Source organism: Hanstruepera sp. CR43, assembly GCF_055227665.1.
Window position 1 is genome coordinate 2,076,173 of record NZ_CP200078.1, and the last position, 57,671, is coordinate 2,133,843.

A 57,671-nucleotide genomic window follows, 5' to 3' on the forward strand; every position below is an offset into this window, starting at 1 on the left:
GTAAGGACTATAAATCAGTATACTAATGAAGAATGTTGTGTGATTTTGGCAAAAAGCAGATTTAATGCTTATTTTTTAAATCCTTCTGTTCCAGCTGAAGTGCATATCGGAAATAAAATAGAAGCTGTTAAAGGTAAAATAGTAGCATCTGGTAAGATTGCGCATTATGAAATATTAAAAGAATTTAAAGGAGCCGATTTAGTTGGTATTACCTATGAGCAGTTATTGCCTTATACCTTACCAAACGACAATCCTGAAAATGCCTTTAGAGTTATTGCTGGAGATTTCGTGACTACCGAAGACGGAACAGGAATCGTTCACACAGCGCCAACTTTTGGTGCAGATGATGCTTTGGTAGCTAAACAAGCCACTCCAGAAGTACCACCAATGTTGGTAAAAGATGAAAATGGAAACTTGGTGCCTTTAGTGGATTTACAAGGTAAATTCCGCCCAGAAATGGGTGAGTTTGCAGGTAAATATGTAAAAAACGAATATTACAATGATGGCGAAGCACCTGAAAAATCGGTTGATGTAGAACTAGCTATCAAGTTAAAGGAAGAGAACAAAGCCTTTAAGGTTGAAAAATATAAACACAGCTACCCGAATTGTTGGAGAACTGATAAACCCATTCTTTACTATCCATTAGATTCTTGGTTTATTAAAGTAACCGATGTTAAGGATCGTATGTTTGAATTGAATGAGACCATAAACTGGAAACCAAAAGCAACAGGAACGGGTCGTTTTGGAAACTGGCTTGCCAATGCCAACGACTGGAACTTATCACGTTCGCGTTATTGGGGAATTCCGTTACCAATTTGGAGAACCGAAGATGGTAAAGAAGAAATCTGTATTGGTTCGGTTGAAGAATTAAAAGCCGAAATGGCAAAAGCGGTTTCAGCAGGTGTTCTTGCAAAAGATATTTTTGCTGATTTTGAAGTAGGCAATAATTCCGAAGAAAACTATGCTAAAATAGATTTACATAAAAACATTGTAGATGAGATTGTGCTTGTGTCACCATCAGGACAACCCATGAAGCGTGAAGCCGACTTGATTGATGTCTGGTTTGATTCAGGTTCTATGCCCTACGCACAATGGCATTATCCCTTTGAAAATAAAGAAAAGATAGATAAGCACAAATCATTTCCAGCAGATTTTATTGCCGAAGGTGTTGATCAAACGCGTGGTTGGTTCTATACGCTCCATGCTATTGGAACGATGGTGTTTGATTCGGTTGCATACAAAAATGTGGTTTCAAACGGTCTTGTTTTGGATAAAAACGGACAAAAAATGTCTAAACGTTTAGGTAATGCTACAGACCCTTTTGAAACTTTATCAACTTATGGTGCTGATGCTACACGTTGGTACATGATTTCAAATGCAAACCCTTGGGATAACCTAAAATTTGATGTAGATGGTATTGAGGAAGTAAAACGTAAATTCTTCGGAACACTTTATAATACCTATTCGTTTTTTAGCTTATATACCAATTTAGATAATTTCAATTATAACGAAGCAGATATTCCGTTAGAAGAACGTCCAGAGTTAGATCGTTGGATTTTATCTGAATTACATACGCTTATCAAGAAGGTAGACGAGTTCTATTCAGAATACGAACCTACTAAAGCAGCAAGGGCTATTTCTGATTTTACACAAGAGTATTTAAGTAACTGGTATGTGCGATTAAGTAGAAGACGTTTCTGGAAAGGCGATTACCAAACCGATAAAATTTCGGCTTATCAAACACTTTATACCTGTATGGTAACCATAGCAAAATTAGGTGCACCTATTGCACCATTTTACATGGATAAGCTTTACCAAGACTTAACACAAGTAACACAAAAAGAAAACTTTGAAAGTGTACATTTGGCAGAGTTTCCAAACTATGACGAAAGCTTTATAGACAAGAGTTTGGAGCGTAAAATGGAGAATGCCCAAACAATATCATCGTTGGTATTGTCGTTAAGAGCAAAGGAGAAGATTAAAGTGCGACAACCACTTCAAAAAATCATGATTCCAATTGATAGTAAACAACAAAAGGAAGAAATTCTTGCAGTTGCTAATTTGATTAAGCATGAGGTCAACGTCAAGGAAATTGAACTTTTAGAAGATGCGTCAGATATTTTAGTCAAACAAATTAAGCCTAACTTTAAAACTTTAGGACCACGATTTGGTAAGGATATGAAGCTGATAGCTGCTCAAGTCAATAGCTTTACAGCTGATGACATTAAAAAAATTGAGCAAAAAGGAGTTTTAGACGTTGAAATTAATGGAAAAAGTATTACTTTAGAACTTGAAGATGTAGAGATTTCATCTCAAGATATTGAGGGTTGGTTGGTTGCCAACGAAGGTGCAATAACCGTCGCTCTCGATGTTACTATCTCCGATGATTTACGAAAGGAAGGGATTGCACGTGAGCTCGTAAACCGTATTCAAAATTTACGTAAAGATTCAGGATTTGAAGTCACAGATAGAATTGATGTTCAACTTCAAAAGGAAGATAGTATTGTTAAAGCTGTAAACTCTAATATGGATTATATTAAAGCGGAAACTTTAACAGAAGAACTTGAAATTATGGACCAAATAAATAACGGTATAGAAATTGCTTTTGACGATATAAATACCAAGTTATTTATTCAAAAACATTAAGATTATGGCAGTAGATGCAAACGTAAGGTATTCAGATAAGGATTTAGCTGAATTCAAAGCCTTAATTCAAGAGAAAATTGAAAAGGCAAAACATGATTTAGAGCTTATAAAAAGTGCTTATATGAATGACCTGAATAATGGAACTGATGATACATCACCAACGTTCAAGGCTTTTGAAGAAGGTAGTGAAACCATGAGCAAGGAAGCAAATTCACAGTTAGCTATTAGACAAGAAAAGTTTATTCGCGATTTGAAAAACGCTTTAATACGTATTGAAAATAAAACCTATGGAATTTGCCGAGTCACAGGAAAGCTTATAAACAAAGAGCGATTAAAACTGGTGCCTCATGCTACTTTGAGCATCGAAGCTAAAAATATGCAATAATCTGTGATCATAAACAAAGAATAAACAAACGCTTCAATATATTATTGAAGCGTTTTTAATTTATGAAATCCACAATTCTCATAGGGTTTTTTTTGTTATGTTGCTGTCAATTGTTAGCGCAAAAAACTATTGAACGGCAATTTCAAGCACATAACATTGAAGCAATTAATTTAGACGGTACAGGCAGTTTTAAGATTTATGTTGAATCTGTTGAAGGAGATGCTATTTCCGTAACCGTTGAGGTAGAAGGCGAGTACAGTGAACAAGTGATATTACTAACCGAAATCAAAAATAATGAATTGGAAATAGCAACAGAATATCAGCCATTATTTACAGTTCCGGATGATAAATTAAGTGCTCATAAAGTGATGTCCATAGTTTTTCATTTAAAGTTACCACAAGGCTTGAATGTTGTTGTTTCCAGTGATATTGGTACGGTGTTTGTTAATGGGCATTTTGGCCAACTCACTACGGAATTGAATCGAGGTCATTTTGTGGCTGAAAATTTTTCAGGTTCGGCTCTAATTAATACTATTGATGGGAATATCACAATGGAATCAAATTATGCGAAAGTAAATTTGGATACCAAAAACGGTCAAGTTTCTCAAGAAGAACTCGTGTTGGGAACTAATAATTTATCACTTCACTCCATTAACGGAAACATTAGCGTAACTAAAACAAAATAATAGTCCTATTTTTGCCCGAAATAAATTGGAGCATGTCCCTAAAGAAATCCATACTTTTTATATTCGTTGTTTTATTAATAGATCAATTGAGTAAAATTTTCATCAAGACACACTTTGTTCTTAATGAAGATTTTGAAGTGTTCTCGTGGTTTAAAATTTATTTTATTGAGAATGATGGTATGGCATGGGGTACAAAAATCAGTGATTTCGCCTCATTTATAAGCGACAGAACAGCCAAAGTCTGTTTAACTATTTTTAGAATTGTTGCCATTTGTGGTATTGGTTATTGGTTGTATGATGCTACAAAAAAACAAAGCTCTCGCATACTTATTTTTGCAGTGGCATTGATCTTTGCTGGGGCACTTGGTAATATTATCGATTCTGTTTTTTATGGTGTCTTGTTCGAAGACAGTTATGGTCAAGTAGCAACCTTCTTGCCAGAAAGTGGAGGATACGATGGCTTTCTACATGGTAAGGTAGTTGACATGCTATATTTTCCACTTTGGAAAGGTTATTTACCTCAATGGGTTCCATTTTATGGCGGACAGTATTTTACGTTTTTTGACCCCGTTTTTAATATTGCTGATGTTGCTATAAGTACGGGTTTTGGATTGCTTATTGTTTTTAATAAAAGGGCTTTTAAAAAGTAATTTAGAAAGAATAAATTTTTTCTGGCGTCACACAGAAATCCAAAGCCATATCATTTTCAAAAATATCATCAATTTGTTCTTCGGCATCAAAAAATGAAAGCCCGATTTTAATGATTTCTGGGTTGCATTCTGACAGAAATTTATCATAAAATCCTTTCCCATAACCAACTCTATGACCTTTTTTATCAAAAGCTAAAAGCGGTACAAAAACAACGTCTATTTGGTTATTTGTGATTTGAATACCGTCAACGGGTTCTGGAATGTTCAGAGTACTTTTTTTAATTACGGTAGCATCGGTCAGTAAAAAATGGATCATGTTTCTCGATTCGAAATCACTTTTAGAAACAATGATATTTTTATCCTTACCAGAAAGTATATTTAAGATAAAATCAGTATTCACTTCTTGTTGTTCTTCAATGGTCAGAAAAATGTGGTAGAATGATTTATCCCAAATGTCCAATTCCAAAAGTTTATTAGCTATTTGTAGGCTTAAATTGTCAATAGTTTCTGAACTTAAAGCCTGTCGCTTTGATTTGTAGATTTTTCGAAGTTCAGATTTGGTCATTTTAATTTGGTAGTAATGTGGAATAAGGCATCTCCCTGATAAACAATGGGCGATTCGTTAACATTGATGATATAACCTGAATTAGTAGCCTTAACAAAATGATTGAACTTGCCATAAGGATCTGTAATATTTCCAATGACATCCCCTTTGGTTACTTTGGAATTTATGGTGATGGAAGCTTTAAACATACCAGAAAAATTAGCACGTTGCCAGCGGCTATCTAAAATATAAACCGGTGGTTTTTTGGGTTTTGAAGCCTTGAATTTTGATGAAAGCATGCCCAAATGATTCAATACACGTTTGGCACCGTTAACTCCAGTATTGGTAACTTTTTCATCAATATGAAATGATTTGCCTCCTTCAAATAATAAAATGGGTTTCCCCAATTTATAACACGTATTTCTGAATGACTTTTTGATGTTTTTCGAATACAAAACAAATGGTGCGCCAAATGTTTCTGCAATGGCATCAAGTGTTAAACTATTTTTGACGATTCTTATTTGAGGGGCATTGAAACGACCAGAGCCTCCTGTATGGAAATCCATAATAAAATCGACATCTGGAATGACTTCATTAACTAGTTTATATGCAACCCGACTTGCCAAAGAACCTCTTTTAATACCTGGGAATACGCGATTTAAATCGCGGCCATCAGGAAACTCTCGATTTAAATTAATAAATCCAAATACGTTAATGATTGGAATACAGATTATGGTCCCTGTTTTGGGTTTGTTGATACCTTTGGCAATAATTTGCCTTACAATTTCAACACCGTTTACTTCATCTCCATGAATTCCGGCAGTAAACAACACAACAGGGCCTGGTTTTTTCGACCGTTCAATAATAACGGGTACATCCACACTGGAAGAGGTGTGTAAATTGGCAACTCCAAAAGTTAATTCCCGGCTTTCACCAGCTTTAATTTCCTTGCCAAGAATCGTTATTATTTTTTTGTGTTTAAAAGTCATTATTTATTTCGTTCAATAAACGTAATTATGGCTTTAGCAATATTTTTACCGGTGGCACCTTCTATACCTTCCAAACCAGGTGTCGAGTTCACTTCTAGAAGCAATGGACCTCTTGCGGACTGTAACATATCAACACCACACACAGGTAATTTAAGAGCTCTCGAAGCTTTCATAGCTAGTTTTAATTCGGCATCGTTTAATTTTATAATTTCTGCTTTACCTCCACGATGCAAATTAGATCTAAATTCACCTTCTTTTCCTTGTCGTTTCATGGCGCCAACCACATGACCGTCTACCACCAAAGCCCGGATATCAGCACCTTTGGCTTCTTTAATAAACTCTTGAACAATGACTCGAGCCTGAAGCCCGTTAAATGCTTCGAGTACGGATTCAGCGGCATTTTTTGTCTCAGCTAAAACGACTCCTAACCCTTGCGTACCTTCAAGTAATTTAATAATTACTGGCGTGCCACCAACATGTTCGATAACTTCTTCAACATCACGCGAATAATTCGTAAAAACCGTTTTGGGCATACCAATACCAGCTTTACTCAATCGCTGTAAACTTCGCAGTTTGTCACGAGAACGCTGAATGGCATCTGATGTGACGATAGTGAATACATTCATCATTTCAAACTGTCTAACAACAGCACAACCATAGAAGGTTACAGATGCACCTATGCGCGGGATAATAGCATCAACATAGTCCAAAATAACGGTCTTTATAGTAAATGGTTGGTTTTTCTTTTTCAATGATAATATCACACTTCAAAGGATCAATGACTTCAACTTTATGGCCTCTGTTTACACCTTCCTCAATAAGTCGTTGAGTGGAATATAAATGGGAGTTTCTAGAAAGAATAACTATGTTCATGCTTGATTGAGTTAAATGATACATCGTGCTTATCGACATCAACTATAAACTTTTTACTTAAAAATTGTCTGCCAATAAGAACAGGAAACTTCATATCATCTCTAGTGCTTAAAGTTAAGTTAATCTTGTACGTTTTACCAAAAAATACGACTTCAGATTTTATTTTAAATCTATTTTCTTTATAACCATTACTACTTTTCACATCTGTTTTTGAATAGGTGTCAAAAATAATTTCAATACTATTAAAGTTTGAGTGGCCTTCACTGTGAAAGGTACAAAACAACATATTGTCTTTCTCCACAATATGGGAACAGTGGATTGCTGACGTGTAAGCACCAGTGTCAATCTTGACATCTATACCAAATAAATCCAATTTTGGGAAGTCTACTTTATCAGTTCTTCCAAGGGTTTGTTTTTGCATTTTATGTTTTAAAAAAAGTGGCGCAAGGTAGTGAAATAGTCGTTTCAAAATTTACTTTTTATGATAATTTTTGGACTTAATTAGTCAGCTTATTTTGAGCCACGAACATTAAAAATAATTACCTTTGAGGGAATGAGCCACACAGCTTTAGAAATCCAACTAAAAACCTTGCCTAATCTTCCAGGGGTATACCAATATTTTGATGTTAACGGGAAGATTCTTTATGTTGGAAAGGCCAAGAATTTAAAAAAACGGGTCACTTCATATTTCACAAAAAATCACGATTACGGAAAAACCAAAGTTCTTGTCAAAAAAATAGCTGATATTAAACATATTGTTGTTGAAACTGAAACGGACGCCCTTTTGCTTGAAAATAACTTAATTAAAAAGCATCAACCACGGTATAATGTCATGCTTAAGGATGACAAGTCCTACCCTTGGATCTGTATAAAAAAGGAGCGATTCCCTCGAGTATTTTCAACAAGAAGAGTTATAAAGGATGGTTCGGAATATTTTGGGCCTTACACGAGCATGAAAACAGTATCAACGCTACTCGATTTGATTAGAGGTCTGTTTATGCTTCGAACCTGTAATTACGATTTGTCTCAAGATAAAATTGAAGCAGGAAAATATAAGGTGTGCTTGGAATATCATTTAGGGAACTGTAAAGGACCCTGCGAAGGCTATGAAACGGAAGAAAGTTATCATGGTAACATTGAATCTATTAGAGAGATATTAAAAGGAAATTTCAAATCATCGCTTTCGCATTTTAAAACCCAAATGAAGACACTCGCCGATGACATGCAATTTGAGGAAGCACAAAAAATAAAAGAAAAAATAGATGTTCTGGAAAATTATCAGGCCAAGTCGACTGTAGTTAACCCTAAAATAAGCAATGTTGATGTTTTTACCATTGTAAGCGATGAAAGTTATGGGTATGTAAATTTTTTACAGTTATCATACGGTTCAATTATTCGATCACATACTCTAGAGATTAAGAAAAAACTCCAGGAATCTGATAGAGAGTTGTTGGAATTGGCCATTACAGAAATAAGACAACGATTTCATTCTAAATCCAAAGAGATTTATGTACCATTTAAAGTAGAACTGGGTGATGATATCAAAGTTACTATTCCAAAGCTAGGTGATAAAAAACATATTCTGGACTTGTCTTTACGTAATGCCAAATACTTTAGGCTGGAACAATTGAAACAAGTTAAAATTGTTGATCCAGACCGTCATACAAATAGAATAATGGCTCAAATGAAAGCCGACTTACGATTAACTGACGAGCCACGTCACATTGAATGTTTTGATAATTCCAATATTCAAGGGACCAATCCTGTTGCGGCGTGTGTTGTTTTTAAAAACGGGAAACCGAGTAAAAAGGATTATAGGCATTTTAATATAAAAACTGTTCAAGGTCCGGATGATTTTGCATCAATGGAAGAAGTTGTTTTTAGGCGTTACAAACGTATGTTGGATGAAAAACAATCTTTGCCGCAACTAATTATTATTGATGGAGGTAAAGGCCAATTGTCTTCAGCTTTAAAAAGTTTGGAGGCATTGGATTTGAGAGGAAAAATTGCCATCATCGGAATTGCCAAGCGTTTGGAAGAATTATTTTATCCAGATGACTCAATTCCCTTATATTTAGATAAGAAAAGCGAAACCCTTAAAATTATTCAGCAATTACGGAATGAAGCCCATCGTTTTGGAATCGAGCATCACCGAAACAGACGAAGCAAAAGTGCTTTAAACACAGAATTGGAAACAATTCCAGGAATTGGTGAGAAAACGATTGTTGAATTATTGAAGGTTTTCAAATCTGCCAAACGCATTGCCAACGTAAAACTAGATGAACTAGAAGATGTTGTAGGAAAGTCAAGAGCAGAGAAAATTTACAAGTACTATCATAACTAATGAAATATTTTTTAATAACCATATTGTTATTATTACCCTGGAACGTTAACTCACAGGACACCATCCAATCAAACAGCCAAAAGGATTTGAAAATTGGTTTGGTTTTAAGTGGTGGAGGCGCTAAAGGGCTGGCTCATATTGGTGTTTTAAAGGTAATTGATAGCCTGGGAATCCAAATAGACTATATTGCAGGAACCAGTATGGGAGCTATAATCGGGTCGCTTTATGCATCAGGATATTCAGGAAAAGACATAGACTCTATTTTTGAAGGAGTCGATTTTGATAAAATTATAAATGATGACCTTCCAAGAGAAGCTAAAACTTTCTATGAGCGGGATAATTCAGAAAGATATGCCGTAACGCTGCCTTTTGACAAGTTTAAGTTAAAACTGCCTTCTGCTTTGTCAAGAGGACAAAACACCTTGAGTTTATTGTCTAAATTAACACTTCATGTTTGTGATGTAGATGATTTTAGCAAATTACCCATTCCATTTTTTTGTATCGCAACTAATGTGGAAACAGGCAAAGCAGTAATCTTGGATAAAGGGAGTCTGTCACAGTCAATCACAGCTAGTGGTGCCTTTCCTTCGTTATTCCAACCCGTAATTATTGATGATCAAATTTTGATAGATGGTGGCGTTGTAAACAATTATCCAATAGACGAATTAAGAGCTAAAGGCATGGATATTATTATAGGTGTTGATGTACAGGACGACTTGGCCACTAGAGAAGAATTGAAATCAGCTCCTAATATCTTACTGCAAATCAATAATTATAGAACCATAAACGATATGAAGGAAAAGTCTAAAAAGACAGATGTTTATATCAAACCCGATATAACGGATTATACGGTCATTTCCTTTAGCGATGGAGAGAAAATAATTGAAAACGGCACTTTAGCGGCCATCAAGAAAAGAGATGCGTTAGAGAAAATAGCATCTATGCAAACGCAGAAGAAGAAAACATTTGATCCTATTAAACCAATAGACAGTGTTAAAATCAATGCAATATTAATTAATGGAAATGAAAAGTATACTCGGGCTTATGTAGTTGGTAAGTTAAAATTTAAGCAAGGTGAAAAAATACAGTACTCCAGACTCGTTGAAGGCGTTAACAATTTAGCCGCAACCAATAATTTTGAAAGTGTTGTACATCAATTAAGATCTTCTCCAGATAAAAATGGATATGATTTATATTTTGAATTGAAGGAAAACCCTAAACGAACATTTTTAAAGTTTGGAGTTCACTATGATGATTTGTATAAAAGTGCCGCACTAATTAATCTAACAAGAAAACGGTTGTTATTCAATAATGATGTGGCCTCACTGGATTTTGTTCTAGGGGACAACATTCGTTATGATTTTGAATATTACATTGATAAAGGGTTTTATTGGAGTATTGGATTAGTATCAAGATTTAACCAGTTTCAAAAAAACATTCCAGCTTCAGCATTATTGACAGAAGAGGATTTAGCTAATTTGAACGTTAATAAATTGGATGTCGAGCTCAATGATTTTACAAATCAATTTTATCTTCAGACTTTATTCAGAAAAGATTTTGCACTTACCCTTGGGGCAGAACATAAACGCCTTAAAATTCTATCGGAAACCATTATAACCCAAAACGACAACAATGAAGAAACCATTTTTGAGAATAGTGATTATTTGAGTTTGTTTGGACAATTAAAATTCGATACTTACGATAATAAATATTTCCCCAATGAAGGAATATTTTTTGACGGGGATTTTCATCTATATCTGTATTCTTCAGATTTTAACAACAACTTTACGGAATATTCTATTGCCAAGGCAACAATTGGTTATACAAAAAGTTTCGGGAATTTTTCTGCAAACTTAACCACGCAAGGAGGCTTTACTATTGGAGAGGATACATCACCATATTTAAATTTTGTTTTAGGAGGTTATGGACAGAACTTAATAAATAATTTCACTTCATTTTACGGGTATGATTATTTGTCCATTCCAGGAGATAGTTTTGTGAAAGGGGTTATTACTTTGGATTATGAATTGTTCAAAAAGCATCACATTAACTTTGCTGCTAATTATGCGAATGTTGCAGATAACATTTTTGATACAGGCGAGTGGATAACCACTCCAGATTTTTCTGGGTATGCATTGGGATATTCCTTTGAAACATTTTTAGGCCCAATAGAAGCAAAATATACCTGGTCCCCTGAAGTGAAAACTGGGATATGGTTTTTTAATTTAGGGTTTTGGTTTTAAATATTTTCGGCAATTTTTACGATATTTGTTAACCATGAAACATTTTTGGATAGGCTTACTAGAATATCTTCATTTTCTCATCAAGAGAAACCCGGAATAATTGGGATGATTGTCGTTTCTGCTGAAGCAGAAATCCTATTAATTTCGTATCTTTAAGACTTTAATAGTTAAGTTTTTATAAAAAGATAATTTCCATCATTTATTTAAATTTTAAACAATGCCTTTTTATCATAAATTGGGTAAAATCCCAAACAAAAGACACACACAGTTCAAAAAGCCTGATGGCACCTTGTACTATGAGCAATTATTTGGCACTATTGGTTTTGATGGTATGTCGACCAATATGTATCATGAACACAGACCTACGCAGGTTAAAGAAATAAGAAAACAATATCATGTTGCGCCTAAAATAGCTAAAGCAAACCACATACAATCCTATAGATTTCACGGGTTTAAAGTTCCCCAAACAGACGATTATTCTGGAAAGTAGAAAAACAGTATTGACCAATAGCGATTGTAGCATTATCTTAGCTGCACCCAAACAATCGACTAAAGATTATTTTTACAAAAACACAGATGCCGATGAACTTATTTTTGTACATCGTGGTAACGGAAAGCTTCGCACGCATTTAGGAAATCTCGATTTCAAGTATGGCGATTATTTATTAATTCCTCGAGGCATCATTTATAAAATAGATTTTGATACTGAAGATAATCGTTTGTTTATTGTGGAGTCAAGAAGACCAATTTACACACCCAAACGCTATAGAAATTGGTTTGGACAGTTGCTGGAGCATTCACCTTTCTGTGAACGCGATTTGAGGCAGCCACAGGAATTGGAAACTCACAATGAAAAAGGAGATTTCTTGATGAAAGTTAAAAAGCAAGATGATATTTTTGAAATGGTTTATGCCACGCATCCATTTGATGTAGTTGGTTATGATGGGTATAACTATCCTTATGCCTTTTCAATCCATGATTTTGAACCCATAACGGGTCGTGTACATCAACCACCTCCAGTTCATCAAACTTTTGAGACTGATGCCTTTGTGGTGTGTAGTTTTGTGCCCAGACTATATGACTATCATCCAGAAGCTATTCCTGCACCTTACAATCATAGCAACATTGATAGTGATGAGGTTTTATATTATGTAGATGGGGATTTTATGAGCCGCAATGATATTGATGCAGGTCATATTTCCTTGCATCCAGCAGGAATCCCACATGGCCCTCACCCAGGAGCGACTGAAAGGAGCATTGGAAAAGTAAAGACTGATGAATTGGCTGTTATGGTTGATACATTTAAACCGTTACAAATTACCGAAGACGCATTAAAAATAGCTGACGAAGATTATTTTAAATCTTGGTTGGAATAACAAAAAACATTAAAAAAATGGGAAAAAATATAGAATCAGTAAACTACGGATTAGAGAAAATATTTGAAGGCGCAGAAGATTTCTTACCATTATTGGGAACTGACTACGTCGAATTTTATGTAGGAAACGCTAAACAAGCAGCACATTTTTACAAAACGGCTTTTGGCTTTCAGTCCTATGCTTATAAAGGTTTGGAGACAGGAAGTCGAGAAACGGTGTCTTATGTGTTAAAGCAAGACAAGATACGCTTGGTATTGACCACGCCACTAAACTCAAAACACCCGATCAATGAGCATATTGTAAAACATGGAGATGGCGTTAAAGTTGTCGCCCTTTGGGTAGAAGACGCCAGAAACGCTTGGGAGGAAACGACTTCCCGTGGGGCAAAATCATTTATGGAACCAACGGTTGAAAAAGACGAGTATGGTGAAGTAGTCCGAGCTGGAATTTACACCTATGGTGAAACCGTTCACATGTTTGTCGAGCGTAAAAACTATAATGGGCAGTTTATGCCAGGATTCGTAAAATGGGAATCAGATTATAATCCAACACCAGTTGGTTTAAAATATATAGATCACATGGTTGGTAATGTTGGTTGGGGTGAAATGAATACTTGGGTTAAATGGTATGAAGATGTTATGGGCTTTGTAAATTTCTTGTCTTTTGATGATAAGCAAATCCATACCGAATATTCAGCGTTAATGAGTAAAGTTATGAGTAATGGGAATGGCAGAATTAAATTTCCAATTAATGAACCAGCTGAAGGAAAGAAAAAATCACAAATTGAAGAATATTTGGATTTCTATGAAGGTTCAGGTGTGCAGCACATTGCTGTTGCAACCGACGATATTATTTCTACAGTATCCGATTTACGTTCACGTGGTGTTGAGTTTCTATCGACGCCACCAGAAGAATATTACAGGGCCGTACCAGGTAGGTTAGAAGAGTTTAGCCATGAACTTCGTGAAGATATTGAAACTTTAAAAGGGTTGGGAATCATGATTGATGCGGACGAAGAAGGCTATTTATTGCAAATTTTCACAAAACCAGTAGAAGACAGGCCTACATTGTTCTTTGAAATTATTCAACGAATGGGAGCCAGAGGATTTGGCGCAGGAAACTTTAAAGCCCTGTTTGAATCCATTGAGAGAGAACAGGAAAAACGTGGGACGCTATAACAAAAGTTTAACGAAATTATTATCAAAAACTCTATCAATCATGTTGGTAGAGTTTTTTTGTTTTATACTTTTGGAATAGTAATTGTAATATTTAAAAAGTTACAATTACTAATATAAAAGCAAATGAATAAGAAAAGTCTACTGTTTATTACTGCATTTTTCAGCTTGAGCTTCATGATAGCCCAAGTTGAAGGTTCTTATGGTGTTGGTGAATGGTTTCGATTTGAGATGAGTTACAGCGGTTGGATGAAAGCTGGCGAAGCAACGCTAACCGTCAATGAAGGGTATTATAAATCCAAACCAGTTTATCATATTGTAGGTAAAGGCTGGACTACCGGTGCTGTTAGTTGGTTTTTCAAAGTTGAAGACCGTTATGAAAGTTTTATTGACAAACATAATAATAAACCCTACCGATTTATAAGGGATATTGACGAGGGCGGACACACTAAAAACATAGAAATCGAGTTTGACCAGGACAGAAGTAAGGCTTATGTTCATAATATAAAGCACAATAAAAAGTCGGTTTATGATACCAAGCCCAATATTCAGGATATGGTATCGACTTTTTACTATTTGCGAAATAATTTAGATGTAGATAACCTTAAAGTGAATGATGAAGTTTTTGTCAATATGTTTTTTGATGAGGAAAACTATGGATTCAAACTAAAATATCTTGGTGAAGAAATTATTAAAACAGAATTCGGAAAAATTAATTCCCTTAAATTCAGACCCTATGTAATGGCTGGTCGTGTATTCAAGGAAGAAGAAAGTTTGACACTTTGGGTATCAAATGACAAAAATAAAATACCTTTACGCGTAAAGGCCGATTTAGCTGTTGGGTCCCTCAGGGCCGATTTGGATGCTTTTAAAGGACTTAAACATCCTTTCAAAATAGTTGTAGATAATTAGTAAAATAATGGCAAACCATTTAACCGACCAATTAAAAGAAAAATTTGATAAAATAGGGCAAGATTTAGATACCCACCTAGAAGGGTTGCTTTACAGTAAACCCATTAATTACTGGGATTATATTCAAACAGATGCCCTTCTGGATCTTCAAACACAACGTTCTACGCTTCCAGATGAAATGGTATTTATCATGTATCATCAAATCAATGAATTGTTGTTTAAAATGATTCTTTGGGAAATAGAGCAGGTTGCCAAAAACAAACAGCTAACTGCAGATTTCTTCTCTTCAAAATTGATGCGTATTAGTCGCTATTTTGATATGTTGACTTCCTCCTTTAACATTATGAGGGAAGGTATGGAAGTGGAACAATACAATAAGTTTAGAAATACCCTCACACCCGCAAGTGGTTTTCAAAGTGCTCAATACCGTAAAATTGAATTCTCCTCAACAGAACTCATTAATTTAATCGATAACCGTTTTCGGGAAACAATTGATAGAAATACATCTTTTGATCACGCCTTCGAACATTTATATTGGCAGGCAGCCGGTAAAGATTATAAAACAGGAAAGAAAAGTTATTTATTAACAGTTTTCGAAGAGCGATACAAAGATGAATTTATTAGATTTGCGAAATTCTATAACACAAATAATCTTTGGACAAAGTTTAAACAACTTCCAGAGGATGTTAAAGAAGATAAGATGTTGATTGATGCCATGAGACATTATGACCACACGGTTAATATTAAATGGGTAATGGCACACTACAATACAGCAAATCATTATTTAAACATTGGTGGTAAAACAGCCGAAGCAACAGGAGGAAGTGAATGGGTAAAATACATGCATCCAAAATATCAAAGACGAATATTTTTTCCAGATTTATGGACCAAACAAGAATTAGCAGATTGGGGAAAGAATGTATAATACTTTTTGTTATTGCCTTATCGCTGTTTAACTGTAAAAGTGACAAAGTAAAACAAGAAAAGGTAGAAGAGGTAGCTGTTATTGAGCCTCAAGAAATTTATGAATTTGGGTTCAATTTAAACGACTACATTGTTAAAAGGGATACCATTAGAAAAGGGGATAGTTTTGGTATCATTATGGAACGCAACAAAATAGGTTATCCTAAAATTTTTCAAATTGCAGAAAGAGCCAAAGATAGTTTTGATATAAGAAGACTACAAATAGGAAAACCATACACCTTACTTTGTTCAAAAGACACACTTCAAGAACCTAAATGTTTTATATATCAACCCAACAGGGAAGAATATGTTGTCATCAATTTTCACGACTCTATTCATGCTTACACCAGTAGGAAACCTATCAAGTATGTAGAAAAGGAAATTTCAGGAACGATATACAGTAACATTTCTGAAACATTGGATGAGAAAGGGATTAGCTTCATTTTAGCCTACAAAATGTCCGATATTTACGCCTGGACTATTGATTTTACCAGACTTCAAAAAGGGGATAACTTTAAGGTTATCTATACAGATAAGTATATAGATGATAGTATTTATGCTGGAATAGATAATATTAAGGCGGCTTATTTTGAACACAAAGGTGAACCTTTCTATGCCTTTGAATTTGAAACGGATAGTATTAAAGGCTTAAAAGATTATTTTAATGAGGAAGCCAAAAACTTAAGACGCGCGTTTCTTAAAGCGCCAGTTGAGTATAAGCGTATTTCTTCAAGATATAATTTAAGACGACGAATCGCTTTATATGGAAATAAAATCCGACCGCATAAAGGCACCGATTTTTCGGCCAATGTTGGAACACCCATTCGAGCAACAGCCAATGGCACTGTTACCAAATCTGCCTATACTCGAGGCAATGGTAATTATGTAAAAATACGTCACAATAACACCTATGAAACCCAATATTTACATATGAAAAAGCAGAATGTAAAAGTTGGACAGTATGTAAAACAAGGCGATGTTATAGGTTGGGTTGGTATGACTGGGAATACATCTGGTCCTCATGTTTGCTATCGTTTTTGGAAAAACGGAAAACAGGTAGACCCTTTCAGGGAAAAACTACCTGAAGCCGAACCTATTTCTGATAGTTTAAAAACACGTTATTTAGATTTTATAAAACCATTAAAGCTTCAACTAGACGCCATTGAGTTTGATGATAATTTAGAAATAGACCTGCCTTCAAGTACTGAAATTACCGATTTACAATAGTTTATGGCTTTACCCAAAATAAACCCGACCACAACAAAAGCTTGGAAAAAACTTCAAGAACATTTTCATAAAATTGAAGATGTCCACATGAAAGAGTTATTTGCTTCCGATAGTAAACGCGCAGATAATTTATCAATCAGCTGGCAAGACTTTTATATTGATTATTCCAAGAACCGAATTACCAATGAGACCAAGGAATTACTTTTGGAACTAGCTTCTGAAGTTCATTTGGAAGAGGCGATTAAAAGTTGTTTTTCAGGAGAGGTTATCAATGAAACAGAACAACGAGCTGTTTTGCATTCTGCTTTAAGAGCTTCAATAAGTGATAAGATTTATGTTGAAGGGGACAATGTGGTCCCCGAAGTTTTTAGGGTAAAGCAACAAATTAAAGTTTTTACGAATGAGGTGGTTAGTGGTCGATTAAAGGGTCATTCGGGAAAAACATTTACTGATATTGTCAATATAGGTATAGGGGGTTCAGATTTAGGTCCTGCGATGGTTGTTGATTCCCTTCAGTTTTATAAGAATCATTTAAACACCCATTTTGTAAGTAATGTGGATGGCGATCATGTGAATGAGGTAATAAAAAAACTGAATCCTGAAACAACACTTTTTGTAATCGTTTCTAAAACATTTACAACCCAAGAAACACTATCCAATGCCACTACCATTAGAAAATGGTTTTTAGACAGCTTACCTGATGATGCTATCGCAAAACATTTTGTGGCAGTTTCAACTAATATTGATAAAGTAAAAGAATTTGGGATAGATGAGAATAATATTTTTCCTATGTGGGACTGGGTTGGCGGAAGGTTCTCCCTTTGGTCTGCTGTTGGTCTGACTATAAGCTTGTCATTAGGCTTTGATAATTATGAACAATTATTGCTTGGCGCCCACAAAATGGATGAGCATTTCAAAGAAGAATCTTTTGAAAATAACATTCCAGTTCAGCTAGCATTGTTGAGTGTGTGGTATAACAATTTTTTCAAAGCCGAAAGCGAAGCCATTATTCCCTATTCACAATACCTAAACCAATTTGCTACCTACTTGCAGCAGGGAATTATGGAAAGCAATGGCAAGAGTGTTGACAGAAATGGAGATAAAATCACCTATCAAACGGGAACCATTATTTGGGGAGAGCCAGGCACCAATTCACAGCATGCCTTTTTTCAATTAATCCATCAAGGAACCAAATTGATTCCAGCAGATTTTATTGGATTTGCAAAATCACTACACGGTAATCAAGACCATCAAGATAAGCTGATATCTAATTTTATTGCCCAGACAGAAGCCCTTATGAACGGTAAAACCTATGATGAGGTTTTAAAAGAACTTACTGATAGTGGTCTTTCTCAAGAAGAGATTTCTAAAATAGCTTCTTTTAAGGTTTTTGATGGTAATAAACCAACCAATACTATTTTTATAGAAAAACTGACTCCTGAAAGCCTTGGTAAGTTAATAGCGATGTATGAACATAAGATATTTGTTCAAGGAATTATTTGGAATATTTTCAGTTTTGATCAATTTGGTGTTGAATTAGGGAAACAACTGGCCAAAAGTATCCTTCACGATATAAAAAATAACACAATTGTCAATCACGATGCTTCTACTGCCAATCTTTTGAATTTTTACAAAAATAAGGCCTGATTTTTTGTTGAAAAACTTGTTGACAGCTTTATTTGTTAACAAATTATCAAATCAATTTTTTGAATATCTTCAGTAAAATCAAAAAATACTAACTATATCGTAATATTTGAATGGTTTATTAGATTAATTTTGCCGAAAATTTAAAACAAATCTTATTAATACAATGAAAAAAATTACAAGATTATTATTTTCAGTAGCAATTTTGTTTACTGGTTTTACAATGGCACAGAGTACTGTGACAGGTACCGTTATGGACGGTGAAATGAACGCACCGCTACCAGCGGCTAACATTATTGAAAAGGGAACTTCCAATGGTGTCTCTTCTGATTTTGATGGTAATTTTTCAATTACTACAGAAGCAACTTCTGGAGAGTTAGTCATTTCTTATGTAGGATATGGTAAAGTAACATTAACTTTTGATGGGAATACTAATTTAGGAGCGATTACTTTAACTAGCGACAACACACTGGACGAAGTGGTTATCATTGGATCTGGAGTTATTGATTTAGCTGAAGACAGAAAAACACCAATCGCAGTATCAACAATTAAAGCCAATGAAATTAGAGAAAAAGCTGGAAACTGGGATTTACCTGAAATATTAAAATCAACGCCTTCTGTTCAAAATATTAAGGCTGGTGGTTTTGGCGATGGTCAAATGTTTTTGAGAGGTTTTGATCAAACTAACACGGCTTTTTTATTGAATGGTCAACCAATCAATGGTATGGAAGACGGTAAGATGTACTGGTCTAACTGGTCTGGCGTGTTGGATGTAGCCAATGCAGTTCAAGTTCAGAGAGGTTTAGGTGCTTCTAAATTGGCGATTTCTTCTGTTGGTGGTACAGTAAACATTGTAACAAAAACCATTGATAACAAACCTGGTGGTTTTGTGCAACAAATGGTAGGTAATGATAACTATATCAAATCTACAGTTTACTTTTCTACAGGTGTAGGAGAAAAAGGATGGTCTTTTTCAGGATTATTAGGACACTGGCAAGGTGATGGTTACGTAGATTACACACAAGGACAAGGACAAACGTATTTCTTTTCTGTGGGTTACCAACCTAATGAAAACCATGCTATAAACTTCTTATTAACAGGCGCGCCACAATGGCATGCTGTTGCTGGAGGAAATTCAATTGGTGATTATTTAGATCCAGAAGAAAACGATGGTAGAGGAAGAAGATATAATGGTTGGAGCTTTGAAGGCATAAATAGCCCAAATACTTTGAATGGTGGTAAAGGTGTTTATCCTGGTGGTAGAAATATTTACCATAAGCCAGTGGCTAACTTAAACTGGGATTGGACTATAAATGATAAATCATCTTTATCTACTGTTTTATACGGTTCTATGGGTCGTGGTAGCTTTGCGCAGTCTATTGGTTCAGTAGATTATGCTAGAGGGTCTAACAATAACCACAACTGGTATGGATTGGTTACAAACTATAACAATCAACTTACAGAAACTTTAAACTTTAACATTGGTGCAGACATTCGTTTTTATAACGGTATTCATTTTAGAGATATCAGAGAATTTATAACAATTGACTCTGCGTCAAATAGTTCGGGTTATAGTGGTGGTGAAACGTATTATTTAACTGAAGCAGGAGGTATCAATCCTTGGGAAGTGTTCTTTAATCCAAATACAGACCATTTACAGCGTTTCGGTTATGACTACGAAGAGCAAATTAACTATCAAGGTGTATTTGGTCAGTTAGAATATGCTAAAGACAATTTCTCTGCATTTTTCCAAGGAGCTCTTTCTAACCAATCTCACGTAAGAACGGAGTTTTTAAATACGTCTACTCCTGGTCAAGGAGAAGATGGTGGTAAAGTAAACAACATTGGGTATAACCTTAAAGCTGGTGCAGCTTATACAATTAACGACATGCATAAGGTTTTTGCAAATGCAGGTTACTACTCACGCCAACCGTTTCATGATAACTTATATGTGAATGATAGAGCCAGCAATGAATTATATAACCCTGAAATTGAAAACCAAGAAATTACTGGATTTGAAGTTGGTTATCAATTTAATGGTGGTAGAGCTATCTCGGCAAACTTAAACCTATACCATACAACTTGGGCCAATAGAACTTTAGTAGGTAATAACGGATTGCAAGATGATGAGTTTAGATCAAATCAAACTTTTGGATTAAAGCAAGTACATTACGGTGTAGAACTGGAAGTTATGACCCGTCCTTTAGATAACTTAAGATTGAATGGATTCTTATCAATGGGTGAATGGCAATATAAGGATAATGCTACTTTAAGAGTTTTTGATCAAGATGGAAACCAGGTAGAGGCAGATGAAGAGATTGTTGTAGATGGCTTTAGTGTTGGAGGCGCTGCTCAAGTAACAGCTGGTATTAATGGTAGTTTTGAATTTTGTAGAAACACCAGTATCGATGCTGGATGGAACTGGTACAACGATATGTTCTCAACAGGAGCATTAAGTAGTGCACCATTATCAATGCCTTCTTATGATACGGTTGATGCAGGATTCTCTTATAAAATGCCAGTTGGTGAAGGGAACAATTCAATACAATTCCGTGTAAACGTAAACAACGTTTTTGATGAAGTGTATTTAGAGTCTGTAAACGGAAATACACCTGCTTCGCTTAATCCAGAAGAAAACTATAAAGGAATTAACAAAGACAACACAGGTCGTTTTGGTTACGGTAGAACTTGGAACACAAGTATCCGTTTCAATTTCTAACATAAGTTTTTAACAATATTTAAAAACCTCTTCAATCCGAAGAGGTTTTTTTATAGGTATTAATCACTACATTTGTTAAACACAATAAAACGAATACTATGTATAGAACCGTTCAAATATTACATTCTTATTGGGCCTATTTAGTGCTCTTAATTTTAGTCCTAGCAACCTTAAATGCTTTGATAAAGACCTTTGGAGATAAAGAGTATGAAGCAAAGGATTTTCGCATATCGCTTTTTACGTTAATAGTATCCCATATTCAGCTGCTTTTGGGTATTGTGTTGTTCTTTGCAGCCGATTATCTTTCCTTAATAAAGGATATGGGAATGGGAGAGATAATGAAAAACAGTATGTTACGTTCAAACATAGTAGAACATCCCATTACTATGATTTTAGCTATTGTTTTGATTACAATGGGTTATTCAAAGCACAAGAAGAAATTAACATCAAAAGCTAAATTAAAAACAATTGCCATTTTTTATACACTTGCACTGATTTTAGTTTTGGCTAAAATTCCGTGGAACACTTGGTTTAACTAAAGTTAATTTACTTATATATCTAAAATAAAAAAGACCAATTTTAATTGGTCTTTTTTATTAAGCTTGTGTTAGAGCTCTATTCGGTCACCTCTTTTATAATATAAACATATACTGGGAAGTGGTCACTAAAACCATTGGTAAAACCGCCATCGGCAAAACTTCTCAATGGATAACCTTTGTATCGGCCTTCTTTGTTTACAAGGTAATTCTTGTTATAGATACCTGCCTGATAAAACCGCCAAGACGTATAATCTTTATCAAGAAAAGGTTTTGTAAACATAATTTGATCAAAGAGACTCCAGGCATCTCTATAAGCAGTTGTTCCCAGTCCATTTTTCTTAAACATAGTAATATATGGGTTATAAATGCCTTTAAACCTAACGTTCTCTTTGTCTTTTTCAGCTTTTAAAACATCTTTGACACTGGCATTTGTTGGATCATCATTTAAATCGCCCATGGTAAAAATTTTAGCATAAGGATCTATCGATTGTAATGAATCTATAATACGTTTGTTTAAATGAGCAGCAGCTACCCGATTAGGTCTGCTTTTAGCCTCACCGCCACGACGAGATGGCCAGTGGTTTACTATTATGTGAACCATTTCACCTTCCAACTTACCACTTACCAAAAGTTGGTCACGAGTATAAATGCGTTCTCTGGAAGTGTCGTCATAAATTTTTAATTCATGTGAACTGGTGTGTAGTGGCGTAAAAAATTGTTTTTGGTACAATAGGGCAACATCAATACCGCGAACATCTGGAGAATCGTAATGAATAATACCATAATCTTTATCCAGTAGCAAGGGATCATTAACGACATCTTCAAGGACCTCTCGATTCTCGATTTCTGAAACACCCAATAAAACAGGCGAATTATGTGCGGTCTCTTGTCCTACATCGGCAATTACACGAGCCATATTGTGAACCTTTCTTTTGTAAATATCACCTGTTTCTATTTTCATTTCCATAATAGGGCTAGCCTCATCTAACTTGTTGGGGTCATTTATGGTATCAAATAGGTTTTCAAGATTATAAAATGCGACAGTATGTATTTTATATTTTTTTTTCTCTTGAGCATAAGTATTGACTAATACTACTAGCAAAAAAGTGGTCGCCAAAAATTTTATTTTTTTCATTGAGTTAAGAATGTTATGTTTTTGTTATGATGTTACAAATCTCACGCCAAAAGTAGATATTTATTATAAATAATGTAAATTTGCAGGCTTTAATTAATCATTATTTAACGCAGAATCAATTTATTAATCATAAGTTTAAGCATGAAAAAACACTTATTTATTTTTTTATTCGGAATTTTTTCAGCATTTACTATGCACGCACAGCAAGCCATAGTAAAGGGGAGTGTCACAGAGGCAGTTTCCTATGAACCAATTCCCGAAGTAACAGTTGCAGTAGAAGGTACTGAATTACAAGTTCTGACTAATGAGGTTGGTGAGTTTCAATTTTTGGAAACAGTTCCTCTTGGCGAACAAATATTGGTGGTGTCAAAATCGGGTTATATATCCAAAAGATATCCCATAGTAGTTAATCAAGGGCAAACAGTTGACATTACTGATATGACCTTGGAAAAAGTAGTGGACACTGCCGATTTATTTACTATCACATTATCTGATGATGAATTAAACGATGATGGTACCGGACTGGATAATATTTCAGGACTATTACAATCATCTCAAGATGTCTTTCAACGTACTGCAGCATTTGAATTCAGTTCGTCGTTTTTTAGAGTAAGAGGTCTGGATTCAGAAAACGGTTCAGTTTTAATCAATGGTATTGAAATGAACAAAACCTATGATGGCAGACCACAATGGAGTGATTGGGGCGGATTAAATGATGTACTTCGTAATCAAGAGCTGACAACTGGTCTTCAGCCTTCCAATTACAATTTTGGTGGTGTTTTGGGGACAACCAATATGATCGTCAGAGCTTCCAAATATAGAGAAGGAGGGCGTATAACCTATTCTTCTTCTAACAGAAGCTATACGAATCGTGTTATGGCTAGTTATGCATCTGGATTGTTGGATGGTGGCTGGTCTTACGCAATTATGGCAGGAAGACGTTGGGGTAAAGAAGGCTACCAAGAAGCTACCTTGTATGATTCAAATTCTTTCTTTGCATCTGTTGAGAAACAATTTGGAGAGAAGCATAGTTTAAACTTTACATCAATATACACACCTAACCGTAGAGGTAAATCATCACCAAACACCCAAGAGGTATATGATCTTAAAGGTATTAAGTACAACGAATATTGGGGTTGGTACGATGGTGATAAGCGTAACTCAAGAATCAAAGAGATTGAAGAGCCTATTTTAATGTTAAACCATTACTGGGATATTAGTAGTAAGACCAAATTAAACACCAATGTAGCATATCAGTTTGGTAAGATTGGGAATAGCCGTTTAGACTGGAATGGAACGGATTTAGTTGATGGTTTCCCTGAAGGTGGCGGGTCAAACCCAAGTCCAACTTACTACCAAAAGTTACCAAGTTACTTTGTGAGAAACAATCCAGAGGATTTGGGATTTGCTTATGGGGCTCAACAAGAATTTTTAAACAATGGGCAAATTAATTGGAATGACCTTTATTTTGCTAATATCAGTAATGCTTCAACAGGAGGAAATGCTATTTATGCCTTGTATGAGGACCGCAATGATGATTCTCAATTAACTGTAAATACTATTTTGAGTTCTGAAATTAATGAAAACATTCTATTGAATGCTTCTATTAATTATAAGAATCTTAAATCAGAAAATTTTGCCGAAATCATCGATTTATTTGGAGCAAGTTCTTATTTAGATGTCGATGCGTTTGCAACGGATATAGAAAGTGCTCAAAATGATATGTTAAACCCTAACAGATTGGCTGGTGAAGGTGATAAATTTAAATATAACTATAACTTTTATGCCAATATCTTGTCTGGATATGCACAAGCACAATTCAAGTACAATAAAGTAGATTTTTACTTGGCGGGTAGCTACACCAATACAACTTACCAAAGAGAAGGATTGTATCAAAATGGTGCCTTCCCAGAAAACTCTTTAGGTAAGGGTAGAGAAGTTAAGTTTACAGGTCTTGGAGCAAAAGGAGGCTTTACATATAAAGTATCCGGAAAACACTTAATTGATGTTAATGGAGGTTATTTGTCAAAGGCACCTACTTTAAGAAATACCTTTGCTAATTCCAGAGAAAATCATGATGTAGTTGGTGATAGAAATGGTATTGGAATTACCGAAGAGAAGATATTATCAACAGATGTCAGTTACATTTACCGCTCACCAATAGTAAAAGCTAAATTAACTGGATACTATACTAAAATAGAAGATGCCAATGAAATTTCATTTTATTATGCTGATGGTGTTGGTGGTGACAATGCCGTTTTTGTACAAGAGGTATTACAAGGAATCGACAAAAAGCACATTGGTGCTGAATTGGGTATAGAAGCTCAAGTATTACCAACCTTAAAACTTAAAGGGGTTGCATCGGTTGGGCAATTTACATACGATAATAATCCAAACCTATACTTAACTACCGAACCTAATGATGAATCTCAAATAGCCGGATTTACTAATGGTTATAGAGATTATGGCACTTCTAATTTAAAAGATTATAAAATAGCAGGAGGACCGCAACAAGCTTATTCGTTTGGTTTTGAATATCGTGACCCGAATTACTGGTGGTTTGGTGCAACGGTTAATTACTTTACCAATACCTATGTAGACGTGAACCCATTGACCAGAACAACAAACTTTACAACTGATTCTGATGGAAATGTATTTAACGATTACGATGAAGACCTTGCTCGCGAACTATTGAAACAAGAAGAGTTTGACGATTATTTTACAGTTAACCTTACTGGTGGAAAATCTTGGAAAATAGGGGACTACTACATTGGTCTTTTTGCAAGTGTCAATAACCTTTTGGATGAAGTTTACAAAACAGGAGGTTTCGAACAAGGTAGAAATGCCAACTATCGCCAATTGCGAGATGATCAAGCACTGGATACACCTGTATTTGGATCAAAATACTGGTATGCACGTGGCGCTACCTATTTCGTAAACCTTAACTTTAGATTCTAAAAAAATATGAAAAATATAATATCAAAAACAATGAAAGCAATTAAAAATTTATTCGTGTTAAGTGTATTGACACTTGCATTAGTTATGTCATCTTGTGTTAGTGATGACGATTATAACTTACCAGACGTATCGGTTCAGGAACCTAATATCCCGCAAGAAAATATAACGACTTTTTTAGCTGTTTACCAAAGATTTGAACAAGCTCAAAACGATGGAGACCCAACAGCTATCATTCCAGAAGATGAAGAATTATACATAGAGGGTTATGTTATTTCAAGTGATCAATCTGGTAACTTTTTTGAAGAATTAATTATTCAAAACAAGACAGATGATAGTAATCCTTCTGAAGACCCTAGATTAGGGTTAAGAGTATCTGTGAATGTGAGTAGTTTATATAACACCTATCAGTTTGGACGCAAGGTATATGTTAAATTAACAGGATTGACTATTGGTGAATCAAATGGCGTTTTGGTAGTTGGAAAAGGTCAAGGAAGTCAGGTTGATCAAATTCAAGCTTTTGAATACAGAGATTTTATTTTAAGAGGTTCTGAAGTTGCTGAAATCACCCCAAAGATTACAACAATTAATGATTTAACGGAAGCTGATGAGAATACATTAGTACAGTTAAATGATACACAATTTCATAGAAGCCAATTAGGAATGACCTTTGCAGGTGAATCAAGTGATGAGTTTGATGGCTTTAGAACATTGGAAAGTTGTGCAAACAACAACACACTTCCGTTGCAAACCAGTACATTTGCTGATTTTAAATCACTTCAAGTAGATCAAGGGCGTGGTTCTATCCAAGGTGTTTACAGCCGTGATTTTGGAGATGATTTTAGTGTTTTAATTATCAATTCAAGAGCTGATATTAATTTTGATAGTACTGACAGATGTGATCCTAACGTATTGGAATGTGGTGGCGCTATTGGTACTGCCCAAACAATTTTCTCCCAAAACATGGAGTCTGTTTCCAATATATCTGATTTAGAAGCGCAAGGTTGGGAACAAATATTGGTTGAAGGAAGTGAAGAATTTATTATTGGTAGTTTCAGTGGCAATAATTATGCTCAAATTTCTGGATTTAGCTCTGGAGAAAGCTTAATGGAGACTTGGTTGGTTACACCAGATATTAATCTTGATGGAACAACGGATGAAGCTTTAACTTTTGATTTAGAAGTTGCCTACGCAAATGGCGTTATTTTAAGTGTTTTGATTACCGATAATTACACAGGTGATGTTACTACAACCGAATGGACTGAAGTAGATGTCAATATCCCAAATACACCAGCAGTTGGATTTGGTGGATTTGATAATGTTGGAGATATTAGTATTGATTGTTTAGATGGAGACATAAGAGTAGCATTCAAGTATGTAGGTTCTGATCCTTCTGCTACTACAAGATATCACATTGATAATTTAGAAGTAACGGGTAACTAATTTTGACCCATAAATAGTAAAACAAAAGCCTGCTGAATCACAGCAGGCTTTTGTTTTTTAATTCACCTGTAATAACATATAAACAGGAAAATGGTCACTGTAACCACCTTTGTATTTTTTACCAACATATGTTCTAAAAGGTGACCCTTTATAGCGGCCATGAAATTGTTTTAAGAAATCAACATTGAATATTTTGGCTCGATTAAATGATATATTGCCTTTGCTTGTTTCAAAATAGTTGGTACTGAATAGTATTTGATCAAATAAATTCCATTCAAATTCATGGACGGTGGTTCCTTGCTTTTTTGTTAACAAGGCGTTCATTGGATTATGTAAGTCATTGGAATTGACCAAGTGCTTAATGCTATTGCTATTGGGATCATCATTAAAATCTCCCATGACGATAATTTTAGCTTCAGGATTTTCGGACTTGATTGTTTGAATAACCTCGCTTGCTTTTTCTGAAGCCAACATACGTTTGGGTTCCGTTTCCAATTCGCCATCATGTCTGGAAGGCCAGTGATTAACCATAATATGGGTTCGTTCACCATATAAAAATCCAGTTACCAATAAAATATCTCGGGTGTAGTCTACAGTACCATCAGTATCATAAATATTGACTGGAAATACTTCAGAGACTTCTACTTCAAACACAGTGGTATCATATAAGAAAGCTACATCAATGCCGCGTTCATCAGGAGAATCAAAATGAACGTAGTCATAATTCAAATCCCTCAAATGTTTTGAAGTCAATAAATCGTCTAATACCAAGTTGTTTTCTACTTCAGCAAGTCCTATGATAGCCGGGTTTGTTCCTGTTTCCTCTTTTCCAATATTTGAAATGGCCAATCCTAATTTACGTAATTTATTTTGGTATCTTTTAGGAGTCCATCGCTTTACAGAATCAGGAAGAAAATCGTTGTCATTTGTTAAATCATCATCATAAATGTCAAATAAGTTTTCGAGATTGTAAAAGGCTACGGCAAAAAGGTTGCTTGAAATGATATCAGATTTTTCCATATATAACTAAATTAATAAATTAAATATAAGAATTGAGTTATTTATAATAGATTAGATATTATCATTGTAACTTTGTACTATATTTTGGTTTATGATAGAAAAGAAAGACATAGAGTTAGAAAAAGCCGTTTTAATAGGGGTGATTACCAGAGAACAGGATGAAGACAAGTCTAGAGAATATTTAGATGAATTGGAATTTTTGACCTATACTGCTGGTGGCGAAGTGGTTAAAAGATTTACCCAAAAAATGGATATGCCCAATTCGAAAACGTTTATTGGAAAAGGGAAGATGCAAGATGTCCAACAGTTTATTGAGGAAAATGATGTCGGCACCGCTATTTTCGATGATGAATTATCACCTGCCCAAGAGCGTAATATCAGTAAGATTCTGAATTGTAAAGTTTTAGATAGAACCAATTTGATTCTGGATATTTTTGCTCAACGTGCTCAAACAAGTTATGCTAGAACCCAAGTTGAGTTGGCTCAATGTGAGTATTTACTACCACGTTTAAAAGGTATGTGGACACACCTTGAAAGACAAAAAGGAGGTATCGGTATGCGTGGTCCGGGGGAAACCGAAATAGAAACCGATAGACGTATAGTACGTGATAAAATAGCCTTGCTTAAAGAGAAAATAAAAACAATAGATAAGCAAATGGCTGTTCAACGAGGTAATCGCGGTAAAATGGTCCGTGTGGCACTTGTTGGGTATACCAATGTCGGTAAATCTACTTTAATGAACACCATTAGTAAAAGTGAAGTTTTCGCTGAAAACAAACTATTCGCCACGTTAGATACGACTGTACGAAAAGTTGTGATTCAAAATTTACCATTTTTATTGACTGATACCGTTGGATTTATTAGAAAACTACCAACCCAATTAGTTGAAAGTTTTAAAAGTACATTGGATGAAGTTCGTGAGGCTGATTTGCTATTGCATGTAGTCGATATTTCACATCCTAATTTTGAAGAGCACATAGAGTCAGTCAATAAAATTTTGGGAGAAATAGACAGTGGTGATAAACCAACGATCATGGTTTTCAATAAGATTGATGCTTATGAAGCTGAACCCTATGATGATACAGATTTGATGTCGGAACGCACAAAGGCAAACTATAGTTTACAGGAATGGAAAAAAACATGGATGAATAAAATAGGGAATAATGCCTTGTTTATTTCAGCTTTAAATAAACAAAATTTAGAAGATTTTAAAAAACGTGTGTATGACGAAGTCAGAGAGATTCATGTGACTCGTTTCCCATACAATCACTTCCTCTATCCAGATTACGAAGAAGAACAATAAAAAAGCACCCATTGGGTGCTTTTTTTGATATATAATTTTTTAACCTTCTTTAAAACGAGTAACTTAAACCAAATGTCGTGTAGACCTGTAGGTCATTTTCAACATTGTCAAAAGTTGGTTCAGGTTCAGTTCCTGTTGCATCCCAGTTATTGGTTGCAAAGTTTAAAGCTTCTTGCTTGTTGTCTCTTAAGCCCAATTCGAAACCAAGACCAATACCTTTCCAGATAGTATAGCTCAATGAGTTTATCCAAGTCCAGTTGGATAAGTTGGAACTCTCATAACTTTGAAACATTGAAAGGTTGGAGTTGAATTTTAAGTCACCAAAAGATTTGGCATAGTTAGCCACAATTTTAGCACCTAAAGAAGATTCAAAAATGGCATCATTATTAGCAAAAACAAAGTTGTAGTTAAGTGGATGAACGACTACTACCAATCCGTCTAAAGGTGTCCAGGTAACACCTACACCTAAATCTAAATAACCAGGGTCATTAAAGTTGTTTATAAGCGTGGTTCTGTATTCACCTAATGTAGACACGGCTAAATTTTTGGCTATTTTATAACCAAATAAAGATGTTACATTAAAGACATCGCTAGATTCTCTAAAATCTTTGTCGTCATTTGGGTCATCCTTGTCATCAAATTTTACCCAACTTAAATTAATATTTCCAGCATTGTACCAAAAATATTTTTCGCGGTCTAGTTTGGCGTAAGGGTTAACGGTTATGGTAATATTTCCCGCTGAGTTATTTGGAGAACCTTGGCCATACCAATTGTTAAATTCGGAAAAACTAGCACCAATAGTACCAAATGCACCGAATTTCCAACCAGGAAATTCATCTATTTGCTTTTTTAAGTCATCAACGCGACCTTGAATGGCTTTAATAGAATCTTCCTTGATTGATTTTTCTTCTTTCAATTCTTCAATGGTTTGCGAAAATGAGGCTGTCGCAATCAGCATTAAACAAAATGTAAAAAGTTTTTTCATAAGAATAAAAATGGATTAATTATAGTGTGTCTATAATTAGATTAATAACGGAACAAAAATACTACTTTCTTTTAAATAAAGGTACATTTGAGCAAGCTTCACCAAACATAATTGATTTTGCAACAGGTTTTAGTTTGTTGGTAATCATACTGTAAGCTTTGAGAGGTACTGGTTTTTTAGAACAACCTTTGATTATAATGGGCTTGTTAGAAAAGTTCGAAATATCTAAGTTGGCAATAATGCTATGATAAAGTGCTGTTTCCAAATCTTCCAAATTCCCGATAATATTATATTTAGTATAAGGCTCCAGTGCAATGGAAACTAACATGAAAGCCCATGCAGGTACAATGGCATCAGACGAACATGATATGGCAACGTATTTATCTTGATATTGTGACCAATTATGTTGACTAACGTGAAGACGAAAATCGTTTTCCTTAAGAACAATTTCTTCAAACAACCAGTCTTTAATATCAAAGAGTACGCGCTCACCTTCTGGGTAGTAATCTTCTAAATCTAACGTGATTAATTGACTGTTGGCTACACGATTTATAATTTCGTCTGACATAAGCTTAAAGCATACCGAGTTCTAATTTGGCTTCTTCACTCATTAAATCCTGACTCCATGGTGGATCAAAAGTAATTTCTACTTCAGCAGATTTTACGTCATTTAAGGACTTTACTTTTTCCTCAACTTCCATTGGCAAGGTTTCAGCAACTGGACAATTAGGTGTTGTTAGGGTCATTAGTATTTTGACATCGTAATCCTCATTGACAAAAACATCATAAATAAGTCCTAATTCGTATATATCAACAGGTATTTCAGGGTCATAAATAGTTTTAAGAACCTTAACTATTTTTTCTCCTAATGCATTGGTATCTATTGTGGTTTCCATTTTAATTTAATTGCGTTTGATATGCTATGGCATACATTTTTAATTGCTTTATCATGCTGACTAACCCATTGGCTCGCGTTGGTGATAAATGCTCTTTTAGCCCAATTTTATCAATGAAATCCATATTGGCTTCAATGATATCATTTGGATGTTGATTAGAGAATACTCTTATCAGAATAGCGATGATACCTTTAGTAATTATAGCATCACTATCGGCTGTAAAAATAACTTTGTCGCCATCCAAATCAGCATGAACCCAAACCTTACTTTGGCATCCTTTGATAATGTAATCTTCAGTTTTGTATTGCTCATCAATAAGTGGCAATGTTTTTCCCAAGTCAATCATGTATTGATAGCGTTCTTCCCAGTCTTCAAACATTGAAAATTCATCAATGATATCATTTTGTATTTCTTGGATTGTCATGAGCTTTATTTTATGCAAAAATACATATAACTATCCTTTCTCTACCAACTTCTTCATAGATAAAACTTTGTTGACGATATCTTCTATTGATTTTGGTGGATTTCCATGATCAAAAACAGCCGTTTTATATACTTTACCTTGCAGTTCAATTTCCAAAGTAGCTCCAGGAGCAGCATCATATTGATTGGTTTTCGTTGGGGCTTCAAGGTCAGGTAACATGGCAACATTAATTTTTTGAACTAAATTGATTAAATCATCCCATTCTTTTGATGGACAATTGACTTGATTTATGTTGTTAAGATTATAGTCGTTTGAATAGTTTATGGTTTTCTGGTTTATCCAAATCTTTTCAAAAAATCCGCGTGTTGCCGCTTGATAAGTAATCAACATATTATGCTCTATAGGTAATGCCATAAAAACTTCCGTGTTATTAGTTTTTAGGAGGAGTTGACCATTTGAATTTTCGAATGAATTAACAAGACCTAAAAGTCTTAAAAACTCTGTTTCAACCCTATTTCTATCGTTTGAACAAGCCATTTTTGTTGAAGCCAGTGGACCTATTTTAAGCATGTTCCCTTCGGTATCATAGCTCCCTGAAAAACGATTACAACCAGAATATCCTGATATGGTTTTTAAGCTATCATTAAAAGTAATAGTTAAGTCTGTTAATGATATCAGAGAACCATTCATTCGATTGATTGAAAATGCACCATTAAGGGTTTCTTGCGATTGCTTATCCATGGTCGTTACATTTTTTGAATTACCACAGGCAGTTATGGAAATTAGAGTTAAAAGTATAGAATAATATTTCATAATATGTTATTTGTCTCTTAACATAATAATACAAAAAAGACGCCAAAGTTGGCGTCTCTTAAATTTTATGTCGGATTAATTTTAGTTTCCAGCTAAAGAAGCCCTAGCTCCACCAGCTTCAAACAACGCTCTCATACGCGCATTTTGACCATTTGTAAACATATACATACAATCATCGTACACATAATCCATATAATTCATCGTCATATCAGCAGATTGACAATTTACGGTTGGATATGATGGGCAACCATAGTTAGGACCATCCGAAGATGGTGTATCGGCTACAAAATCATCTTGTCTACAACGACCATCACCCCAGATGTGACGTAAGTTTAACCAGTGACCAACTTCATGAGTACCAGTTCTTCCGTCTCCATAAACACCACCGGCTGCATTATTACCAAAATAATCAGTTCCTATTACAACACCATCAGTAGCGCTTGGTCCACCAGGGAATTGAGCATAACCTAAAATACCACCACCTATTTCACATACCCAAATATTTAAGTATGTAGAAGGATCAGTAACATCAATACCACCTTGACCACTGTCTTTCATGGCATCATTGGTTCCCCATGAAGAACGGGTGTTCACTACTCTGTTAACCTGAGCCAATGTAAACGATATGCCGCAATCGGCAACATCACCGGCAAATTCTGCAGGTACGCCATTAGTATTTGGATTATTATCATTATAATCCTCATTCAGGATGGCAATTTGAGAATTGATTTGCTGGGTGCTCACTTGCCCTGAAAACTGTTCAATGATATTTACCACTACTGGAATAGTTACCGGGTCTGTAAAGTTTGGATCTGGATCTCCACCACCATCATTTCCACCGCCATTTCCATTGCCATTACCGGCACCATCCGGTTTTTTAGCTGCAATGGATTTTCTGGTTTGATACTCAATATCAAACATGGTTTGTTCTAAATCTGGATTTTCATTTAATAATCTGTTTAGATTTACCATAGAATAACAGGATTTTGATTTGCCTTCAGCTATCCTTGCGGCTTCGTCAATGTCAGCGTTTGTATAGACGTAGAAATCACTCATATCAATTTTTGATTGGTCATTGTTTTGGATGGTTTCTTGATCATCATTACATGATGCAAATAGTAGAGCTAGAGCAGCCATACCCAAAAGTGTTTTTTTCATAATAATGTAAAATTTGGTTTAAAATCTTGCCGAATATATAATTAATTGTGAGAAAAAAAACTAAAGTGACAAAAAATTATTAAAGTTTTCGACAAACTGCACACGTGCTTTTTAACATAAAAAAACACCCAATGGGTGTTAATAAAATGATTGTCAAAAAGTTAGATTTATGAAAGCATCATTTGAGCTTTTTTGACACCTTCAACCAAACTATCAACTTCAGATTTGGTATTGTAAAATGCAAAAGAAGCTCTAACAGTCCCTGGAATTTTATAATAGTCCATAATGGGTTGTGCACAATGATGACCTGTACGAACAGCAATACCCATTTTATCTAAAATGGTTCCTACATCATATGGGTGTATTCCTTCAAGATTAAAAGAAATAACCGATGTTTTATGCTTGGAAGTTCCGTAGATTTTTAAACCATTGATTTGCAAAAGTTTTTGTGTGGCATATTCTAACAACTCTTGTTCATAGTTAGCAATGTTGTTAAAACCAATGCTGTTCATATAGTCTATAGCAGCACCAAAGGCAATACCACCACAAATATTGGGTGTTCCGGCCTCAAATTTATGTGGTAAATCGGCATAAGTGGTTTTCTCAAAGGTGACTTCAGCAATCATTTCACCACCACCTTGATAAGGTGGTAATTTGTTTAACCATGCTTCTTTTCCATACAAGATACCTACTCCAGTTGGACCGCACATTTTATGGGCAGAAGCTACATAAAAATCAACATCCAAAGCGTCAAGATCAGGTTTTATATGTGGACATGCTTGGGCACCATCAACTAATACAGCAGCGCCTACTTGATGGGCTTTTTCAAGAATTTCTTCAATAGGATTTATGGTTCCCAAAGCATTGGAAATATGGTTTACAAAAACCAATTTTGTCTTTGATGAAAGAAGGCTGTTATATTCAGACATTACCAGTTCACCTTCTTCATTCATTGGAATCACTTTTAGAACAGCTCCAGTTCTATCGCAAAGCATTTGCCATGGCACAATATTACTGTGATGTTCTAAAGCCGATACAATAATTTCATCCCCAGATTTTAATAATGAAGAAAATCCATTAGCCACTAAATTGATGCCGTGAGTTGTCCCTGAAGTGAAAATAATTTCATGTGTTTTTTTGGCATTGAAATGCTTTTGGATGGTTTGTCTTGCCGCTTCGTATTTGTCCGTAGCCTCTTGACTTAAGGTATGAACGCCTCGGTGAATATTGGCATTGTAGTTTGAATAATAATCTACAATACAATCAATAACTTGTTGTGGTGTTTGAGAAGTGGCTGCATTGTCTAAATAGACCAAAGGTTTACCATTTACTTTTCTTGAAAGTATGGGAAAGTCTTTACGAATACGCTCTAAATTAAACATACATTATAAATCAAACCCAATATTGACACCCAATTTGTTGGCAATAATTTTGGTAATACGTTGCTTGATTTCAGGAATCTTAACGGAGCTTAAGACATTGTTACTAAATGCATACATCAATAAGGCTTTAGCTTCTTTTTCTGGAATACCTCTTGAACGCAAATAAAACATAGCACTTTCATCCAACTGACCAATGGTGCATCCATGTGAACACTTGACGTCGTCAGCAAAAATTTCTAGTTGAGGTTTGGTATTAATAGAAGCCTTGTCACTAACTAAAATATTATTATTGGATTGAAAAGCATTTGTTTTTTGCGCTTCTTTATTGACTATAACCCGTCCATTAAAAACACCTGTGGCACTATCACCAAAAATACCTTTGTAATCCTGATGGCTTTCACAATTCGGTTCTATATGGTGAACCAATGTGTTGTGGTCAACATGTTGTTTATTCCCAATGATAGTGACCCCTTTTAAGGTCGAATCGATACGTTCACCGTTTTGGAAAAAGTTTAGGTTATTACGGGTAAGTTTACCGCCAAATGAAAAGGTATGAACCGAGCAATGGCTTTCTTGCTTCTGATTGATAAAGGTATTGTCAATTAATGAAGCTGATTCCTTGTCATTTTGCACCTTGTAATAATCCACAATAGCACGTTTTGCCGCAAAAACTTCGGTTACCGAATTAGTCAAAATGGGGTTTTCTGTCAAACTCTGGTGACGCTCAATTATTTGAACATGCGAGTTTTCACCAACAACAATTAAATTTCTAGGCTGCAACATTAATGCGGCTTCATTACCAGTTGAAAAATGGACAATTTGAATGGGTTTTTCAACAAGCTTATTTTTTGGAATGTTGATATAGGCTCCTTCACTGGAAAAAGCCGTGTTTAATGATGTTAAACTATCTTTAGTGGCAACTTTGTTGAAATAATTCTCAATGACCAAACGATATTTTGGTTTAGAAAGCGCCGCTGACATGAGGCAAACATCCATACCGTCATGTGTCGTTTCAGATAGATGTGAAGAATACTTTCCGTCTATGAATATAATTTTGTAGCTATCAATGTCATGAATGAGATATTGCTTGATATCCTTATATTCGATCGCATTGTTCTCGTTTAGGAAATAAACTGTAGTTGTGCTTCAATAAACTGTTAAGCGATGTGTATTTCCAAGCCTCTTCTTTTTTACTAGGGAAACCCTTCTGCTCAAAAATCTTAATAGCTTCATTTCTGATATCATGAAGGGGCGAATTGTCGTCCAGATGATCTTCGAAAGCTAAATATGAAGAAACTATTTTGTCTTTTAAATCCATTTGCTCAATTTAAGCGTTCACTTCTTCTTTTATCCAATCGTAACCTTTTTCTTCTAACTCGTGGGCCAGTTCTTTTGGGCCTGATTTTACGATACGACCATTGTGAAGGACATGTACATAATCAGGGACTATATAATCCAATAATCGCTGATAGTGTGTAATAACGATTACAGCATTGTCCTTGCTTTTTAGCTTATTAACACCATTAGCCACAATTCTTAAGGCATCAATATCCAATCCTGAATCCGTTTCATCAAGTATGGCTAATTTAGGTTCCAACATGGCCATTTGAAATATCTCATTTCGTTTTTTCTCACCACCCGAAAAGCCTTCATTTAAAGAACGTGATAAAAATTTTCTATCAATTTCGAGTAATTCAGATTTTTCACGAATCAGTTTTAACATTTCGTTAGCTGGCATGTCATCTAGTCCCTTTGCTTTACGAGTTTCATTGATAGCCGTTTTTATGAAATTGGTTACAGAAACTCCCGGAATCTCTACAGGATACTGAAACGATAAAAAGATGCCTTTATGGGCACGTTCTTCCGCCGCTAAATCATCAATATTTTCCCCTTCTAAAAGGATTTCACCCTCTTCAACATCATATTCCTCTTTACCTGCGATAACAGATGCCAATGTACTCTTTCCAGAACCATTAGGTCCCATTATTGCATGTACCTCGCCGGGTTTAACCTCTAGATTAATACCTCTTAATATCGCTTTATCTTCAACACTTGCGTGTAGGTTATTTATCTTTAACATAGTTTATTTAGATTCCAATTTTACAACATTATTGCTTTCTGGGTCTGCAGCAGCAATATCGACAATTTCTTTTATTTCCACGCGGTACGGCCAGCCCTCTTCGCCTTCTGGTTTTGGTGTTATTTTGCCCCTAACAACAACTGTCACATAATCCGTAGGGTGATTCTTGTACTTTTTGGCCATGTTATCTAGTTCATGCATTTTTTCATCAATGACTACTGCATACACTTCACGATGTGTTTGCAATACAGCAGCATCGGCATAATAAACGAAATCTCCTTTTAGCATAGTAAGACCATCACTTTGCTTTTCAGTTCTTTCTGGGCTGTCCGTATCGATTTTTTCAGTAGCTGGCGTTGTGTTTTCTTCTTTAGAATCGTTTTTACAGTTGCTTAAAACGATAACACTTAATAATAACAAGAGTACTTTTTTCATTGTTTATAATTTTTATCCTACAGATCCTTCTAAACTTATTTCCAATAATTTTTGTGCTTCAACAGCGAACTCCATAGGAAGCTTGTTTAGCACTTCCTTACTAAACCCGTTTACTATCAATGCAATGGCTTTTTCAGTATCGATACCACGTTGGTTACAGTAAAATATTTGATCTTCACCTATCTTACTGGTTGTTGCCTCGTGCTCTATTTTCGCTGATTTGTTCTTCGCTTCAATATAAGGGAATGTGTGTGCACCACATTCATTACCCATCAATAAACTATCACATTGTGAAAAGTTACGAGCGTTTTCGGCTCTTGAACTCACTTGAACCAAACCACGATAACTGTTTTGAGATTTTCCTGCTGAAATACCTTTAGAAATGATGGTTGATTTGGTATTATTACCCAAATGAATCATTTTAGTACCTGTGTCCGCTTGTTGGTAATTATTTGTGACGGCAATGGAATAAAATTCACCTACGGAATTGTCGCCTTTCAACACACAGCTTGGATATTTCCATGTAACAGCAGATCCCGTTTCGACTTGGGTCCAAGAAATTTTGGCGTTTTTTTCGCACAATCCACGTTTAGTTACAAAGTTGTAAACACCACCTTTACCTTCCGCATTTCCTGGATACCAATTTTGAACCGTAGAGTATTTTATTTCAGCATCATCCAACGCAATTAATTCAACTACAGCTGCGTGCAACTGATTCTCATCGCGCATAGGAGCTGTACAGCCTTCTAAATAGCTCACATAACTTCCCTCATCAGCGATAACTAATGTTCTTTCAAATTGACCTGTCCCAGCTTGGTTAATTCTGAAGTAAGTAGATAATTCCATGGGGCATCTAACCCCTTTTGGAATGTAGCAAAAAGAACCATCACTAAATACAGCAGAATTGAGAGCTGCGTAAAAGTTGTCTTTTTGAGGAACCACCGTACCAATATATTTTTTCACTAATTCAGGATGCTCCTTGATAGCTTCTGAGATACTCATAAAAATGATGCCTTTTTCAGCAAGTGTCTTTTTAAATGTCGTAGCGACTGAAACCGAATCAACCACAACATCCATAGCAACTCCAGCTAATTTCTTTTGCTCATCCAATGAAATACCCAACTTGTCAAAAGTGGCCAAAAGCTCCGGATCTACCTCATCTAAACTATCATATTTTGGTTTACTGTTTGGAGCAGAATAGTAAGAAATAGCTTGAAAATCTGGTTTTTGATAATGAACATTAGCCCATTCAGGCTCAACCATTTCTTTCCATATTTTAAAAGATTCAAGCCGCCATTCAGTCATCCATTCCGGCTCTTCTTTCTTTTTGGAAATAGCGCGAACAATATCCTCATTTAGCCCTACTGGGAATGTTTCAGACTGTATGTCTGTGTAAAAACCATATTCGTATTCCTTGGTTTTTAATTCTTCCCTTAAATCATCTTCGGTATACTTCGACATAATTTCTTTTCAAATATTATAATGAAAACGATTCGCCACAACCACAAGTACGATTAGCGTTTGGATTGTTGAATACAAAACCAGTTCCGTTTAGTCCTCCTGAATATTCCAGAGTAGTACCAATTAGATACAAAAAGCTTTTCTTGTCAACAATAATTTTAACGCCGTTATCTTCAAAAACTTTATCGCCTTCTTGTTGTGCTTTATCAAACTTGAGATCATAAGATAAACCAGAACAACCGCCACTTTTAACGCCTACTCGAATATAATCGGTAGCAGCATTAAATCCATCCTCGGTCATCAACTGAATGACCTTGTTTTTAGCTGTTTCAGATACTTTTATCATTTTCTTTAATTAGAATTTATCTAAATAGAGTGCAAATATACGATTTAAGTCATGGATTACCATATAACCTAACATTATATTATCAAATGGTTTGATAGCTTTTTGCTATTAATTTTGAAAGTCTGGATTGTTGATAAATGATGGGTCAGAAAGTGATAGCAAAAATGCTTTTAAGTCAGCTTTGTCCTGATCTGTCAAATGGACACCACCCTCATCTACTTTTTTAATTAGAGGATCAATGGTTGGGGAATCTTGTAATCCTTCACTGTAATGATTAATAACCTCATCCAGTGTGCTAAAACGGCCATCATGCATGTAAGGCGCTGTAAAAGCTAAATTTCGAAGTGAAGGGGAACGGAACTTACCATTGTCGGCAGGATCACCAGTCACTTCTCCTAAACCTAAATCAGCAAATGTGGCATCCAAACCATTGTTATGAAATTGATTGTCAGTCCATAATGGATTATTTGGGTTTCCATGGCAGTGAAAACAATCGCCTCGATTTTCATCCATGAATACATTGAGCCCATTTTCTTCTGCAGGAGTCAGCTCGGTTAAACCAAGGAGGTATCTGTCGAATTTAGAATTTGCCGAAATAAGTGTTCGTTCAAATTGAGCTATGGCTTTCGTTGCTTTTTCTTTAGTTATTGAACCATTTCCAAAAGCACTGTTGAACATCGAAGGATATTCAGGATGTTCTTGTAAACGCTGAACAACAACTTCCCAAGTATTATGCATTTCAATAGGATTGGTTACTGGTTCCAATGCCTGGTGTTCTAAACTAAATTCCCGACCATCCCAAAAGAATAGTTCATCATAATTCCAAGCCAAATTAAATAATGGCATAGAGTTCCTAACTCCAGGAATACCATCTATACCAACGCTAAATCTGGGAATATCAGTAAAAGCATTTTGCGGTCTATGACAACCTGCACATGCTTGGGTATTGTTAGCAGAAAGAATAGGGTCAAAAAATAATTTTTTCCCTAATGCAATCCCCTCAATAGTTTGTGGGTTGTCTGATGGGATCACAGGATTCAGAATGTTATCTGAAAAAATTTGAGGAATATCAAGAGGAGCTGGGGTTGGTTGATTCACATATCCTGCAGTATCATCATCCTTTCCACATGCAGTGGCTAAAAATGCGAGCGCGACAATTATATGTTTATCAAGTAACTTCAAAATTAATGGGTTATATTTCCAATTGAAAACACACTAAGTACATTTTCCTGCATCATTTTTTGTGCATCATAATTAGGCATCAAAGGTGTATCTAACACGTTCAAATCCCAAGTGTTCGGATTTTTGAAAAATTCTGAAATATTCATTTTAACCTCAATATTGGCATTGTTTACAATGGTAATTGGTGTGGAAAGTTGAATTAACGCAAAATTTTGTTCAAAAACACCATCACTCACACGTGCGGTTCCATTATGATAATTAAATGGAGAAGGTGCTGTTGTATCTACATTATACATGCCATCAAATTGTAAAAAATGATATCCACCTCCCAACATAGCTGGCCAATTCCAAGAAGCACTATTGAGATCTAAATAAGCACCGTCTATATTATCTGTTTCATTAAACCCCCAGATAAATCTTAAGGTATAATTCCCAATTGGAATACTATTGTTTGTGGGTGTGAAATTATAAGTCGTTTCGTCTTCCAAATCAGTGAATTTATAACCGTCAAATAAGTAACTATCACCGTTTTCATTTACAAGTTCAAATCGAGATATCAAATACCGGATTCTTGTCATGCTAATCTCCTCACCATGTTCATTGGTAACTATTTCAGTCTGCAAATTGGAACTGTTAATTACTGTTCCATCCCAATCATGAGTAAAACTAAAACTCACATTGGACATGTTAACTAGTGATAAATTGTCATCTTTGTCTTCGCTGCAATTTAAAATAAGCAGAAACATGACAATCAAGGGAAATATCTTTTTCATGATTCTATTTTGTCTTAACTATTAATAAATCGGTAAATCCTTTATTTTCTTCTATATCGCCATCAGAACTACTAGATTCTCCAACAGCAATAACCGTATTATCTATTTCAGTGGCATCATAGCAAAAGTCAATTTCAGATCCACCCACCGTTTTTTGCCATAGTAAATCACCACTGCCATTAATTTTCATTACCCAAGAATCATTTTGACCGTTATTGTTTGTAACGTCTCCATCTGCACTTCTTGAGCTTCCTGAAATAATAAAATTAGAATTTATTTTTTGAATGGATCGACCAACATCAAAACTGGAACCTCCAAAGTTCTTTTCCCAAATCAGATTACCATCTGGGGACATTTTTATGACCCACAAATCAGCAGCTCCATTATTATGGGATACATTTTGATCACTACTCCTGGTATCTCCAACAATTAAAAAATTGCCATCACCTGAATGCGCAATGGCTCTTGCCTCGTCAATTTCAGAACCGCCAAAGGATTGTTCCCATATTAGTGTTCCAGTATCTGATATTTTGATTATCCAAAAATCATATGTTCCCAAGTTGCCGGAAATATCAACATCATCGCTATCTGAAGATCCTACAAGTATATATCCATTGTCTGAAGTTTGAATGGCATCATATGGTGTATCTGTAAAACTACCACCATAATATTTACTCCATTCTTTATTTCCATTGGCGTCTAATTTTATGGCCCAATAATCACCACCAGCATGTCTAGCACTTGAAACTCTCGTATTGCCTTCACCTCCAGATGCAGTTACATCCAAAACACCTGTAATTAAGTAGCCTCCTTCATTGGATTGCAGTAAGGTGAAACCAATATCAGAACCTGCATAACCATAGGATTTTTGCCATATTAGGTCTCCATTGAAATTTAGTTTCGCGATCCAGTAATCCTGTGCACCCGCATTTTCAGTTACATCTAAATCACTACTCGATGTATAACCCAAAACAGCATAGCCACCATCTTGCGTTTGGATGATAGTGTTGCCTCGGTCATCATCAGTACCACCATAGGTCTTTGACCACTGTAAAGTATGTTCACTGTCAAATTTTAAGACCCAATAGTCAAAACTTTCATTGTTTTTATCAGTAATATCACCATCAGCACTTTGGGAATAACCTAAAATAACATAACCTCCATCATTAGTTTTGGCAATCGATTGAGCGCTTTCATTCTTTGATCCCCCATACGTTATTGCCAATTGAAGATTGGGTTCAGGAATAATTACTTGACCTTCATCATCTTTAGAACAAGAAGATATTAATAACAGCGGCAACAATAAATAGAAAACACGGAACGTCATAATTTTTAATTAATCAGTTGGTCGAACAATAAAAAGTCCCCTTTCAATATCACTAATAATAATATTACCACTTTGGAAATAAGGATATACACTCCAGGCGCCATTGAAACTAGTGTTGTTATTTTCAGGATGGGTGTCAAAATAGGCAACTTCATTCATAGAATTCCCGTCTACTCTAGAAATATCAATAACACGTAGCCCAGCAGTGTAATTGGCTAGATAATATGAATTACCTCTTACATATCCATTATGGTCTATGGCTCCTGAAGGACCAATATATTCCATTTTAAAAATGGGGTTATCTAAATCTGTGAAATCAAAAACGATGGTTCGTGTGTTATTTCCGAATCCCAACTCATCTGTTTCATCTCCTAAAATAAAATAGCGCATATCTTCCGTAAACCATCCTTGGTGTGTATAGCCAACGTTGTTATAACTAATGGTTGCAATTTCAACAGGGTTTGCTTTATCAGTAATATCAGCAATGACGACTTCATTTTCATTACTGCCAATAATAATTTCCCTTCCCGCATAGTCAGAATCAGGTCCAATGTAGGTTACAACTTGGGCATCATGTGAATAACCAAAGAAACCGCCTTCTCCAACAGGATTTAATGGATTTTGAATATTGATAAACAATGGGCCGCCTCCAAAGGTTCCGCCTCTGCTGGTCCCAACCGCATAGGCATATCCGGAATTTTCATTGATAACAATATTGTGGGCGCTTCCAAAGCCTGAATATAAAGCATCTGATGTGAAGTTTTCGGGAGGATTGGTAACATTTCGTAATCGTGTTAAATCAAAAACTTGCATACCATGCGCGCCAACATTATCAGCAACGATAAAAGCATAATTGTTGTAAACTTTAACATCCCTCCAATAACTGGTGCCCGTCGCAGTATCCAATCTTCCTAAAAAGATAGGATTGGTTGGATCTGAAACATCTACAAAAGCTGTACTGTTTGTCATAGCAACCAAAGCATACTCTTTTCCATTAGTGGGGTCAGTCCATCCCCAAATATCACTTCCTTCAGGATTTCCCATATCATTGGCAAGAACCGAAACAGGGATGTGTCCCATTAAGTCATAACCATCGCAAGGATATGGTCCAGCCATTCCATCTACACAAGGGAACATCGGGGTTAAATCAGGATTGTCCTGGCAGACATTACCAATACCATCACCATCATCATCAAGTTGATCGGGATTTGGAATTAGAGGACAATTATCTTCATCATCTGGAATTCCATCATTATCAGTATCTAAATCATTTGTAGTGTCACAGCTGTCGCCTATCCCATCATTATCAATATCACTTTGGTTAGGGTTTGAAATTGAAGGGCAATTGTCTTGAGCATCAGGGATACCGTCATTATCAGAGTCTACGATTACTATTGGATCAACCGGTTCGTCATTACAACTCTGAAACACAATTAAACCAATAATAAATAAGTAAAGGGATAGGATTTTTAATGAAATCCTTGGTTCATTTTTCATAGCTATTTATTTGAGCAATAATTTTTTTGTTATTGTTGAATTTATTCTAATTAGATAAATACCTTTTTCATAAGATGTTGTTGGTATAACGAATTTATTGAGATTGATATTATGTTTTTCAAACACCTTTTTGCCTAGAATGTTATGGATTTCTAGTGTATGGATAACTTCGCCTCTTGGCGCTGAAACAATAGTCGATGCTTGGGCAGGATTTGGCGATAATGAAAACGCGTTTTCTAAATAAGATTTATCAATTCCCAACGTGCCACTTTTCCTAACAACAAACAGCCCACGATCTATGTCACTTATGATAATATTTCCACTTTCAAAATATGGGTAAACACTCCAGGCGCCATCATAACCAGTATTGTCATTTTCAGGGTGAGTGTCAAAATAACCTATTTCAGTCATAGGATTCGAGTCTGAAGCAATATTTGAAATGTCCAAAACCCGTAATCCTCCTCTGTAATTTGCCAAGTAGAACCTATTATCTTTAACATAACCGTTATGGTCAATAGCAGTAGATGATCCAAAATAGGTCGAAGACAAAACGGGGTTATCCAAATCCTGAACATCAAAAACCAAGGTGCGCGTATTCATGCCAAACGACTGTTCGTCTGTTTCATCACCCATAATAAAATAGCGATGATCATCGGTAAACCAGCCTTGATGGGCATAACCAGGTTGCGGATAAGTTACTTCTGAAATTTTCACCACATTATTTTTGTCGGTTACGTCTAAAAAAACCAATTTATCATTATCAGTAAAAGTACCATTACTGGCTACCAGTATTTCTCTTCCAATATAGGAGGGAATACTTGTGGTGTTAGGGTCTGGGTTAGAATCAGGACCATTGTAAGTGACAACTTGGGCATCATGAGTGTAACCGCTATCTGTATAATTATCTATTGTTGTAGGGAAAATTGGGTCCGAAATATCAATAAAGATCGGTCCACCTCCATTCGCTGAATTACATCCTACGAGGTAGGCAACAGCTTCGCTTTCATTGATAATAATATTGTGGCAACTTCCAATTTGTATTCCTGCGCCATCCCCAGAATAAGTCTTTATTCTATCAGGATATTCAGTTTCTTCAAAAGTTAAATCGCTGTCAATGCCATCTCTTAAAATGGTTAGATCAAAAATTTGCATACCATGAGCACCCACATTATCGGCAATTATAAAAGCATAGTTGTTATAAACCTTTACATCTCTCCAAAAGCTTGTTGAGGTATTGGTGTCCAATCTTCCAAGAAAAATAGGATTAACAGCATTGCTAATATCAACAAATGCGGTACTGTTTGTGGTTGCAACTATGGCATATTCTTTGCCGTTTAATGGGTCAGTCCAGCCCCAAGCATCACTGCCTTCAGGATTCCCTTGAGTATTGGCAAGCACAGAAATTGGAATATGGGACATTAAATCATAATCACTACACGGAAAAGAATCCCCTCCAGAAACTGAAGCAAAACCACTTTCACATGGCGTCTGACCAAATCCGTAACTTATGCAAACAATAATTGAGGTTATTGTTTTTAATTTTTTAAACATCAGGTTAAGTGTGATTAAATAAGCCCAACAAAATTAACAGAATAATAGAGATTATAGGCCTTTTTTTGATTTTTTTATGTTAAAATGACATTGTAAATGGCTAATGTCCAACATTTAAGTTTAACAATATCCAAAATATAATTTTAAGCTTCTTATTTTTGCAGCATGATAGAAGATAAAAATCAACAGCGAACATCATTAAGTGATATTGGAGAATTTGGCTTAATAGATCATTTAACCAAAAATTTTAAGATTACTCAAAAATCATCAGTAAAAGGAATTGGAGATGATGCAGCCATTTTAAATTTTGATAAAAAGCAAGTTGTTGTATCGACAGATTTATTGGTTGAAGGCGTGCATTTCGATTTGAGCTATATGCCCTTAAAACATTTAGGTTACAAAGCTATCATGGTCAATTTATCTGATATCTACGCCATGAATGCCATGGCCACGCAAGTAACGGTGTCTTTTGCGGTATCAAATAGGTTCCCATTAGAAGCCCTAGAGGAATTATACGCAGGAATTGAAACCGCATCTCAAATTTATAATGTTGACGTAGTTGGGGGCGATACGACTTCTTCAACATCGGGATTAATTATTTCGGTTACGGCTATTGGAGAGGTTGAAAAGGGAGATGAGGTATTAAGAAGTGGGGCAAAACCAAACGATTTATTAGTTATAACTGGAGATTTAGGCGCTGCTTACATGGGGCTTCAAGTTTTGGAACGAGAGAAAGAGGTTTTTAAAGTCAACCCTAATAATCAACCTGATTTAGAACCTTATACTTATATTGTTGAAAGACAGTTAAAACCAGAATCAAGAAAAGATATGGTGACGTTGTTGAAAGATTTAGAGGTTAAACCTACATCTATGATTGATATAAGTGATGGTTTGTCTTCCGAGATTTTACATATCTGTAAACAAAGTGGTGTTGGGTGTGATGTATACGAAAATAAAATTCCATTGGATCCACAAGTTATTTCCACATGTGAAGAATTTAATATTGATAGTACTACGGTAGCACTGAATGGTGGAGAAGATTATGAATTATTGTTTACAATTTCACAATATGATTATCCTAAAATAAAGGCAAATCCTAATTTTAGCATTATTGGGCATATCAAAGAATCAAGTGCAGGCATCCATTTAGTTACTCGTGCTGATACACGAATTCCTTTGAAAGCTCAAGGCTGGAAAAGTTTTGAAGATTAGGCGGGAATTCTTAAATCTGAATTTAAGAATTGTCTGTTTTGCAATCGCATTAATCTTCTGGTGTACATTTGCTCTAAAATAGAATTGATCTCACGATATTTAGGAGTTAAGACCGTTAAATTTCCATTGCCGTTCGTAGTCAGTTCTTTTTTGCAATGAGAGCAGGTGTACTCTTTAACATGACTAGTGACTTTTCTTGATACTTCAAAGTCATGACCAAAAACTGAACAGTACAATCTCGGCAATAAGGCTGGTTTTCTGGTAGCTGTTTTCATAAGTATTTGATTTGGAGCCATAAAGCTAGCAAAAAAAATAAAAATATCGACAAAAGTTATATTAATTCGATGAAATGCATAATATTTTGTAAGAAAAGTTTTTCATTTTCAATATAACTCATGTGTCCACCATCAAATTCTATGTATTGAGAATCGGTTTTTTCTGCTTCCTTTCTAATAATATCTGGCTGAATTACAGTGTCCTTGAGCCCGATGATAAATAATTTTTTGAGTTGGGCATTTTTTAGAACATGTCCCCTGTTTTTTCTGATTTTCATGCCCTCCAAAGCAGCAATAATACCTTGGAGCGGTGTTTTTAAGGCTTCTTGCTTAACTATCCCAATGGCACTCTTAAGCTTTTCACGGTTGTTTTCGGCAAACAAATTGGTAACGGCCATGCTTACAAATGCTTTATAATTTTGTTTGACTGCTTTAATAGCTCGATCTCTATTAATTTTCCGTTCATTACTATCAGCTTGCGAAGTTGAATTTGCCAGGCATAATCCTAAAACTTTTTCCGGGAATTTTTCTGCCATAGCCAAGGCAACGTAACCTCCCATTGAATGACCAATTAGAATGGCTTTTTCAATTTTCAAGTTAACTAAAACGGTATTAACCACTTCAGCCATATCTTCCATTGTATGAATATAACCCAAACAACCTGTTTGTCCATGACCTAAAAGATCTATGGCGACTACGCGATTATTTTTGGATAGGTGTGGTATTATGTTTTTCCACATAGCAGTATTTTCTAAAAAACCATGTAAGAAAACTACAGGTATTCCAGTACCTTCATCCGTGTAAAAAACCGATATTCCTTTGTAATCTAAAATCATAAATAAACTATCTTGTGCAAAGATAATTTATGAAATGAATAATAAGAAAACCATTTTCATAATTGGGTTTGCTATATTCGCCTGTTTTTTTGGAGCAGGAAATCTGATTTTACCACCTCAATTAGGGTTTAATTCAGGATCTGACTGGTGGTTGGTTGCTACAGGGTTTGTAATTTCAGCGACACTCATACCCTTTTTAGCACTATTAGGACATGCCAAATTGCAAGGTACTATGATGGATTTTGGGAATAAGGTATCAACTGTTTTTAGTTTGATTTTTTGTTCATGTGTTTATTTAATTGCTGTTGCCTTACCCTGCCCGAGAACTGCTGCTGTAACTCATGAAATGGCCATAGCGCCTTTTTTTGGTACGTCATCAATTCTAACAAGTACCATATACTTTCTTTTAGTTTTTGTTTTTGTAATTAATAGAGGTAGAATACTTGACTTATTGGGAAAATACTTGACACCATTAATTGTGTTAATACTTTTGGGGATCATTTTCATCGGAACTTTTTCTTTATCAGAAGACATGAAGCCAACAATCTACAGTACTCCAATGTTGAGCGGGTTTTTTGAGGGATATCAAACTTATGATGCCATTGCTGGTCTACTTACTGGAGGAATAGTTGTTATTTCATTGAATATGCATGGGTATAGTTCGGTTGAAGAAAAGAAAAGGGTTATTGCTCGTTCTGGTCTCATTGCGATGACAGGTCTGTTAATCATATACATAGGTTTGATATTTATTGGAGCAAATTTTAATGGAACATTTGATTCGTCAATTTCTCGGTCAGAATTACTTTCGGGTTTAGCAATAAAAACTTTGGGTAACTATGGTAATATTTCACTAAGTGTTTTAGTGTCTTTGGCTTGTTTTACGACTGCTGTTTCAATTGTAGTTGGTACAGCAGACTTTTTCAAAGGGTTGTTTAATGAATCACGAACAGTTTATCTAATAGCGACAGTCATATCATGCGCTTTAGGGATATTGGTTGGCCAGATGAATGTGAAATTCATTATTGATATTGCTTTACCTGCACTCATGTTTATTTACCCTATTTCAATTATTTTAATTGTATTGAATGTTATTCCCGAACGATTGGCTTCTAAACTTGTATTTCAAGCTGTAGTCTTTGTCACGTTCATATTTAGTATTCCCGATTTTTTAGGATTTTTAATTGAGTCAGCAACGCTCGATAAAATAAAAAGTCTAATCCCATTGGCTAATGAAAATCTAGGTTGGGTTTTACCGGCAATACTGACGTTTGTTTTGGTGAATTTAATTAGCAAAAATAAAGCCCCATTAATTTCAAATTAATGAGGCTTAATATATTTGCAATATTCTTTTAAGAATTCATAATCTCTTCAATTTCATCGGCTTCTATTGGAATATTAGCCATTAAATTGAATGGTTCGCCACTTTCCTGGATAACGACATCATCTTCTAATCGAATGCCAAAACCTTCATCGGGAATATAAATACCAGGTTCAACCGTAAAGACCATATTGGCTTGCATAGGTTCCGTTAAAATACCGTAATCGTGAGTATCCAAACCAATGTGATGGCTGGTACCATGCATAAAGTATTTTTTATAGGCAGGCCAATCGGGATTTTCGTTCTGAACATCGGCTTTATCCAATAAGCCCAATCCTAATAATTCAGAGGTCATTAATTTACCAACTTCAACATGATAATCTGCCCAAAGTGTCCCAGGAACCAACATTTTAGTCGCCTCCTTTTTGACTCGATTTACAGCATTGTAAACAGCTTTTTGTCTTTCAGTGTAATTTCCTGAAACAGGAATGGTACGTGTCAAATCGCTGGAGTAATTAGCATATTCGGCTCCAACATCTAATAATATTAATTCACCAGCTTGACATTGTTGATTGTTTTGTATGTAATGAAGCACATTAGCATTGTTCCCTGAAGCTACAATTGGCGTGTAAGCAAAACCTTTAGAACGATTTCTTAAAAACTTATGCATGAGTTCGGCTTCAATTTCGTATTCCCAGACACCAGGTTTTATGAAGTTTAGTAATCTGCGTATACCTTTTTCAGTAATGTTGCAGGCTTTTTGCATCAAGTCAATTTCAATTGGGTCTTTAACAGATCGTAATCGTTGTAAAATAGGATTGCTTTTTGCAACCTGATGTGCAGGATAACGTTCTTTGAGCCATTTTGTAAAGCGGTCTTCACGAGTTTCTGTTTCAACATTCGCCCGATAATGTTCATTGGTATTAATATAAACCGTATCACATTGTGTCATGAGTTCAAATAGAATTTTTTCCATATCCTGAAGCCAATACACGGTTTTAATGCCACTAGTCTTCAATGCAGCCTCTTTGGTCAGTTTTTCACCTTCCCAAACAGCTATATGATCGTTAGTTTCTTTTAAAAATAAAATTTCACGATGATTAGCTTTGGGACAATCTGGAAATATGACCAAGACACTTTCTTCCTGATCAACACCACTTAAATAAAAGATGTCTCGATGTTGCTGAAATGGCATCGTACTATCGGCACTAATGGGATAAATATCATTGGAATTGAACACTGCCAAACTGTTGGATTTCATTTTGGAGGCAAAGTTCTTTCGGTTTTTTATGAATAACTGACTGTCTATAGCTTGATACTTCATTTTATCTGAATTTTATTTCTCAAAGCTACGTATTTCAAGAGTGTTTAGAAAGATATCAATCTACTTTTGTTAAACTTTAACAACAAATTTTGATGCTGTTGCTGTAATAGTTATTTTTCAAAATAAATTCTAACCAACAATCCATGAAATCTAGATTTCTTTTCAGTCTATTCACCTTAATTTCCTTTTCTGTTATTAGCCAACAACCAGCAACTTCAGCCGATATGGTTGAAAATGCTCTTTTGAAAAAACAAGAGAACCAAGGCAATTCTTTGGTTAAAAATATCCCTTTTAAAAATGTCGGTCCAACGGTCATGAGTGGTCGTGTGGTTGATATTGATGTCAATCCTAATGACCCAACAGAATTTTATGTGGGTTATGCTTCAGGTGGTGTATGGCATACTACGAATAATGGTTCATCATTTAAGCCAATTTTAGATTCTTCCAACACTCAAAATGTTGGAGATATTGCTGTTGATTGGAACAATCGAACCATTTGGGTTGGAACTGGAGAGAACAATTCATCACGTTCCAGCTATGCAGGCATTGGTATTTTAAAATCGGTTGACAATGGTAAGTCTTGGGAAAATATGGGTTTGAAGGATTCGCATCATATTGGACGCATTTTAATAAATCCCAAGAATTCAGATGAGGTTGTTGTTGGTGTTACCGGTCACTTGTATTCCCCAAATGATGAACGAGGCATTTTTAAAACTGTTGATGGAGGAAAAACTTGGAATAGAACCTTGTTTATAAATTCAGAAACAGGCATTATTGATGTGCAACAAGCACCGAATAATTTTAATACACTATTTGCTGCAGCTTGGACACGAGATAGAAAAGCCTGGAATTTTACAGGAAATGGGAATGGATCTGCAATTTATAAAAGCATCGATGCAGGAAATACCTGGGAAAAAATATCAACTAAAAAAAGCGGTTTCCCTATTGGTGAAGGTGTGGGTAGAATAGGATTAGCAGTTTTTGACGAAAATATCGTTTATGCCTTGCACGACAACCAGTTTAATAGACCTAAAGACGATTCCAAAGAGGAATCACGTGGACTGAAAAAAGAGGATTTTAAAACTATGAGCGTTGATGCTTTTTTAAAATTGGAGGATAAAAAACTCAACAATTTTTTAAAGACCAATAACTTTCAAGAAAAGTATCGTGCCGAAAATGTCAAACAAATGGTTCGAAGTGGTAATGTCAAACCCATGGATTTGGCAACCTATTTAGAGGATGCCAATGCGATGTTGTTTGATACACCAGTCATTGGTGCGGAAGTATATAAAAGTACTGATGGTGGTAAAACATGGAATAAAACACATGACAATTATTTGGATGGGGTGTACTTTAGCTATGGCTATTATTTTGGAGAAATTAGGGTAGATGTTAAAGATGCCGATGCCATTTACGTTTTGGGAGTCCCAATAATAAAATCCAAAGATGGTGGTAAAACATTTACCTCCATTAGTGCTGAAAATGTGCATGCGGATCATCAAGCCCTTTGGGTCAACCCCAATCGGTCAGGTCATTTAATTGATGGTAATGATGGTGGTTTAAATATGAGTTATGATGATGGTGAGAATTGGGAAAAGCTCAATGTTAATTCTGTTGGGCAGTTTTACGCGATTAATGTTGATAATCAAAAACCGTATCATATTTATGGAGGCTTACAGGATAACGGTGTTTGGGTTGGCTCTCACCGAGCTTCAAATGATAAAAGTTGGCAACAAAGCGGCGAAAATCCTTGGAAAAGCATTATGGGAGGTGATGGCATGCAAATTCAAATCGATAGCAGAAACCATAATATAGTTTACACAGGTTATCAATTTGGAAATTACTTTCGTATAAACCGTGAAACAGATGAACAAACTTATATTCAACCGAAGCATGAATTAGGTGAAAGTCCATACCGATTCAATTGGCAAACGCCCATTTTATTGTCACCTCACAATCAGGATATATTGTATTTGGGAGGTAATAAATTAATGCGCTCTATGAATCAAGGAAAAGATTGGCAAGCCATAAGTCCAGATTTGACAACAGGAGGAAAAAAAGGAAATGTAGCCTATGGCACCTTAACAGGCATCAGTGAATCTCCTTTTCAGTTTGGATTAATTTATGTTGGAAGTGATGATGGCTATGTTCATGTAACCAAAAATGGTGGTGGCAGTTGGACTAAAATTTCAGACACCTTTCCCAAAGATTTATGGGTTAGTCGTGTGATAGCTTCGCAACATAAAAAGGAGCGTGTATATGTAACTTTGAATGGCTACCGTTGGGATGATTTCAAAACCTACATTTATGTTTCTGAAGATTACGGTCAAACTTGGAAAAGTATCGCTTCTAATGTCCCTGCATCACCTGTCAATGTGATAAAAGAAGATCCGAAAAATGAAAATGTTCTGTATGTGGGTAGAGATAATGGAGCTTATGTATCGTTCAATAAAGGAGAATCTTGGGAAGCTTTCTCAAATGGATTGCCTAGTGTGGCTATTCACGATATGGTCATTCACCCTGAAGCTAACGACTTGCTATTAGGAACGCACGGAAGGAGCATTTATACAGCAAATATTGAACCATTACAAGACGGAATGATCACTGAATCCATAAAGATATTCAAGATTGATGAGATCAGACATTCGTCTCGTTGGGGTAGTTCCTGGAGTCAATTTTTTGATCCTTTTGAACCATCGGTGGAGATCAAATTATTTGTTGACAAAACTGGGAGTCAAACGATTAAAATCCTATCAGAAAGCGGGATTGAGTTAAATCAAATTCAAGCGAATTTGGATAAAGGCTTTAATTATTTGGAATATGATTTAACGATTTCCGACAAAGGAAGAAAAGCTTTGATGAAAGAAAACAAAGAACTGGATATTCCAAAGGCCCAAAATGATAAATATTATTTACCAAAAGGTAGTTACACAATTGAACTGAATGGTGAAAAAGCAACACTGGAAGTAAAATAATTGAGCAGATTTCTCAAACCGTCACCATGTCTGTTTAAAATCATTCTAAATATGTAATTTAAGTTGAAGGCTTTTGTCTAGATATGATTTGTGGCGTATCTTTGTTGGGATAAAAATAAACTTCAACAATGAGCGGAATTTTGAATTCTTCGATTGGAAGAAAATTTGCCATGGCACTTTCGGCATTCTTCCTAATGATTTTTTTATTGCAACATTTTGTTATCAACTCTTTATCAGTCATTAATCCTGATTCTTTCAATGAGGTTTCCCATTTTATGGGGACTAATTGGTTGATACAATATATCATGCAACCAGTATTGATTTTCGGTGTTATTTTTCATTTTATTATGGGATTCATACTTGAAATCAGAAACAAGAAAGCTAGAAATATCAGTTATGCCAAAAATAATGGCGGTGCTAACTCAACTTGGATGAGCCGAAACATGATCTACAGCGGATTATTCATTCTGATTTTTCTGGTGATTCACTTTATTGATTTTTGGATTCCAGAGATTAATACCAAGTATATTCAAGGTGATATGTCTGGGCTATTAGCTGACGGAGAAGGCTACAGATATTATGAAGAATTGACTCATAAATTTGTGCCTATTTGGCGTGTAGCATTATACTGTCTAGGTTTTGTGTTTTTGGCACTACATCTGTTACATGGATTTATGTCGGCTTTCCAATCGGTTGGAGCTAACAATAAATATACTCAAGGTTTAAAAGGTTTTGGAAAAGCGTATGCAATAATCATCCCTTTAGGGTTCATCTTTATTGCGTTGTTCCATCATTTTAATCACTAAAAATTCATCTAAATATGGCTTTAGATTCTAAAATACCAAAAGGACCACTTGCTGATAAGTGGACTAATCATAAAAACAATATTAATCTGGTAAACCCAGCCAACAAGCGTCTTATTGATGTTATTGTGGTTGGTACAGGTTTGGCAGGAGGTTCTGCAGCTGCGACTTTAGCTGAATTAGGCTATAACGTAAAAGCTTTTTGCTTCCAAGATTCACCGCGACGTGCGCACTCCATTGCAGCACAAGGTGGAATCAATGCCGCAAAGAATTATCAAGGTGATGGCGATTCAACATATCGTTTATTTTATGACACTGTAAAAGGTGGTGACTACCGTTCACGAGAGGCTAACGTGTATCGCTTGGCAGAAGTTTCAGCCAACATCATCGATCAATGTGTGGCTCAAGGTGTTCCTTTTGCTCGTGAGTATGGTGGATTATTAGATAATCGCTCGTTTGGTGGCGTGTTAGTATCTCGTACGTTTTATGCAGCTGGGCAAACAGGTCAGCAACTATTGCTGGGAGCTTATTCTGCTTTGAATCGTCAAATTGGTCGTGGTAAGGTAAAAATGTATAATCGTCACGAAATGTTAGATGTAGTTGTTGTAGATGGTAAAGCTCGTGGTATTATAGCTAGAAATCTAGTGACAGGTGAAATTGAAAGACATTCGGCTCATGCTGTGGTTTTGGGAACTGGAGGATATGGAAACGTATTCTTTTTGTCAACCAATGCTATGGGAAGTAACGTAACAGCTGCTTGGAAAGCTCATAAGCGTGGTGCTTATTTTGCTAATCCTTGTTACACGCAAATTCACCCAACTTGTATTCCGGTTTCAGGTGACCATCAATCCAAATTGACCTTGATGTCTGAATCATTGCGTAATGATGGTCGTATTTGGGTGCCAAAACACATGAAAGATGTTGAAGCTATTCGTGCAGGTAAATTAAAACCAACAGATTTAGCGGAAGAAGATAGAGATTATTACTTAGAGCGTCGTTATCCAGCCTTTGGTAACTTGGTGCCTCGTGACGTGGCATCACGTGCAGCCAAAGAACGTTGTGATGCTGGTTATGGTGTGAATGCAACAGGTGAAGCTGTGTATTTAGATTTTGCTTCGGCTATTAAACGTTATGGAAAGGAGCAGGCACACATTAAGGGACTTGATGAAAATGATGCAGCTTTAGTAAAACAGTTAGGTCAGGACGTTGTTCGTACCAAGTATGGAAACTTATTCCAGATGTATGAAAAAATTGTTGACCAAAATCCATACGAAACACCTATGATGATTTATCCAGCCGTTCATTATACCATGGGTGGTATTTGGGTAGATTACAACTTACAAACCACAGTACCTGGACTATATTGTATTGGTGAAGCCAACTTCTCCGATCATGGTGCAAACCGATTAGGGGCTTCAGCATTGATGCAAGGTTTAGCTGATGGTTATTTTGTGCTGCCTTACACTATTGGTGATTATTTAGCACATGATATCCGTACAGGACCAATTTCTACTGATTCTCCAGCATTTGATGAAGCCGAGAAAAGTGTCCGTGAGAACATCGAACATCTCATCAACAATAATGGAACGCATTCTGTAGATCATTTCCACAAGAAATTAGGAAAAATTATGTGGAACAAATGTGGTATGGCTAGAAATGAACAAGGCTTAAAAGAGGCGATTACCGAAATAGCCGAATTGCGTGCAGAATTCTGGAAAGATGTAAAAGTTCCAGGCACCAATGATGAGTTTAATGAGGAATTGGCCAAGGCCTTACGAGTTGCTGACTTTTTGGAATTAGGCGAATTGTTTGCTAAAGATGCCTTGTTAAGAGAGGAATCGGCAGGAGGTCATTTTAGAGAAGAATACCAAACTGAAGAAGGTGAAGCCAAGCGAAGAAAAGAATTCCAATATGTGGCTGCTTGGGAATATAAAGGTGAGCCAAAAGATGCGGTATTGCACAAAGAAGATTTGGTTTACGAAAACATTGAAGTAAAAGAAAGAAGTTATAAATAAAAGGAGAGCTATGAATTTAACGTTGAAAATTTGGCGTCAAAAAAACGCTAATGATAAAGGTAAAATGGTCGATTATCCTATTAGTGATATATCACCAGATATGTCTTTCCTTGAAATGTTAGACGTATTAAACGAACAACTGATTAATAAAGGTGAAGAGCCTGTAGCATTTGATCACGATTGCCGTGAAGGTATTTGTGGAATGTGTTCTTTATACATAAACGGTGAAGCCCATGGTCCAGATAGAGGTGTTACAACCTGTCAATTGCACATGCGTATGTTCAAGGATGGCGATACCATTTATATTGAACCATTTAGAGCAGCGGCTTTTCCCGTAATTAAGGATTTAGTGGTTGACCGAAGTGCTTTTGACCGTATTCAACATGCCGGCGGATTTATTTCAGTGAATACGTCTGGGAATACGATCGATGCCAACGCCATTCCAATCAACAAACACGATGCTGATGATGCATTTGCTGCTGCAACCTGTATTGGTTGTGGAGCCTGTGTAGCAAGTTGTAAAAACTCAAGTGCTATGTTATTTGTGGGAGCTAAAGTATCGCAATTTGCTTTGTTACCACAAGGTCAAGTAGAGGCTACAGATCGTGTATTGAACATGGTTAAACAAATGGACGAAGAAGGTTTTGGTAACTGTACCAATACTGGAGCTTGCGAGGTGGAATGTCCAAAAGGTATTTCATTGGAGAACATTGCGCGTATGAATCGTGAATATTTAAAGGCAAGTTTAAAAGGGTAAAACTTTAACAAATTAATAGATAAAAATCCCAAGTTTTATCTTGGGATTTTTTGTTTCTTTACTTGAGTAATATAC

General features: G+C 35.5%; 46 protein-coding genes and 3 pseudogenes (1 of these 49 cut by a window edge). 23 read left to right on the forward strand and 26 right to left on the reverse strand.

The genetic code is table 11. The annotated features are described in order from the left end of the window. The 4 genes from ileS to ACKXGU_RS09515 form a co-directional block, all read left to right on the forward strand. Positions 1-2,646 carry the 3' portion of an isoleucine--tRNA ligase gene (gene ileS, locus ACKXGU_RS09500; protein ID WP_463465090.1) on the forward strand. The gene continues 777 nt to the left of window position 1, outside the view, so 2,646 of the gene's 3,423 nt are visible here — the last part of the coding sequence; its start codon lies beyond the left edge, outside the window; its stop codon occupies positions 2,644-2,646. A gap of 4 nt (positions 2,647-2,650) precedes the next feature. Continuing rightward, positions 2,651-3,031 carry a TraR/DksA family transcriptional regulator gene (locus ACKXGU_RS09505; RefSeq protein WP_463465091.1) on the forward strand — a complete coding sequence of 127 codons (381 nt, stop codon included), beginning with the start codon at positions 2,651-2,653 and terminating at the stop codon, positions 3,029-3,031. Between the two features lie 62 nt (positions 3,032-3,093). Continuing rightward, a complete protein-coding gene (locus tag ACKXGU_RS09510; RefSeq protein ID WP_463465092.1) occupies positions 3,094-3,717 on the forward strand; it encodes a DUF4097 family beta strand repeat-containing protein in 624 nt (207 codons plus the stop codon). A 32-nt stretch (positions 3,718-3,749) separates the two neighbouring features. After that, complete coding sequence (locus ACKXGU_RS09515; protein ID WP_463465093.1) at positions 3,750-4,367, forward strand: lipoprotein signal peptidase; 618 nt, start codon at positions 3,750-3,752, stop codon at positions 4,365-4,367. A 1-nt stretch (position 4,368) separates the two neighbouring features. On the opposite strand, the gene ACKXGU_RS09520 is transcribed toward ACKXGU_RS09515, so the two are convergent. The 4 genes and pseudogenes from ACKXGU_RS09520 to ACKXGU_RS09535 form a co-directional block, all read right to left on the reverse strand. Beyond that, on the reverse strand, positions 4,369-4,932 hold the full coding sequence (locus ACKXGU_RS09520) for a 5-formyltetrahydrofolate cyclo-ligase (protein WP_463465094.1): 564 nt from the start codon (positions 4,930-4,932) through the stop codon (positions 4,369-4,371). Further along, positions 4,929-5,900: a succinylglutamate desuccinylase/aspartoacylase family protein gene (locus tag ACKXGU_RS09525; protein WP_463465095.1), complete on the reverse strand. Its 972-nt coding sequence runs from the start codon at positions 5,898-5,900 to the stop codon at positions 4,929-4,931. The genes ACKXGU_RS09520 and ACKXGU_RS09525 overlap by 4 nt, the downstream gene beginning before the upstream one ends. Further along, positions 5,900-6,773: pseudogene (rimK, locus tag ACKXGU_RS09530) on the reverse strand (30S ribosomal protein S6--L-glutamate ligase). The gene ACKXGU_RS09525 and the pseudogene rimK overlap by 1 nt, the downstream one beginning before the upstream one ends. Continuing rightward, a complete protein-coding gene (locus ACKXGU_RS09535) occupies positions 6,751-7,194 on the reverse strand; it encodes an ATP-dependent zinc protease family protein (protein WP_463465096.1) in 444 nt (147 codons plus the stop codon). The pseudogene rimK and the gene ACKXGU_RS09535 overlap by 23 nt, the downstream one beginning before the upstream one ends. Positions 7,195-7,326: 132 nt before the next feature. Between ACKXGU_RS09535 and uvrC the strand changes: the two genes are divergently transcribed. From uvrC to ACKXGU_RS09585, 10 genes and pseudogenes are all read left to right on the forward strand, one after another. Then, positions 7,327-9,117, forward strand: a complete 1,791-nt coding sequence (gene uvrC / locus ACKXGU_RS09540) for an excinuclease ABC subunit UvrC (protein ID WP_463465097.1) — start codon at positions 7,327-7,329, stop codon at positions 9,115-9,117. Next, positions 9,117-11,360 (forward strand): patatin-like phospholipase family protein, encoded by a 2,244-nt coding sequence (locus ACKXGU_RS09545; RefSeq protein ID WP_463465098.1) that lies wholly within the window; start codon positions 9,117-9,119, stop codon positions 11,358-11,360. Before uvrC ends, ACKXGU_RS09545 begins: the two co-directional genes overlap by 1 nt. A 217-nt stretch (positions 11,361-11,577) precedes the next feature. Further along, a pseudogene (locus tag ACKXGU_RS09550) lies at positions 11,578-12,736 on the forward strand (homogentisate 1,2-dioxygenase). A gap of 17 nt (positions 12,737-12,753) precedes the next feature. Next, on the forward strand, positions 12,754-13,914 hold the full coding sequence (hppD, locus tag ACKXGU_RS09555) for a 4-hydroxyphenylpyruvate dioxygenase (protein WP_463465099.1): 1,161 nt from the start codon (positions 12,754-12,756) through the stop codon (positions 13,912-13,914). A gap of 123 nt (positions 13,915-14,037) precedes the next feature. Continuing rightward, entirely contained in the window at positions 14,038-14,823 is a 786-nt protein-coding gene (locus tag ACKXGU_RS09560; RefSeq protein ID WP_463465100.1) for a DUF3108 domain-containing protein, read from the forward strand. Positions 14,824-14,830: 7 nt separating this feature from the next. After that, positions 14,831-15,748, forward strand: a complete 918-nt coding sequence (locus tag ACKXGU_RS09565; RefSeq protein ID WP_103050822.1) for a tryptophan 2,3-dioxygenase family protein — start codon at positions 14,831-14,833, stop codon at positions 15,746-15,748. Then, positions 15,706-17,013 (forward strand): peptidoglycan DD-metalloendopeptidase family protein, encoded by a 1,308-nt coding sequence (locus ACKXGU_RS09570; RefSeq protein WP_463465101.1) that lies wholly within the window; start codon positions 15,706-15,708, stop codon positions 17,011-17,013. The genes ACKXGU_RS09565 and ACKXGU_RS09570 overlap by 43 nt, the downstream gene beginning before the upstream one ends. Positions 17,014-17,016: 3 nt before the next feature. Next, positions 17,017-18,660, forward strand: coding sequence for a glucose-6-phosphate isomerase (gene pgi / locus ACKXGU_RS09575; RefSeq protein WP_463465102.1), 1,644 nt, complete (start codon positions 17,017-17,019; stop codon positions 18,658-18,660). Between the two features lie 163 nt (positions 18,661-18,823). Then, on the forward strand, positions 18,824-21,376 hold the full coding sequence (locus tag ACKXGU_RS09580; protein WP_463465103.1) for a TonB-dependent receptor: 2,553 nt from the start codon (positions 18,824-18,826) through the stop codon (positions 21,374-21,376). Between the two features lie 98 nt (positions 21,377-21,474). After that, positions 21,475-21,915 (forward strand): hypothetical protein, encoded by a 441-nt coding sequence (locus ACKXGU_RS09585; RefSeq protein WP_463465104.1) that lies wholly within the window; start codon positions 21,475-21,477, stop codon positions 21,913-21,915. Between the two features lie 76 nt (positions 21,916-21,991). Here the strand turns inward: ACKXGU_RS09585 and ACKXGU_RS09590 are convergent, their stop codons facing one another. Beyond that, positions 21,992-23,050 (reverse strand): endonuclease/exonuclease/phosphatase family protein, encoded by a 1,059-nt coding sequence (locus ACKXGU_RS09590; RefSeq protein WP_463465105.1) that lies wholly within the window; start codon positions 23,048-23,050, stop codon positions 21,992-21,994. A gap of 141 nt (positions 23,051-23,191) precedes the next feature. Here ACKXGU_RS09590 and ACKXGU_RS09595 point away from each other — a divergent pair, with 141 nt between their 5' ends. Together ACKXGU_RS09595 and ACKXGU_RS09600 are read left to right on the forward strand one after the other, a co-directional pair. Next, positions 23,192-26,008, forward strand: a complete 2,817-nt coding sequence (locus ACKXGU_RS09595) for a carboxypeptidase-like regulatory domain-containing protein (RefSeq protein WP_463465106.1) — start codon at positions 23,192-23,194, stop codon at positions 26,006-26,008. A gap of 30 nt (positions 26,009-26,038) precedes the next feature. After that, positions 26,039-27,448 (forward strand): DUF5689 domain-containing protein, encoded by a 1,410-nt coding sequence (locus tag ACKXGU_RS09600; protein WP_463465107.1) that lies wholly within the window; start codon positions 26,039-26,041, stop codon positions 27,446-27,448. Between the two features lie 57 nt (positions 27,449-27,505). Here ACKXGU_RS09600 and ACKXGU_RS09605 read toward each other — a convergent pair whose 3' ends face one another. Further along, complete coding sequence (locus tag ACKXGU_RS09605) at positions 27,506-28,468, reverse strand: endonuclease/exonuclease/phosphatase family protein (protein WP_463465108.1); 963 nt, start codon at positions 28,466-28,468, stop codon at positions 27,506-27,508. A 91-nt stretch (positions 28,469-28,559) separates the two neighbouring features. Here ACKXGU_RS09605 and hflX point away from each other — a divergent pair, with 91 nt between their 5' ends. Further along, positions 28,560-29,771, forward strand: a complete 1,212-nt coding sequence (gene hflX, locus ACKXGU_RS09610) for a GTPase HflX (protein WP_463465109.1) — start codon at positions 28,560-28,562, stop codon at positions 29,769-29,771. A gap of 49 nt (positions 29,772-29,820) precedes the next feature. On the opposite strand, the gene ACKXGU_RS09615 is transcribed toward hflX, so the two are convergent. The 17 genes and pseudogenes from ACKXGU_RS09615 to ACKXGU_RS09695 all read right to left on the reverse strand — a co-directional run bounded on the left by ACKXGU_RS09615 (position 29,821) and on the right by ACKXGU_RS09695 (position 46,081). Beyond that, the gene (locus ACKXGU_RS09615) at positions 29,821-30,756 is read right to left on the reverse strand and encodes a DUF3078 domain-containing protein (RefSeq protein WP_463465110.1); all 936 of its coding nucleotides are present in this window, start codon (positions 30,754-30,756) and stop codon (positions 29,821-29,823) included. A gap of 61 nt (positions 30,757-30,817) precedes the next feature. Then, positions 30,818-31,324 (reverse strand): DUF2480 family protein, encoded by a 507-nt coding sequence (locus ACKXGU_RS09620; protein WP_463465111.1) that lies wholly within the window; start codon positions 31,322-31,324, stop codon positions 30,818-30,820. 4 nt (positions 31,325-31,328) lie between these two features. Beyond that, positions 31,329-31,652 (reverse strand): SUF system Fe-S cluster assembly protein, encoded by a 324-nt coding sequence (locus ACKXGU_RS09625; protein ID WP_103050833.1) that lies wholly within the window; start codon positions 31,650-31,652, stop codon positions 31,329-31,331. Position 31,653: 1 nt separating this feature from the next. Then, positions 31,654-32,076, reverse strand: coding sequence for a SufE family protein (locus ACKXGU_RS09630; RefSeq protein ID WP_463465112.1), 423 nt, complete (start codon positions 32,074-32,076; stop codon positions 31,654-31,656). Between the two features lie 30 nt (positions 32,077-32,106). Next, a complete protein-coding gene (locus ACKXGU_RS09635) occupies positions 32,107-32,889 on the reverse strand; it encodes an META domain-containing protein (RefSeq protein ID WP_463465113.1) in 783 nt (260 codons plus the stop codon). A gap of 81 nt (positions 32,890-32,970) precedes the next feature. Further along, a complete protein-coding gene (locus tag ACKXGU_RS09640; RefSeq protein ID WP_463465114.1) occupies positions 32,971-34,047 on the reverse strand; it encodes a zinc metalloprotease in 1,077 nt (358 codons plus the stop codon). A 167-nt stretch (positions 34,048-34,214) separates the two neighbouring features. Then, positions 34,215-35,429, reverse strand: a complete 1,215-nt coding sequence (locus tag ACKXGU_RS09645) for an aminotransferase class V-fold PLP-dependent enzyme (protein WP_463465115.1) — start codon at positions 35,427-35,429, stop codon at positions 34,215-34,217. 3 nt (positions 35,430-35,432) lie between these two features. After that, a pseudogene (gene sufD, locus ACKXGU_RS09650) lies at positions 35,433-36,747 on the reverse strand (Fe-S cluster assembly protein SufD). Positions 36,748-36,756: 9 nt separating this feature from the next. Next, positions 36,757-37,509 (reverse strand): Fe-S cluster assembly ATPase SufC, encoded by a 753-nt coding sequence (gene sufC, locus ACKXGU_RS09655; RefSeq protein WP_463465116.1) that lies wholly within the window; start codon positions 37,507-37,509, stop codon positions 36,757-36,759. Positions 37,510-37,512: 3 nt separating this feature from the next. Beyond that, positions 37,513-37,944: a hypothetical protein gene (locus tag ACKXGU_RS09660; protein WP_463465117.1), complete on the reverse strand. Its 432-nt coding sequence runs from the start codon at positions 37,942-37,944 to the stop codon at positions 37,513-37,515. Positions 37,945-37,956: 12 nt separating this feature from the next. Beyond that, positions 37,957-39,405: a Fe-S cluster assembly protein SufB gene (gene sufB, locus ACKXGU_RS09665; RefSeq protein ID WP_103050841.1), complete on the reverse strand. Its 1,449-nt coding sequence runs from the start codon at positions 39,403-39,405 to the stop codon at positions 37,957-37,959. 16 nt (positions 39,406-39,421) lie between these two features. Further along, on the reverse strand, positions 39,422-39,751 hold the full coding sequence (locus ACKXGU_RS09670; RefSeq protein WP_463465118.1) for a HesB/IscA family protein: 330 nt from the start codon (positions 39,749-39,751) through the stop codon (positions 39,422-39,424). Between the two features lie 108 nt (positions 39,752-39,859). Continuing rightward, on the reverse strand, positions 39,860-40,933 hold the full coding sequence (locus tag ACKXGU_RS09675; RefSeq protein ID WP_463465119.1) for a cytochrome-c peroxidase: 1,074 nt from the start codon (positions 40,931-40,933) through the stop codon (positions 39,860-39,862). Between the two features lie 2 nt (positions 40,934-40,935). Next, positions 40,936-41,706: an MbnP family protein gene (locus ACKXGU_RS09680; protein ID WP_463465120.1), complete on the reverse strand. Its 771-nt coding sequence runs from the start codon at positions 41,704-41,706 to the stop codon at positions 40,936-40,938. Between the two features lie 4 nt (positions 41,707-41,710). Beyond that, complete coding sequence (locus ACKXGU_RS09685; RefSeq protein ID WP_463465121.1) at positions 41,711-43,033, reverse strand: hypothetical protein; 1,323 nt, start codon at positions 43,031-43,033, stop codon at positions 41,711-41,713. Positions 43,034-43,042: 9 nt separating this feature from the next. Next, positions 43,043-44,530 (reverse strand): choice-of-anchor B family protein, encoded by a 1,488-nt coding sequence (locus ACKXGU_RS09690; RefSeq protein ID WP_463465122.1) that lies wholly within the window; start codon positions 44,528-44,530, stop codon positions 43,043-43,045. Between the two features lie 6 nt (positions 44,531-44,536). Then, positions 44,537-46,081, reverse strand: coding sequence for a choice-of-anchor B family protein (locus ACKXGU_RS09695; protein ID WP_463465123.1), 1,545 nt, complete (start codon positions 46,079-46,081; stop codon positions 44,537-44,539). 165 nt (positions 46,082-46,246) lie between these two features. On the opposite strand from ACKXGU_RS09695, the gene thiL reads away from it, so the two are divergent. Then, positions 46,247-47,293, forward strand: coding sequence for a thiamine-phosphate kinase (thiL, locus tag ACKXGU_RS09700; protein WP_463465124.1), 1,047 nt, complete (start codon positions 46,247-46,249; stop codon positions 47,291-47,293). Here thiL and ACKXGU_RS09705 read toward each other — a convergent pair. Both ACKXGU_RS09705 and ACKXGU_RS09710 read right to left on the reverse strand, forming a co-directional pair. Next, a complete protein-coding gene (locus ACKXGU_RS09705) occupies positions 47,290-47,568 on the reverse strand; it encodes a hypothetical protein (protein ID WP_463465125.1) in 279 nt (92 codons plus the stop codon). The genes thiL and ACKXGU_RS09705 overlap by 4 nt on opposite strands. 56 nt (positions 47,569-47,624) lie before the next feature. After that, positions 47,625-48,404, reverse strand: coding sequence for an alpha/beta fold hydrolase (locus ACKXGU_RS09710; protein WP_463465126.1), 780 nt, complete (start codon positions 48,402-48,404; stop codon positions 47,625-47,627). Positions 48,405-48,438: 34 nt separating this feature from the next. Between ACKXGU_RS09710 and brnQ the strand changes: the two genes are divergently transcribed. Next, a complete protein-coding gene (gene brnQ / locus ACKXGU_RS09715; RefSeq protein WP_463465127.1) occupies positions 48,439-49,725 on the forward strand; it encodes a branched-chain amino acid transport system II carrier protein in 1,287 nt (428 codons plus the stop codon). Between the two features lie 28 nt (positions 49,726-49,753). Here the strand turns inward: brnQ and ACKXGU_RS09720 are convergent, their stop codons facing one another. Continuing rightward, the gene (locus tag ACKXGU_RS09720) at positions 49,754-51,046 is read right to left on the reverse strand and encodes an aminopeptidase P N-terminal domain-containing protein (RefSeq protein WP_463465128.1); all 1,293 of its coding nucleotides are present in this window, start codon (positions 51,044-51,046) and stop codon (positions 49,754-49,756) included. 143 nt (positions 51,047-51,189) lie between these two features. On the opposite strand from ACKXGU_RS09720, the gene ACKXGU_RS09725 reads away from it, so the two are divergent. From ACKXGU_RS09725 to ACKXGU_RS09740, 4 genes are all read left to right on the forward strand, one after another. Beyond that, positions 51,190-54,021 (forward strand): VPS10 domain-containing protein, encoded by a 2,832-nt coding sequence (locus ACKXGU_RS09725; protein ID WP_463465129.1) that lies wholly within the window; start codon positions 51,190-51,192, stop codon positions 54,019-54,021. A 128-nt stretch (positions 54,022-54,149) separates the two neighbouring features. Then, complete coding sequence (locus tag ACKXGU_RS09730) at positions 54,150-54,827, forward strand: succinate dehydrogenase cytochrome b subunit (protein ID WP_463465130.1); 678 nt, start codon at positions 54,150-54,152, stop codon at positions 54,825-54,827. Between the two features lie 14 nt (positions 54,828-54,841). Then, positions 54,842-56,839, forward strand: a complete 1,998-nt coding sequence (locus tag ACKXGU_RS09735; RefSeq protein WP_463465131.1) for a fumarate reductase/succinate dehydrogenase flavoprotein subunit — start codon at positions 54,842-54,844, stop codon at positions 56,837-56,839. A 10-nt stretch (positions 56,840-56,849) separates the two neighbouring features. After that, the gene (locus ACKXGU_RS09740) at positions 56,850-57,596 is read left to right on the forward strand and encodes a succinate dehydrogenase/fumarate reductase iron-sulfur subunit (RefSeq protein WP_463465132.1); all 747 of its coding nucleotides are present in this window, start codon (positions 56,850-56,852) and stop codon (positions 57,594-57,596) included. Positions 57,597-57,671 lie beyond the last annotated feature (75 nt).

What these genes read in the sequence shown, in the direction of transcription:
- ACKXGU_RS09505 (WP_463465091.1), top strand. Translation starts at nt 2,651, where the DNA reads ATGGCAGTAGATGCAAACGTAAGGTATTCAGATAAGGATTTAGCTGAA.
- ACKXGU_RS09510 (WP_463465092.1), top strand. Translation starts at nt 3,094, where the DNA reads ATGAAATCCACAATTCTCATAGGGTTTTTTTTGTTATGTTGCTGTCAA.
- ACKXGU_RS09515 (WP_463465093.1), top strand. Translation starts at nt 3,750, where the DNA reads ATGTCCCTAAAGAAATCCATACTTTTTATATTCGTTGTTTTATTAATA.
- ACKXGU_RS09520 (WP_463465094.1), bottom strand. Translation starts at nt 4,932, where the DNA reads ATGACCAAATCTGAACTTCGAAAAATCTACAAATCAAAGCGACAGGCT.
- ACKXGU_RS09525 (WP_463465095.1), bottom strand. Translation starts at nt 5,900, where the DNA reads ATGACTTTTAAACACAAAAAAATAATAACGATTCTTGGCAAGGAAATT.
- ACKXGU_RS09535 (WP_463465096.1), bottom strand. Translation starts at nt 7,194, where the DNA reads ATGCAAAAACAAACCCTTGGAAGAACTGATAAAGTAGACTTCCCAAAA.
- uvrC (WP_463465097.1), top strand. Translation starts at nt 7,327, where the DNA reads ATGAGCCACACAGCTTTAGAAATCCAACTAAAAACCTTGCCTAATCTT.
- ACKXGU_RS09545 (WP_463465098.1), top strand. Translation starts at nt 9,117, where the DNA reads ATGAAATATTTTTTAATAACCATATTGTTATTATTACCCTGGAACGTT.
- hppD (WP_463465099.1), top strand. Translation starts at nt 12,754, where the DNA reads ATGGGAAAAAATATAGAATCAGTAAACTACGGATTAGAGAAAATATTT.
- ACKXGU_RS09560 (WP_463465100.1), top strand. Translation starts at nt 14,038, where the DNA reads ATGAATAAGAAAAGTCTACTGTTTATTACTGCATTTTTCAGCTTGAGC.
- ACKXGU_RS09565 (WP_103050822.1), top strand. Translation starts at nt 14,831, where the DNA reads ATGGCAAACCATTTAACCGACCAATTAAAAGAAAAATTTGATAAAATA.
- ACKXGU_RS09570 (WP_463465101.1), top strand. Translation starts at nt 15,706, where the DNA reads ATGGACCAAACAAGAATTAGCAGATTGGGGAAAGAATGTATAATACTT.
- pgi (WP_463465102.1), top strand. Translation starts at nt 17,017, where the DNA reads ATGGCTTTACCCAAAATAAACCCGACCACAACAAAAGCTTGGAAAAAA.
- ACKXGU_RS09580 (WP_463465103.1), top strand. Translation starts at nt 18,824, where the DNA reads ATGAAAAAAATTACAAGATTATTATTTTCAGTAGCAATTTTGTTTACT.
- ACKXGU_RS09585 (WP_463465104.1), top strand. Translation starts at nt 21,475, where the DNA reads ATGTATAGAACCGTTCAAATATTACATTCTTATTGGGCCTATTTAGTG.
- ACKXGU_RS09590 (WP_463465105.1), bottom strand. Translation starts at nt 23,050, where the DNA reads ATGAAAAAAATAAAATTTTTGGCGACCACTTTTTTGCTAGTAGTATTA.
- ACKXGU_RS09595 (WP_463465106.1), top strand. Translation starts at nt 23,192, where the DNA reads ATGAAAAAACACTTATTTATTTTTTTATTCGGAATTTTTTCAGCATTT.
- ACKXGU_RS09600 (WP_463465107.1), top strand. Translation starts at nt 26,039, where the DNA reads ATGAAAGCAATTAAAAATTTATTCGTGTTAAGTGTATTGACACTTGCA.
- ACKXGU_RS09605 (WP_463465108.1), bottom strand. Translation starts at nt 28,468, where the DNA reads ATGGAAAAATCTGATATCATTTCAAGCAACCTTTTTGCCGTAGCCTTT.
- hflX (WP_463465109.1), top strand. Translation starts at nt 28,560, where the DNA reads ATGATAGAAAAGAAAGACATAGAGTTAGAAAAAGCCGTTTTAATAGGG.
- ACKXGU_RS09615 (WP_463465110.1), bottom strand. Translation starts at nt 30,756, where the DNA reads ATGAAAAAACTTTTTACATTTTGTTTAATGCTGATTGCGACAGCCTCA.
- ACKXGU_RS09620 (WP_463465111.1), bottom strand. Translation starts at nt 31,324, where the DNA reads ATGTCAGACGAAATTATAAATCGTGTAGCCAACAGTCAATTAATCACG.
- ACKXGU_RS09625 (WP_103050833.1), bottom strand. Translation starts at nt 31,652, where the DNA reads ATGGAAACCACAATAGATACCAATGCATTAGGAGAAAAAATAGTTAAG.
- ACKXGU_RS09630 (WP_463465112.1), bottom strand. Translation starts at nt 32,076, where the DNA reads ATGACAATCCAAGAAATACAAAATGATATCATTGATGAATTTTCAATG.
- ACKXGU_RS09635 (WP_463465113.1), bottom strand. Translation starts at nt 32,889, where the DNA reads ATGAAATATTATTCTATACTTTTAACTCTAATTTCCATAACTGCCTGT.
- ACKXGU_RS09640 (WP_463465114.1), bottom strand. Translation starts at nt 34,047, where the DNA reads ATGAAAAAAACACTTTTGGGTATGGCTGCTCTAGCTCTACTATTTGCA.
- ACKXGU_RS09645 (WP_463465115.1), bottom strand. Translation starts at nt 35,429, where the DNA reads ATGTTTAATTTAGAGCGTATTCGTAAAGACTTTCCCATACTTTCAAGA.
- sufC (WP_463465116.1), bottom strand. Translation starts at nt 37,509, where the DNA reads ATGTTAAAGATAAATAACCTACACGCAAGTGTTGAAGATAAAGCGATA.
- ACKXGU_RS09660 (WP_463465117.1), bottom strand. Translation starts at nt 37,944, where the DNA reads ATGAAAAAAGTACTCTTGTTATTATTAAGTGTTATCGTTTTAAGCAAC.
- sufB (WP_103050841.1), bottom strand. Translation starts at nt 39,405, where the DNA reads ATGTCGAAGTATACCGAAGATGATTTAAGGGAAGAATTAAAAACCAAG.
- ACKXGU_RS09670 (WP_463465118.1), bottom strand. Translation starts at nt 39,751, where the DNA reads ATGATAAAAGTATCTGAAACAGCTAAAAACAAGGTCATTCAGTTGATG.
- ACKXGU_RS09680 (WP_463465120.1), bottom strand. Translation starts at nt 41,706, where the DNA reads ATGAAAAAGATATTTCCCTTGATTGTCATGTTTCTGCTTATTTTAAAT.
- ACKXGU_RS09685 (WP_463465121.1), bottom strand. Translation starts at nt 43,033, where the DNA reads ATGACGTTCCGTGTTTTCTATTTATTGTTGCCGCTGTTATTAATATCT.
- ACKXGU_RS09690 (WP_463465122.1), bottom strand. Translation starts at nt 44,530, where the DNA reads ATGAAAAATGAACCAAGGATTTCATTAAAAATCCTATCCCTTTACTTA.
- ACKXGU_RS09695 (WP_463465123.1), bottom strand. Translation starts at nt 46,081, where the DNA reads ATGTTTAAAAAATTAAAAACAATAACCTCAATTATTGTTTGCATAAGT.
- thiL (WP_463465124.1), top strand. Translation starts at nt 46,247, where the DNA reads ATGATAGAAGATAAAAATCAACAGCGAACATCATTAAGTGATATTGGA.
- ACKXGU_RS09705 (WP_463465125.1), bottom strand. Translation starts at nt 47,568, where the DNA reads ATGAAAACAGCTACCAGAAAACCAGCCTTATTGCCGAGATTGTACTGT.
- ACKXGU_RS09710 (WP_463465126.1), bottom strand. Translation starts at nt 48,404, where the DNA reads ATGATTTTAGATTACAAAGGAATATCGGTTTTTTACACGGATGAAGGT.
- brnQ (WP_463465127.1), top strand. Translation starts at nt 48,439, where the DNA reads ATGAATAATAAGAAAACCATTTTCATAATTGGGTTTGCTATATTCGCC.
- ACKXGU_RS09720 (WP_463465128.1), bottom strand. Translation starts at nt 51,046, where the DNA reads ATGAAGTATCAAGCTATAGACAGTCAGTTATTCATAAAAAACCGAAAG.
- ACKXGU_RS09725 (WP_463465129.1), top strand. Translation starts at nt 51,190, where the DNA reads ATGAAATCTAGATTTCTTTTCAGTCTATTCACCTTAATTTCCTTTTCT.
- ACKXGU_RS09730 (WP_463465130.1), top strand. Translation starts at nt 54,150, where the DNA reads ATGAGCGGAATTTTGAATTCTTCGATTGGAAGAAAATTTGCCATGGCA.
- ACKXGU_RS09735 (WP_463465131.1), top strand. Translation starts at nt 54,842, where the DNA reads ATGGCTTTAGATTCTAAAATACCAAAAGGACCACTTGCTGATAAGTGG.
- ACKXGU_RS09740 (WP_463465132.1), top strand. Translation starts at nt 56,850, where the DNA reads ATGAATTTAACGTTGAAAATTTGGCGTCAAAAAAACGCTAATGATAAA.